At 66.4% G+C, this 57,671-nt stretch carries 52 protein-coding genes, 2 tRNA genes and 1 pseudogene (1 of these 55 running past the window's edge); 37 read left to right on the top strand and 18 right to left on the bottom strand.

The annotated features are described in order from the left end of the window. On the top strand, positions 1–483 hold the 3' portion of the coding sequence (locus AB0B25_RS02235) for a TetR/AcrR family transcriptional regulator (protein ID WP_357173443.1). Its footprint begins 78 nt before the window's first position; the window shows 483 of its 561 coding nt (coding positions 79–561); its start codon lies beyond the left edge, outside the window; it ends in the stop codon at positions 481–483. Positions 484–613: 130 nt separating this feature from the next. Further along, positions 614–1,210, top strand: coding sequence for a dihydrofolate reductase family protein (locus tag AB0B25_RS02230; RefSeq protein ID WP_357173440.1), 597 nt, complete (start codon positions 614–616; stop codon positions 1,208–1,210). A 357-nt stretch (positions 1,211–1,567) separates the two neighbouring features. Here the strand turns inward: AB0B25_RS02230 and AB0B25_RS02225 are convergent, their stop codons facing one another. Continuing rightward, the gene (locus AB0B25_RS02225; protein ID WP_357173437.1) at positions 1,568–1,705 is read right to left on the bottom strand and encodes a hypothetical protein; all 138 of its coding nucleotides are present in this window, start codon (positions 1,703–1,705) and stop codon (positions 1,568–1,570) included. A 7-nt stretch (positions 1,706–1,712) separates the two neighbouring features. Next, the gene (locus AB0B25_RS02220; RefSeq protein ID WP_357173435.1) at positions 1,713–2,903 is read right to left on the bottom strand and encodes an aminotransferase class V-fold PLP-dependent enzyme; all 1,191 of its coding nucleotides are present in this window, start codon (positions 2,901–2,903) and stop codon (positions 1,713–1,715) included. A 199-nt stretch (positions 2,904–3,102) separates the two neighbouring features. Between AB0B25_RS02220 and egtA the strand changes: the two genes are divergently transcribed. The 4 genes from egtA (at position 3,103) to egtD (ending at position 7,801) form a co-directional block, all read left to right on the top strand. Next, positions 3,103–4,446 carry an ergothioneine biosynthesis glutamate--cysteine ligase EgtA gene (egtA, locus tag AB0B25_RS02215; protein WP_357173433.1) on the top strand — a complete coding sequence of 448 codons (1,344 nt, stop codon included), beginning with the start codon at positions 3,103–3,105 and terminating at the stop codon, positions 4,444–4,446. 130 nt (positions 4,447–4,576) lie between these two features. Next, the gene (egtB, locus tag AB0B25_RS02210) at positions 4,577–5,923 is read left to right on the top strand and encodes an ergothioneine biosynthesis protein EgtB (protein WP_357173430.1); all 1,347 of its coding nucleotides are present in this window, start codon (positions 4,577–4,579) and stop codon (positions 5,921–5,923) included. Positions 5,924–6,001: 78 nt separating this feature from the next. Beyond that, on the top strand, positions 6,002–6,811 hold the full coding sequence (gene egtC, locus AB0B25_RS02205; protein WP_357173427.1) for an ergothioneine biosynthesis protein EgtC: 810 nt from the start codon (positions 6,002–6,004) through the stop codon (positions 6,809–6,811). A gap of 18 nt (positions 6,812–6,829) precedes the next feature. Beyond that, entirely contained in the window at positions 6,830–7,801 is a 972-nt protein-coding gene (egtD, locus tag AB0B25_RS02200) for an L-histidine N(alpha)-methyltransferase (RefSeq protein WP_357173424.1), read from the top strand. A 61-nt stretch (positions 7,802–7,862) separates the two neighbouring features. Here the strand turns inward: egtD and AB0B25_RS02195 are convergent, their stop codons facing one another. From AB0B25_RS02195 to AB0B25_RS02170, 6 genes are all read right to left on the bottom strand, one after another. After that, complete coding sequence (locus AB0B25_RS02195) at positions 7,863–8,510, bottom strand: DUF2461 domain-containing protein (RefSeq protein WP_357173422.1); 648 nt, start codon at positions 8,508–8,510, stop codon at positions 7,863–7,865. 10 nt (positions 8,511–8,520) lie between these two features. Then, the gene (locus AB0B25_RS02190; RefSeq protein WP_357173419.1) at positions 8,521–9,372 is read right to left on the bottom strand and encodes a hypothetical protein; all 852 of its coding nucleotides are present in this window, start codon (positions 9,370–9,372) and stop codon (positions 8,521–8,523) included. 97 nt (positions 9,373–9,469) lie between these two features. Continuing rightward, a complete protein-coding gene (locus tag AB0B25_RS02185; RefSeq protein WP_357173417.1) occupies positions 9,470–9,730 on the bottom strand; it encodes a hypothetical protein in 261 nt (86 codons plus the stop codon). Positions 9,731–9,846: 116 nt separating this feature from the next. Further along, positions 9,847–10,827: a ribose-phosphate diphosphokinase gene (locus AB0B25_RS02180; RefSeq protein ID WP_357173414.1), complete on the bottom strand. Its 981-nt coding sequence runs from the start codon at positions 10,825–10,827 to the stop codon at positions 9,847–9,849. Beyond that, positions 10,824–12,314, bottom strand: a complete 1,491-nt coding sequence (gene glmU / locus AB0B25_RS02175; protein ID WP_357173411.1) for a bifunctional UDP-N-acetylglucosamine diphosphorylase/glucosamine-1-phosphate N-acetyltransferase GlmU — start codon at positions 12,312–12,314, stop codon at positions 10,824–10,826. Before glmU ends, AB0B25_RS02180 begins: the two co-directional genes overlap by 4 nt. A gap of 97 nt (positions 12,315–12,411) precedes the next feature. Further along, a tRNA-Gln gene (locus AB0B25_RS02170) sits at positions 12,412–12,482 on the bottom strand. A 384-nt stretch (positions 12,483–12,866) separates the two neighbouring features. Between AB0B25_RS02170 and AB0B25_RS02165 the strand changes: the two genes are divergently transcribed. From AB0B25_RS02165 to AB0B25_RS02120, 10 genes and pseudogenes are all read left to right on the top strand, one after another. Then, positions 12,867–13,481 carry a TetR/AcrR family transcriptional regulator gene (locus AB0B25_RS02165; RefSeq protein ID WP_357174107.1) on the top strand — a complete coding sequence of 205 codons (615 nt, stop codon included), beginning with the start codon at positions 12,867–12,869 and terminating at the stop codon, positions 13,479–13,481. A gap of 181 nt (positions 13,482–13,662) precedes the next feature. Then, the gene (locus AB0B25_RS02160) at positions 13,663–14,310 is read left to right on the top strand and encodes a TetR/AcrR family transcriptional regulator (RefSeq protein ID WP_357173408.1); all 648 of its coding nucleotides are present in this window, start codon (positions 13,663–13,665) and stop codon (positions 14,308–14,310) included. A gap of 575 nt (positions 14,311–14,885) precedes the next feature. After that, the gene (gene mfd / locus AB0B25_RS02155; protein ID WP_357173405.1) at positions 14,886–18,497 is read left to right on the top strand and encodes a transcription-repair coupling factor; all 3,612 of its coding nucleotides are present in this window, start codon (positions 14,886–14,888) and stop codon (positions 18,495–18,497) included. 161 nt (positions 18,498–18,658) lie between these two features. Continuing rightward, positions 18,659–19,291, top strand: coding sequence for a MazG family protein (locus tag AB0B25_RS02150; protein ID WP_357174104.1), 633 nt, complete (start codon positions 18,659–18,661; stop codon positions 19,289–19,291). A gap of 922 nt (positions 19,292–20,213) precedes the next feature. Beyond that, a complete protein-coding gene (locus tag AB0B25_RS02145; protein WP_357174101.1) occupies positions 20,214–21,281 on the top strand; it encodes a GNAT family N-acetyltransferase in 1,068 nt (355 codons plus the stop codon). Then, the gene (locus AB0B25_RS02140; RefSeq protein ID WP_357173402.1) at positions 21,281–22,528 is read left to right on the top strand and encodes an MFS transporter; all 1,248 of its coding nucleotides are present in this window, start codon (positions 21,281–21,283) and stop codon (positions 22,526–22,528) included. Before AB0B25_RS02145 ends, AB0B25_RS02140 begins: the two co-directional genes overlap by 1 nt. A gap of 814 nt (positions 22,529–23,342) precedes the next feature. Continuing rightward, positions 23,343–24,752: pseudogene (locus tag AB0B25_RS02135) on the top strand (MFS transporter); the annotation flags it as partial. Beyond that, positions 24,738–25,667, top strand: coding sequence for a carboxypeptidase regulatory-like domain-containing protein (locus AB0B25_RS02130; RefSeq protein ID WP_357174098.1), 930 nt, complete (start codon positions 24,738–24,740; stop codon positions 25,665–25,667). The pseudogene AB0B25_RS02135 and the gene AB0B25_RS02130, both read left to right, overlap by 15 nt. Next, positions 25,664–26,485 carry a YceI family protein gene (locus AB0B25_RS02125; RefSeq protein ID WP_357173399.1) on the top strand — a complete coding sequence of 274 codons (822 nt, stop codon included), beginning with the start codon at positions 25,664–25,666 and terminating at the stop codon, positions 26,483–26,485. The genes AB0B25_RS02130 and AB0B25_RS02125 overlap by 4 nt, the downstream gene beginning before the upstream one ends. A gap of 890 nt (positions 26,486–27,375) precedes the next feature. Next, on the top strand, positions 27,376–29,538 hold the full coding sequence (locus AB0B25_RS02120) for a hypothetical protein (protein ID WP_357173396.1): 2,163 nt from the start codon (positions 27,376–27,378) through the stop codon (positions 29,536–29,538). Positions 29,539–29,751: 213 nt separating this feature from the next. On the opposite strand, the gene AB0B25_RS02115 is transcribed toward AB0B25_RS02120, so the two are convergent. From AB0B25_RS02115 to AB0B25_RS02085, 7 genes are all read right to left on the bottom strand, one after another. Next, on the bottom strand, positions 29,752–30,327 hold the full coding sequence (locus tag AB0B25_RS02115) for a TerD family protein (protein WP_357173393.1): 576 nt from the start codon (positions 30,325–30,327) through the stop codon (positions 29,752–29,754). 68 nt (positions 30,328–30,395) lie between these two features. Next, on the bottom strand, positions 30,396–30,881 hold the full coding sequence (locus AB0B25_RS02110; RefSeq protein ID WP_357173390.1) for a hypothetical protein: 486 nt from the start codon (positions 30,879–30,881) through the stop codon (positions 30,396–30,398). A gap of 278 nt (positions 30,882–31,159) precedes the next feature. Then, a complete protein-coding gene (locus AB0B25_RS02105) occupies positions 31,160–32,563 on the bottom strand; it encodes an MATE family efflux transporter (protein ID WP_357173387.1) in 1,404 nt (467 codons plus the stop codon). A gap of 115 nt (positions 32,564–32,678) precedes the next feature. Beyond that, positions 32,679–33,713, bottom strand: coding sequence for a cysteine synthase family protein (locus tag AB0B25_RS02100; RefSeq protein WP_357173384.1), 1,035 nt, complete (start codon positions 33,711–33,713; stop codon positions 32,679–32,681). Between the two features lie 30 nt (positions 33,714–33,743). Beyond that, positions 33,744–35,189 (bottom strand): alanine racemase, encoded by a 1,446-nt coding sequence (locus AB0B25_RS02095; protein WP_357173381.1) that lies wholly within the window; start codon positions 35,187–35,189, stop codon positions 33,744–33,746. After that, positions 35,180–36,190: an ornithine cyclodeaminase family protein gene (locus AB0B25_RS02090; RefSeq protein WP_357173378.1), complete on the bottom strand. Its 1,011-nt coding sequence runs from the start codon at positions 36,188–36,190 to the stop codon at positions 35,180–35,182. Before AB0B25_RS02090 ends, AB0B25_RS02095 begins: the two co-directional genes overlap by 10 nt. Further along, the gene (locus tag AB0B25_RS02085) at positions 36,162–37,319 is read right to left on the bottom strand and encodes a TauD/TfdA family dioxygenase (RefSeq protein ID WP_357173375.1); all 1,158 of its coding nucleotides are present in this window, start codon (positions 37,317–37,319) and stop codon (positions 36,162–36,164) included. Before AB0B25_RS02085 ends, AB0B25_RS02090 begins: the two co-directional genes overlap by 29 nt. Positions 37,320–37,638: 319 nt before the next feature. Here AB0B25_RS02085 and AB0B25_RS02080 point away from each other — a divergent pair, with 319 nt between their 5' ends. From AB0B25_RS02080 to AB0B25_RS02040, 9 genes are all read left to right on the top strand, one after another. Next, complete coding sequence (locus AB0B25_RS02080; protein WP_357173372.1) at positions 37,639–39,147, top strand: ABC transporter substrate-binding protein; 1,509 nt, start codon at positions 37,639–37,641, stop codon at positions 39,145–39,147. Next, positions 39,144–40,073, top strand: a complete 930-nt coding sequence (locus AB0B25_RS02075) for an ABC transporter permease (RefSeq protein ID WP_357173369.1) — start codon at positions 39,144–39,146, stop codon at positions 40,071–40,073. Before AB0B25_RS02080 ends, AB0B25_RS02075 begins: the two co-directional genes overlap by 4 nt. 211 nt (positions 40,074–40,284) lie before the next feature. Next, entirely contained in the window at positions 40,285–41,124 is an 840-nt protein-coding gene (locus AB0B25_RS02070) for an ABC transporter permease subunit (protein WP_357173367.1), read from the top strand. Positions 41,125–41,193: 69 nt separating this feature from the next. Further along, a complete protein-coding gene (locus AB0B25_RS02065) occupies positions 41,194–42,858 on the top strand; it encodes an ATP-binding cassette domain-containing protein (protein ID WP_357173364.1) in 1,665 nt (554 codons plus the stop codon). Positions 42,859–42,984: 126 nt separating this feature from the next. Further along, entirely contained in the window at positions 42,985–43,668 is a 684-nt protein-coding gene (locus AB0B25_RS02060) for a lytic murein transglycosylase (protein ID WP_357174095.1), read from the top strand. A 113-nt stretch (positions 43,669–43,781) separates the two neighbouring features. Further along, a complete protein-coding gene (eno, locus tag AB0B25_RS02055; protein WP_357173361.1) occupies positions 43,782–45,068 on the top strand; it encodes a phosphopyruvate hydratase in 1,287 nt (428 codons plus the stop codon). Between the two features lie 92 nt (positions 45,069–45,160). After that, positions 45,161–45,763, top strand: coding sequence for a septum formation initiator family protein (locus AB0B25_RS02050; protein ID WP_357173358.1), 603 nt, complete (start codon positions 45,161–45,163; stop codon positions 45,761–45,763). Next, positions 45,760–46,296, top strand: coding sequence for a DUF501 domain-containing protein (locus AB0B25_RS02045; protein WP_357173356.1), 537 nt, complete (start codon positions 45,760–45,762; stop codon positions 46,294–46,296). Before AB0B25_RS02050 ends, AB0B25_RS02045 begins: the two co-directional genes overlap by 4 nt. Further along, entirely contained in the window at positions 46,293–47,243 is a 951-nt protein-coding gene (locus tag AB0B25_RS02040) for a Ppx/GppA phosphatase family protein (protein WP_357173353.1), read from the top strand. The genes AB0B25_RS02045 and AB0B25_RS02040 overlap by 4 nt, the downstream gene beginning before the upstream one ends. A gap of 22 nt (positions 47,244–47,265) precedes the next feature. Here AB0B25_RS02040 and AB0B25_RS02035 read toward each other — a convergent pair whose 3' ends face one another. Beyond that, positions 47,266–47,826 carry an SRPBCC family protein gene (locus tag AB0B25_RS02035; protein ID WP_357173351.1) on the bottom strand — a complete coding sequence of 187 codons (561 nt, stop codon included), beginning with the start codon at positions 47,824–47,826 and terminating at the stop codon, positions 47,266–47,268. A gap of 100 nt (positions 47,827–47,926) precedes the next feature. Between AB0B25_RS02035 and AB0B25_RS02030 the strand changes: the two genes are divergently transcribed. The 4 genes from AB0B25_RS02030 to AB0B25_RS02015 all read left to right on the top strand — a co-directional run bounded on the left by AB0B25_RS02030 (position 47,927) and on the right by AB0B25_RS02015 (position 52,244). Next, entirely contained in the window at positions 47,927–49,393 is a 1,467-nt protein-coding gene (locus AB0B25_RS02030; protein ID WP_357173348.1) for an oligopeptide:H+ symporter, read from the top strand. Between the two features lie 53 nt (positions 49,394–49,446). After that, entirely contained in the window at positions 49,447–50,952 is a 1,506-nt protein-coding gene (locus AB0B25_RS02025; protein WP_357173345.1) for an amino acid permease, read from the top strand. A gap of 84 nt (positions 50,953–51,036) precedes the next feature. Then, positions 51,037–51,954, top strand: a complete 918-nt coding sequence (locus AB0B25_RS02020) for a ribonuclease Z (protein ID WP_357173343.1) — start codon at positions 51,037–51,039, stop codon at positions 51,952–51,954. A gap of 216 nt (positions 51,955–52,170) precedes the next feature. After that, positions 52,171–52,244 (top strand) — tRNA-Leu (locus tag AB0B25_RS02015). 48 nt (positions 52,245–52,292) lie between these two features. On the opposite strand, the gene AB0B25_RS02010 is transcribed toward AB0B25_RS02015, so the two are convergent. After that, entirely contained in the window at positions 52,293–53,408 is a 1,116-nt protein-coding gene (locus tag AB0B25_RS02010) for a tyrosine-type recombinase/integrase (RefSeq protein ID WP_357173341.1), read from the bottom strand. After that, a complete protein-coding gene (locus AB0B25_RS02005; protein WP_357173339.1) occupies positions 53,395–53,922 on the bottom strand; it encodes a helix-turn-helix domain-containing protein in 528 nt (175 codons plus the stop codon). The genes AB0B25_RS02010 and AB0B25_RS02005 overlap by 14 nt, the downstream gene beginning before the upstream one ends. Positions 53,923–54,029: 107 nt before the next feature. Between AB0B25_RS02005 and AB0B25_RS02000 the strand changes: the two genes are divergently transcribed. The 8 genes from AB0B25_RS02000 (at position 54,030) to AB0B25_RS01965 (ending at position 57,553) form a co-directional block, all read left to right on the top strand. Continuing rightward, positions 54,030–54,221, top strand: coding sequence for a DNA-binding protein (locus AB0B25_RS02000; RefSeq protein ID WP_357173337.1), 192 nt, complete (start codon positions 54,030–54,032; stop codon positions 54,219–54,221). A 95-nt stretch (positions 54,222–54,316) separates the two neighbouring features. Continuing rightward, the gene (locus AB0B25_RS01995; protein ID WP_357173334.1) at positions 54,317–54,607 is read left to right on the top strand and encodes a hypothetical protein; all 291 of its coding nucleotides are present in this window, start codon (positions 54,317–54,319) and stop codon (positions 54,605–54,607) included. Further along, positions 54,604–54,948 (top strand): hypothetical protein, encoded by a 345-nt coding sequence (locus tag AB0B25_RS01990; RefSeq protein ID WP_357173331.1) that lies wholly within the window; start codon positions 54,604–54,606, stop codon positions 54,946–54,948. Before AB0B25_RS01995 ends, AB0B25_RS01990 begins: the two co-directional genes overlap by 4 nt. After that, positions 54,945–55,241: a hypothetical protein gene (locus AB0B25_RS01985; protein ID WP_357173328.1), complete on the top strand. Its 297-nt coding sequence runs from the start codon at positions 54,945–54,947 to the stop codon at positions 55,239–55,241. The genes AB0B25_RS01990 and AB0B25_RS01985 overlap by 4 nt, the downstream gene beginning before the upstream one ends. Before the next feature lie 68 nt (positions 55,242–55,309). Continuing rightward, a complete protein-coding gene (locus tag AB0B25_RS01980) occupies positions 55,310–56,578 on the top strand; it encodes a hypothetical protein (RefSeq protein WP_357173325.1) in 1,269 nt (422 codons plus the stop codon). 214 nt (positions 56,579–56,792) lie between these two features. Further along, complete coding sequence (locus tag AB0B25_RS01975) at positions 56,793–57,047, top strand: hypothetical protein (protein ID WP_357173322.1); 255 nt, start codon at positions 56,793–56,795, stop codon at positions 57,045–57,047. 17 nt (positions 57,048–57,064) lie between these two features. Beyond that, entirely contained in the window at positions 57,065–57,202 is a 138-nt protein-coding gene (locus tag AB0B25_RS01970) for a hypothetical protein (RefSeq protein ID WP_357173320.1), read from the top strand. 45 nt (positions 57,203–57,247) lie between these two features. Further along, entirely contained in the window at positions 57,248–57,553 is a 306-nt protein-coding gene (locus tag AB0B25_RS01965; RefSeq protein ID WP_357173317.1) for an HNH endonuclease signature motif containing protein, read from the top strand. Positions 57,554–57,671 lie beyond the last annotated feature (118 nt).

Below are 57,671 nucleotides of genomic sequence, written 5' to 3'. Positions count from 1 at the left end.
TTGGGACTACGCGTCATCACCCGGGCCGCAGGCGTCTCGCACGGCGCGCCGCGCAGATATTTCCGCACTCACAACGCGCTGCTCGCCGCTATCGCGGCGCGTGGATTCGCCGAACTCGCGGGTCGGTTCGCGGCGGTGGATGCCGGGTCGGCGCGTGATCGCCTGGCGCGCACGAGCGCCGAATACATCGAGTTCGCCGCACAGCGGCCGGAAATGTTCACCCTGATGTTCCGCCACGATCTGCTCGAGGGCTCCGGCGAGAACCTGAGGTCGGTCACGCTACCGCTGTTCGCGCGCTTCGCCGACCTGGTGGGCGCCGCCTCCGGGCCGGGGACGATGGACCCGCGCGATCGCGCGATCGCCCTGTGGACAAACCTGCACGGCATCGCCGCTGTGCAGGCCAACGGCAGTCTTCGCTTGGTCGGACCGGGTGTCGACATCCGGATGTTGGTGGCACGGGCGCTGGAGGTGCATCTGGCTTGACGGGGTTGCCAGGGCGCTCTACATCCTTGCCGGGCCCACATGCTGGGCGTCCGATGAATTCGGGTGCCCACCGCCGTCTTCAGTACCGGTGACGCCGCGCGGGAGTCCCGATGGTGTAAGGAGCACTGGCATGAGCAAGGTTGTGTGTGATATCTCGATCTCGGCGGACGGCTACTCGGCCGGTAACAATCAGACCGAGGAGCGACCCTTCGGCGACGCCGATGGGTCGATTCTCCACGCCTGGATGTTCGATACGTCGGAGGAGAACCGAGCCGAGCTCGACGCGGTGACGGAGGCCAAGGCTTTCATCATGGGCCGCAATATGTTCGGCCCGATCCGTGGCGAGTGGAGTGGTGACTGGACGGGCTGGTGGGGGCCACAGCCTCCCTATCACGCCCCCGTGTTCGTGCTTACCCACTACCACCGTGATCCCCTGGTCATGGACGGTGGCACCACGTTCTACTTCGTCACCGACGGGATCGAAGCCGCATTGAAGCAGGCGCGCGCGGTGCCCGGCGACGGCGACGTCGCCATTGCCGGGGGCGCCACGACCGTCAACCAGTACATGGCCGCCGGGCTGCTCGACGAGCTGCGTCTACACATCGTCCCGTTCACACTCGGCGGCGGAACCCGCGTCTTCGACGGTGTCGCGCCGTTGAAGCTCGAGCAGATCTCGTCACGCGCAGCCACGCAGATCACCCACGTGACCTACCGTCTCGTCCGCTGACCCGACACAGGTCGACCCTCTCGTCAGGGCAAGGCCGCCGTCGTCGGACGACGTCGGGTAGGTGATCCGATTGCCGGAATCTCGAGTTCATGGCGAAGTCGCGTGTGGGTTCGGGGTGCGGGGCGCGTCGGCGGACACACGCGCCGATCGCGGTGTCCTGCCATCTCCGCGACAGCAGCCGACTTCCTCGAGGTGGCTGCGTACACGCCGGTCCAAAATGCAGTCCGGGTCCACTACGACGAGACCGATCAACCCTGAGGCATACCCGGACCGAGCACAACCTCGTCGAGATTCGGTTGTGTTGCGGTGCCACTGCTGGACAGGACTGCTACGACCGTGGCTTGTAGAGGTCTCGGCTCAGTCGACAAGGGCGCCACAGGTGAGGTCGAGGACCGCCCCGGTCATGGCGCCTGCTCCGTCAGACGCGGCATACACCGCCGCCTCGGCGACCTCGGCCAGCGGGGGGAGTCGCCCGAGGCGGGTATCGCGGATCAATGACTGGTCAGCCGTGCAATGCCCCGACTGCGGCGACGAACCGGTCCAGCTCCTCGAAACTGACGAAGCAGTGCGGCGAGGCGCGGACCACCGAGGCCAGGCCGCGGCCGGTCATGTCCAGCAGGGTCGAGCCGGCGTGGCTGACCGTGACCGTGATGTCCTGTGCCAGCAGTTGGTCGCGGACCTGCGTGGATTCGATCCCGTCGACGGTGAACGACACGATGCCGCTGTGCCGGATACCGATATCGCGCACGGTCACGCGCGGGATCTCCGGCAGGGTCTTGCGCAGATGCTCGGCGCGGGCCGCGATCGCGGCGTACACCGTATCCGGACCGAGGTCGAGCAGATACCGCACCGCGGCGCCCAGCCCGAGCCGCCCGGCGACGTCACACTCCCAGAACTCGAAACGGCTGGCATCAGGCGCGAGGCGGTAGTGGTCCGGCCCGGTCCACTCGGCGCCGTGCAGATCGAGTCGTTCGGGCTCCATGGACCGCGCCAATTCCGGCCGCACATAGAGGAATCCGGTGCCGCGCGGACCGCGCAGCCACTTGCGGCCGGTGGCCGACAGCGCGTCGACGCCGAGTTCGGCCACATCGATCGGCAGTTGCCCGGCGGATTGGCAGGCATCCAGCAGCACGAGCGCGCCGACCGAATGCGCGATCCTCGTCGCCTCGGCGACCGGGTTCACCAGGCCGCCATTGGTCGGCGCGTGGATCAGCGAGACCAGCTTGACCCGTTCGTCGACCAGTGCGGCCAGCGCGTCGAGATCCAGCTGTCCGCTGCTGTCGCTCGGGATCTTCTGCACTGTCGCACCGGTGGAGCGTGCGCGCTGCAGGGCGGCGATGGCGTTGCTCGCGTAGTCGGCCTCGGAGACCAGGATCCGATCACCGGGCGCGAGCGGGACCGAGTAGAAGAAATCCGTCCAGGAGCGGGTGGCGCTGTCGCTGAGCGCGATGCTCGTCGGCGCGGTGTTGATCAGCGCGCCGACCGCGCTCTTCACCGCCTCGAGATCGTCCAGCCGCTCATTAGCGGCGCGATAGCCACCGACCTCCGCCTCGCGGAGCAGGTGGCCGATCACGGTGTCGGTGACGACCCGCGGCGGCAACGACGATCCCGCGCTGTCGAGAAATACCGGACCGAGTTCGGACTCGGACGCGCATCCGGGGGTGTCGGCTCGTACCCGATCGTCATCCAGCATGCAGCCGACCCTATCGGGTGCGATGTTCGGCTTCTCGTAAGTTTTGTGTCGCTCTGCCTGGCTACGCTGAATGGACCCGCGGTGCTCGGAGTCCGACCGAATCCGACATCGGAGTGGAATAGGACCGCGCGATGTGGCGATATCAGAAGAACAGCGGACTCGAGACCACGACGACTCGGAACCCATAGTGGAGGTTGGCATGGCGGTCACGGTCGATAAACCTGAGTTGGCCCGGTGCGTCCCCGAGCAGGGGGAACTGTCGTCGCGTGCCGCCGCGGAAGCGTACGTGGGCGGCGTCTGCTTCAAGCTCGGACCGCCTGTCCTCGTAGGCGCCGAACTGGAGTGGCTCACGGTGCAGGGTGAGTGTTCGGCGTCAGGCCCCTCGGCCGCCCCGCGTCCGCAATTATCCGATCTAGCGGATGTCCTCGGACCGTACGCACCGCGGTCCATCGCCCCCGATTCGCCGGCGCTCGCACTGCCGGGGGGCAGCCGGGTCACCCTGGAACCCGGTGGTCAAATAGAACTCTCCAGCGCTCCCTACGCTGATGCCGCGCAGCTGTGCGACCGGCTGCGTGACGATGCCCGCCTGTTGCGGAAACTCCTCGAATCCCGGTCCATCCGGACCGTCTCGCTGGCCGCCGATGCGGACCGCCGCCCCAAACGTCTGCTCCAGTCGCCGCGCTACCGCGCCATGGAGCAGGTATTCGGTGGTATCGGCCCGTTCGGCAAGGTGATGATGTGCAACACCGCCGCCACCCAGGTCAGCGTCGACGCGGGCGCCGATCGTGCCGCGGTGACCGCGCGGTGGAACGCGTTGTATGCGATCGGACCCGCGCTGCTGGCCGCCTTCGCCTGTTCGCCCGCGCTGCGCGGCGCTCCGGCAGGCACTTGGGCGTCGCAGCGGATGCGGGCGTGGCTGCGCCTGGACAATGCCCGTACCCGACCGCCGGTGATGGACTGGACCGACCCGATTGCCGCGTACAGCAAGTGGGCGCTGGACGTTCCGTTGTTGTGTGTACGACGGCCCGACAACGTCGTGTCCCCGGGTCCGAACGGTACCGACACCGGATGGTCGGCCCCGCCGGGCGCGACCTTCGCTGATTGGCTCTCCGGTGCACTGGACGACGAGGTGGGCCGTCGTCCGGACGTCAGCGACCTCGACTACCACCTGACCACGATGTTCCCGCCGGTGCGTGCCTCGGGTCATCTGGAGGTCCGCTATATCGACGCCCAGCCCGGCGATACCTGGAGCACCCCGGTTCACGTGCTGGAGGCGCTCGTGTCGAGTCCGTGCGTGATCGCCGAGGCGACCGCGATTACCGCGCCCCTGGCCGGCCACTGGCTCGCCGCCGCCCGCTACGGTCTGGCCGACCCGGAAATCCGGTCCGGCGCGGTCGACCTGCTGCGGCTCGCCGCCGCCCACGCGGCCACCGCGGCCGGCGCCGCGGAGATCGAATCCGCCGCCGAACGATGTCGCAGTGGGCGCACTCCGACCGAGAACTACACCGGCGCCGGACCGCACCGACCGGGGGCCGCAGCGTGACGGCGAACCCGCCGCGCACTGTCGACCGGGCGTCGGTCGATCTGGTAGATAAGGGCCGAATCCGCTCGCGTTGCGCACGCACTCGCGACTGCGTCGCCGTCGATCAGAACGAATCTCGGAGATGTTTCTCGTGACCATTCCGCACTCACCCCCGACCGACAACTCCCGCGCCGAACAGCTACGGGACCGGATCGCCGACGTGCTCGCCCGTGCGCGCCAGCGCACCCATGCCCTGACCGACTGTCTCGACGAGGCCGAATTGGTAGCCCAGCATTCGCGTTTGATGAGCCCGCTGGTCTGGGATCTCGCGCACATCGGCAACCAGGAAGAACAGTGGCTGGTTCGCAACGTCGGCGGCCGCGAGCCGGTGCGCGCCGACATCGATGAACTCTACGATGCCTTCAAACACGGCCGCGCGAACCGTCCCGGGTTGCCCCTGCTCGCGCCGAAGCAGGCCCGCGGTTATGTCGGCACCGTGCGCGACCGGGTGTGGGATGTGCTGGAACGCAGCGAGTTGTGCGGCAAGCCGCTGGTGGACGACGGTTTCGCGTTCGGAATGATCGCCCAGCACGAGCAGCAGCACGACGAGACCATGCTCGCCACCCACCAGCTGCGCACCGGCGCCGCCGTGCTCTCCGCAGCGCCCGCGCCGCCGAGTTCGGCTCCGGTCGATGGTGAGATCGTCATTCCCGCGGGGGAGTTCACCATGGGCAGCTCTGCCGACCCCTGGGCACTGGACAACGAGCGCCCTGCCCACCGAGTATTGGTGCCCGGCTTCGCGATCGATGCCGCACCGGTGACCAACGAGCGATACCTCGCCTTCATCGATGACGGCGGCTACGACCGACCGGAGTTCTGGTCCGAGCGCGGCTGGGCACACCGCACACAAGCGGGCCTGGTCGCGCCGCAGTTCTGGGAGTGCGACCCGACCGGACGCTGGTGGCGCCGGGTGTTCGGCGTGATGACTCCGCTGCGCCCACACCAGCCGGTGGCGCACGTCTGCTGGTTCGAGGCCGAGGCCTACGCGAACTGGGCGGGCAAGCGGCTGCCCACCGAAGCCGAATGGGAGAAGGCGGCCAGGTTCGACCCGTCGACCGGCACGTCGCGCCGATTCCCCTGGGGCGACGCCGATCCTGACCCGGACACCGCGAATCTGGGTCAGCGCCATCTGGAACCCGCTGAGGTCGGCGCGTATCCGACCGGCGCGTCCCCGGCGGGAGTGCACCAGTTGATCGGCGACGTCTGGGAATGGACGGCCTCGGGATTCGAGCCTTACCCGGGCTTTCGTGCCTTCCCGTACAAGGAGTACTCCGAGGTCTTCTTCGGCGGTGATTATCGTGTACTGCGCGGCGGTTCTTTCGGCACCGATCCGGTCGCCTGCCGCGGTACCTTCCGCAACTGGGATCATCCGATCCGTCGCCAGATTTTCGCCGGGTTCCGCTTGGCGCGGGATCTGCGACCGGGGGAGGACGAGTGAGCGACCCCTGCGCCGGGATGAGGAGATTGTCGCCGCGCGATGCGGGGAACCCGGGGACGATGATGTCGGCGGGTGCCGATGTGTAGGCATCTGGGCTATATCGGCCCGCCGGTACGGGTCGGCGACATGCTGACACTCGGTTCGCACTCCCTGGTCACCCAAGCCTGGGATCCCCAGGACATGCGCCGCGGCGGCGTCATCAATGCCGACGGCTTCGGCGTCGCCTGGTGGCACGAGACCGCGGACGACACGGTCGCCGTCAGCCGCTACCGCAACGCCGCGCCGATCTGGACCGATCCGGCAGTGCACGAGGTGCTCCCACACCTGGAATCCTGGGCGGTGCTCGGCGCGGTGCGTTCGGCCACCATCGGGATGCCGGTGGAGCGGTCCGCCTGTGCGCCGTTCACCCGCGGGCGCTGGGCCTTCAGCCACAACGGCGTGGTTCCGGACTGGCGTGGCACGCTCAGCGACGTGGCGGTGGAGTTCGCGGGCACCGCGGCAGAACTCGGCGCCGAGGGGTTGTTCGCCCCGGCCCGGCTGTTGGAGGCCGAAGCCGCCACCGACACCGCCGCGCTCTGGGTGATTCTGTGCGATCTCCTGGCAACCGGGTCGCCGGACGGTACGTGGTCGGCGGCTCCGGCGGCCCTGCGTCTGCTCATTGCCGCGATCCTCGATCGCACACCGGACGCCCGCCTGAATTTCCTGCTGTCGGACGGTGCCCAGTTGTGGGGGAGCACCTGCCACCATTCGTTATCCGCGCTGGTCACCGATACCTTCGCGATTCTGTCCTCCGAACCGTTCGACGACGACCCGCGATGGCGGTCCATCCCGGACCGAAGCCTGGTCAGCGCCAGTCCCGGCGAGCTGTCCGTCGACCCACTTCTCTGACCCGGAAAGGCCTGTGCCATGACCACACCGACGCTGGAGATCCACCTATCCGACGACGACCTGACCGCCGCGTTGCGCTCGGACGCCCGGTTGGGTCTGACCGCGCAGCAGAAGTGGCTGCCCCCCAAATGGTTCTACGATGCCACCGGCAGCGCGCTGTTCGAGCAGATCACCGAGCTGCCCGAGTACTACCCGACGCGCACCGAGCGCGCGTTGCTCGAGCGAGTGGTCGGCGCGATCGCACGCGCTACCCAGGCCGAGGTGTTGGTCGAACTCGGCGCCGGTTCCGCGGCCAAGACCAGGCTGCTGCTCACCGCGCTGACCACGCAGGCGCCGCTGAAGTCCTATGTCCCCCAAGATGTCTCGTCGGCCGCGCTGCGTGCCGCAGCGGCTGAGATCGCGGCCGAATTCCCGGGGCTGGCCGTGCGCGGTGTGGTCAGCGATTTCACCGACACCCTGCACATCCTGCCCCGCGGTGGCCGCAGGATGATCGCGTTCCTCGGTGGCACCATCGGCAACTTGGTCCCCGAAGAACGGGCCGAATTTTTGGCGAGCGTCCACAATGTGCTGGAGCCGGGCGAGCAGTTGCTGCTCGGCGCGGGTCTGGTCGTCGACCCCGCGGTGCTCGTTCCCGCCTATGACGACGCGGCGGGCGTCACCGCCGAATTCAACCGCAATGTGTTGCATGTGCTGAACTCCCGGCTCGGCGCCGACTTCGCGCCGGAGAAGTTTCGGCACATCGCGATCTGGGATTCGGCGCGGGAGTGGATCGAAATGCGCTTGGAGGCGACCGAGGACATGACGGTCACGGTCGGCGAACTCGATCTCACCGTGCACTTCGCCCGCGGCGAGCAGTTGCGCACCGAGATCTCGGCGAAGTTCCGGATCGGGGGCCTGACTGCCGAACTCGCGGCGGCGGGCTTCGGCACCCAGCAGGTGTGGACCGATCCTGACGAACGTTTCGCCTTGGTGCTCGCCGAACGGCGTTGATGTCGCCCCGTCGCCCCGTCGCCCCGTCGCCCCGTCGCCCCGTCGTCGCGACGGACCGACATTAAGACGAGGGTGCGCCGCGAACCACCGCCGCCAGCCATTCGATCAGCGGCCGCATCGTCTCCCACACGGTGCGGACCTTCTCGGCGGTGCGTGGCGTGTCCAGCCAAGCCGGTGCGCCGAATTCCTTGCCGCCGGTGAGGGACTTGTGTCGTAGCAGATCGATGCGTGGATGGTCGGCGCGATAGCCCCGCGGCGTGGTCTTCAGCCTTTCCCCGCCGATGGTCAGGCCCGCCTCGGTGAGTTTCGCGAGTATCGCCGCGAGTTCCGGCCCGCGTACGTCGTCATCGATGGTGGCGCGCAGCAGCGCGATCTGAGCGGAGGACCCCTGGTAGAAACCGCCGCCGACGTACAGCCCGGCGGCGCCGATCTGGACGTACCAGCCGACACCCGGTGCGGCGGCGACCACAGCGCCCTGCGCGGTTTTGTACGGCGACTTGTCCTTGGCGAAACGCACATCCCGGTAGGGGCGGAAGATCTTCGCGGTACCGAAGTCCGGCTCCAGCTCGGCGGTCAGCGCGACCATCGGCGCACGCACCGCTTCCTCGTACACACTCTTGTGCGCGGTCCAGAACGCCTTCGAGTTGTCCGCCTCCAGGTCTTCATAGAAATCGAGTCCCGACAGCGGGAATCCACCGAATCGACGCATACCGCAAAATCTACGTTCCGAAGTCTCCGGAGAACACGACGAACCCGATGATGAAGCCGACCACCATCCCGACACCCGACGCGATTGCCGCCCATTTGCCGAGCGATTCGCCCTTGTTGTGCCCGACGATGCCGAGGGCGATCCCGGCAGGACCGAACAGGATCGGGCAGAACAGCACCGCGGCCGCCGCGCAGACGAACCCGATGATCGAATACACCTGACTGCGTGACTGCGGGTGCGCGGCGCCGTACGGCTGATACTGCTGCGGGTAGGACGGGTAGCTTCCGTGAGGCGGGTTCTGCGGCCCGTCGGCGGGGTGCTCGAAGACTCCCCCCGGTGGAGGATAGTGCGGTGGACCGCTCGGCGGGTACGGCTGTTGGGCTCCCGACGGGTACGGTGGCCCGGCCGGCGGACTGCCTGTGCCGAACTGCGCGTGGTCGCCCGGCGAAAACTGCCAGGTCGGGTCGTCCTGCGGCGCCGAGTCGCCCACCGCCCCGGTTGCCGACGGCTGGCCGGGTGCGGGCTGTTCCCCGCTGCGCGACTGCGGACTGCCCTGGCTGTCAGCATTCCATGGGCGGGGTTCGGTGGGTTGCCCGCTCTGCTGCGCGTCCCACTGCCCAGCTACCGGTCCACCGGGTGGAGTGTCGGTGGGCGCCCACCATTCACCGACAGGCGGTGTCGCGGCGGGGCCGGGTTCGTCCTCGGTGGTCGGCGGCGTGCCGCCCTGCGCCGGCTCCTCGGTGGTCGGCGGCGCGGGTTTGTCGCCGGGCGCTGAGGAAGTTTCCTCGGCATCCTTCGACAGCGACCGGGCCGCCCGATCGGACGCGTCGTCCGAGGCGTCCGGATCCTTCGGCGTGCTCATCGCACCCTCCTCGTGTAGTCCCTCCCGGTCACACCAGCTATGCGTACCATGACGCCGTCGCTGCCATGGCCGACTACGACGGTGTGGCGCGTCGGGATCAAAGATCCTTGTCGTCGACGATCTCGATGGCTGCCACCTCGGCGGGCCGTCGGTCTTCCTCGGCCTCTTCGGCCCGCTGGCCGCTGCGCGTCCACTCCTGATCGAGTTCGTCCGCGATGCCGAGCCGGCCGTCGTCTTCGTTCTCGCGATAGGGAATGCGCAGGTCGTCGGGCGGATTCTCGACGTTGCGCTCGTAGGCGCGGATCTCGTCCGCCTGATCATCGTCCCCCATGTCGGTATCCAACGGGTCACGGTCCATGCTTCGAGTATCCCAGCGATCGCCCCGACGAAGGTACCCTACCTGCGAAAACGGCGGCCCGGACCGGAGTCCGAGCCGCCGTTCGCGGGACTGTCGCCTACATGTTGCCGTCGAACCTACGCGTTTCCGTTGAAAAGGCCGGTCACCGAGCCGTTCTCGAAGACCTCACGGATCGTGCGGGCCAGCAGCGGCGCGATGGAGAGCACGGTCAGCTGCGGGAACTTCTTTTCCTCGCTGATCGGCAGGGTGTTGGTCACGACGACCTCCTTGGCGCCACAGGAGGCGAGGCGCTCGGCGGCAGGCGGGCTGAGCACGCCGTGCGTCGCGGCGATCACCACGTCGCCGGCGCCGGCCTCTTTGAGCACGTTGACCGCGCCGGCGATGGTGCCACCGGTGTCGATCATGTCGTCGATCAGGATGCAGGTGCGGCCCTCGACCTCACCGACCACGCGGTTGGACTTCACCTGGTTCGGCACCAGCGGGTCGCGGGTCTTGTGGATGAACGCCAGCGGCGAGCCACCGAGCGAGTCGGCCCACTTCTCGGCCACCCGGACCCGGCCCGAATCGGGGGACACGACCGTGATGTGTTCGAGGCTGTAGTTGTTGCGGATGTATTCCGCCAGCTGCAGCTGTGCGTGCATATGGTCGACCGGGCCGTCGAAAAAGCCCTGGATTTGGTCGGTGTGCAGGTCGACGGTGATGATCCGGTCCGCGCCCGCGGTCTTCAGCAGGTCGGCGACCAGGCGGGCCGAGATCGGCTCGCGGCCGCGGTGCTTCTTGTCCTGCCGGGCGTACGGGTAGAACGGCAGGACCGCGGTGATCCGCTTGGCCGAGCCGCGCTTGAGCGCGTCGATCATGATGAGCTGCTCCATCAGCCACTGGTTCAGCGGCGCGGGGAAGCTCTGCAGCACGAAGGCGTCGGATCCGCGTACCGACTCCTCGAACCGGACGAAGATCTCGCCGTTGGCGAAATCACGCGCGGTCTGCGGAGTGACGGCGACGTCGAGTTCTTTGGCGACCTGCTCGGCCAGCTCAGAATGGGCGCGTCCCGAGAAGAGCATCAGGTTCTTCTGGTTATCGATCCATGACGCGGTCACTGCTGTTTGCCATCCTTTTGCTCGATTGCCTGACCCGACATCTCCTTGGCCGCGATGGCTTCCGCCGCCGCACGTGCCGCGCCCGTCCCCGGACGGTGTCGCTGCACCCAGCCTTCGATGTTCTTCTGCGGTCCACCGGACACCGCGAGAGCCCCGGGCGGAACGCTTCTGCGCAGTACAGTACCCGCCGCCGTGTACGCGCCGTCACCCACGGTCACCGGCGCGACGAACATGGTGTCACTGCCGGTGCGCACATGTGAACCCACCGTGGTGTGGTGCTTGGCCACTCCGTCGTAATTGACGAAGACGCTGGACGCGCCGATGTTGCTGTGCTCCCCGATGGTGGCATCGCCGACGTAGGTCAGATGCGGCACCTTCGAGTGCGCGCCGATCGAGGCGTTCTTGGTTTCCACGAAGGCGCCCAGCTTGCCGGAATCGCCGACCACCGTGCCCGGACGCAGGTAGCTGAACGGACCGATGGTCGCGTGCGGGCCGACGGTGGCCCCCTCGCCGTGGGTACGGACCACGGTGGCGCCGTCGCCGACAACGACGTCGGTCAGCGTGCTGTCCGGACCCACTTCGGCGTCCTCGCCGATCACGGTGCTGCCGAGCAACTGGACGCCGGGCCGCAGCACGGCGTCCCTGCCGATGCGCACACTGGCATCCACCCAGGTGGAGGCCGGATCGATGATCGTGACCCCGGCCCGCATGTGCCGTTCGAGGATGTAGCGGTTGAGTGTGTGCGCCGCCGAGGCCAATTGCACCCGGTCGTTGACGCCGGTGACCTTGGCCGCGTCGATCAAGCGCGCGCCGTGCACCGGGTGGCCGGCCTCGCGAGCCAGCCGCAGCACGTCGGTCAGATACAGTTCATGTTGGGCATTGGCGGTGGAAAGCCGGCTGATCATGGTGCGCAGCACCGCGGCGTCGAACGCGTACACGCCGGAATTGACCTCGGCGATCGCGGTCTGCTCCGGGGTGGCGTCGGCGTGCTCGACGATCTCGACCACCCGGCCGTTCGCGTCACGGACGATGCGGCCGTAACCGTTCGGGTCCTCGGGTACGAATGTCAACACGGTGACCGCGGAACGTTCGGTATAGCTGCGGTGCTCGTCGAGCAGTGCCGAGAGGGTGTGCCCGTCCAGCAGCGGCACGTCGGCGGAGGTGACCAGGACATCACCGGTGAAACCCACCGGCAGCGCGGCCAGCGCGCACTGCACCGCATGCCCGGTGCCGAGCTGCTCTTCCTGGATGGCCAGCGTGATGTCCCGGCCGAGATCGGCGCCGACCGCGGACACCGCCGCGCCGACCTGCTCCCGGTCGTGCCCCACCACGGTGATGAGGTAGGCGGGGTCGATCTCGTTCGCCGCATGCAGCGCGTGCGCGAGCATGCTCCGACCGGCCAGCGAATGCAGTACCTTGGGGGTCTTCGACCGCATTCGCGTTCCGGCACCGGCTGCGAGAACGACGACGGCGGTCTGCTGTGGCATGGATCTCCCTCGGCTGCCTGTCCTCGTGCGGGCTGTCGTCGTACTTGGTACTTGGTCAGCGATGTGCGGGCCAACGCTAAGTCATCGTGCTGTCGAGCTCCGCCGCCAGGACTCGAACCTGAACTATCTGAACCAAAATCAGAGGTGCTGCCATTACACCACGGCGGATTGCCACATCGGCGGTTCGGGAACCTCCGCCGATGTGCCACGGCACGGGAAAGATCCTCGCACGCCGACGTCCCATCCGTCGAACTGATCCGCTGATCTACCTTCCCGCGTCTCCGGTCGGATGTGATGGGGTGTGCGCTCCGGTCCGGCGTCGCGGGCGTGATGACTTTCGAGCGTACCCGGCGAGTTGCCCATGTTTGTGCGAGATCAGCTGGTTTGTTGGAGTAGGGCCGCTGGTTCGCGCGCACCCGATCGGCCGGGCGAGCAAGGGCCGATCAGATGCTCCGCCGACAAGTCTGGAAAGGTTGACGCCGGTGATGGTGACGTCCTGGGCGAGGAGGCGGAGCGGTGTCTTCAGGTGAGCATCGGGTTTCCCGGCCACGAATGACGGGTACTCAGCGGCGCCAACAATTGATCGAGATCGGTCGCGCGCTGTTCGCTGAACGCGGATACGACGCGACCTCGATCGAGGAGATCGCGCAACGCGCCCAGGTCTCGAAACCTGTGGTGTACGAACACTTCGGCGGTAAAGAGGGGCTGTACGCGGTCGTCGTCGATCGTGAGATGTCGATGCTGCTCGACATGATCACGTCCTCGCTCACCCGGAATCGGTCCCGGATTCGGCTGGAACAGGTCGCGCTCGCCTTGTTGACCTACATCGAAGAACGAACCGATGGGTTTCGAATTCTGGTGCGCGATCAGCCCGCCGCCGCCGCCGAAGGACGATATTCCAGCCTGCTCAACGAGGCGACCAACCAGGTAGCGCACATACTGGCAGGAGATTTCGAACGCCGCGGTTTCGACACCAGCCTGTCCACCCTGTACGCGCAGGCATTGGTCGGCCAGGTCGCCACCGCCGCAACCTGGTGGCTCGACGAGCGCACACCGTCGAAAGAAGTTGTCGCAGCGCATCTGGTGAACCTCTGCTGGAACGGCCTGAGTCATCTGGAAGCGCACCCCCGACTCAGCTCGGAATGGCGTGCGGGCGCCGGAGCGTGACCCCGAATGTTAGCCAGAAGATTGCGCGACTGGCCTGATCGAATCCTCGAATTCGCTGCCAAGCGCGCGCCTGGTGGTACGGTTCACCCATCCTCTGGATGCTGTTCGGGCGGTACGTCGGTCTACTTCGGGATGTCGGTCTACTTCAGGATGGCTGGTTTTGGGATGACAGGCGGATCTGATGGCTAGGCAAGCGCGCGCGGAGATCACCCGCGATTCCGTCCTTGCGGGCGCTGCCGATGTCTTTCTGCGCTTGGGATATGCGAACGCGAGCCTGAGCGAGATCATCGCGCAGTCCAACGTGACCAAGGGCGCCTTGTACTTTCACTTCGGCTCGAAGGAAGAGCTGGCACGCGCCGTAGTCGACCAGGGCAACGAGCGACTGGTCAGCTCGTGTCAAGGATTCTTCGACCCCCGAGTGCCCGCGCTGGAAGCGTGCATCGGCATCACCTACGTGGTCGCCGACCTATCGATGAACGACCCGATGGTCGGCGCCATGCTCAAGTTGACCCACCAAATCGGCGACTACCGCGGCGGGCAAGGCGACAACATCACCAAGACCTGGGGCGACACCTACCGCCTACTGTCCGAACGGGCCATCGCCCAGGGTGACCTGGAACCCGAACTCGACGCCGAAGTCATCGGCCTGCTGCTGCAAGAAGTCACCGCGGGCGTGCACATCACCGCAGTCGGCACCGAGACCATCGACCAGATGGCGACCAGGATGGAACGCGCCTGGTACTTCCTGCTGCCCTCGCTCGTTCCCGCCGAGAAACTGTCGTACTTCCGCGAGTTCGCGGCACGACGGCTGCGCAGGTACGTGCCGTAACTTTGGTCGCGGCTTCGCCGCGACGTGTGCGCGAGCCGGCCGCGAACGTGCTCGCAGGACTCGCACTCGACGGGTTGGGAGTGTGGGGAGCGGGAGCTTGGTTCGGGGGGCGAGGTGGGCCGCGAACGTGCATGTGGGCAGGTCTTGCGCTGGGAGGACGACACGAAGATTGCGACTGCTGAAGGGCCGCTTGATCGACCGGGACAAGCTGCACTGCTTCGGCTTCTTCGGAGTCGACTTCGCGGTGAAAGGACCGTCGATCATCTCGCGATCGCCGCAGGGTCAGTCGATCGTCGCGGTGCGCGCCGACAGTGCGGCCGACACCGGAGTCGCGGTGCGCCGTGTCGATGTGATTCGCATCCGCCGGACCTCGACGGTTGGGATGTGTCGTTCGGACGTGGGGGCGGTCTGGTGGGCGGGTCGGTGCTTGTGCGGTCGTTGAACGTGCGATGGCGTCGGGTAGGTGCTGCACCGGGGCCTTTGTGCCCTCTTCCGAGGGGTTGTTCGGCGTGTCGGAGGCTCTGACTAGACTCGGTTGGCCGCTCGAAACGCCCGCCTGCGCTCAGGAGTAGTCGATGTCCACCCACCGCCCGCCGTTGGCGGGACTGGCCGCCGCGGCCGGTGCCGATACCTCGCTACGGACCGTTGCGGAGCTGATCGGCACGTCGTCGGTCGAGTTGGTCGCGCCGTCCGCGGTGCGGCCGTTCGTCGCGGCGGCCGTCGCGGCGGCGCGGCCGCTGGTGGTGGTGACCGCGACCGGGCGGGAGGCCGATGATCTGACCGTCGAACTGGAGGAGATGCTCGGGCAGACCGTCGCGCAGTTCCCGTCCTGGGAGACGCTGCCGCATGAACGGCTCTCGCCCGGCGCCGACACGGTGGGTCGCCGGCTCGAGGTACTGCGCCGAATCGCGCACCCCGAGGATCCGAACTTCCCCGAGCCGCTGCGCGTCGTGGTGACCACCGTGCGGTCGCTCATGCAGCCGATGGCAGGCGGGCTCGGCGACATCGAACCGATCGTGCTGCGCGTCGGCATCGAACTGGACTTCGACGAATTGCTCCTGCGCCTGGTCGAATTCGCCTACACCAGGGTCGACATGGTCGGCAAGCGTGGCGAGTTCGCGGTGCGCGGCGGCATCCTGGACCTCTTCCCGCCCACTGCCGATCACCCGGTGCGCGTGGAATTCTGGGGCGACGAGATCACCGAGCTGCGTCCGTTCGCCGTCGCCGACCAGCGCTCGTTGCCGGACGTCGTGGTGGCGGGCGTCGTCGCGTCGCCGTGTCGAGAACTGCTGCTCACCGCCGCCGTGCGCGAGCGCGCCGCCGAGGTCGCCGTCGACAACGCGGCCGACGCGGCATTGGTCGAGATGCTGGAAAAGCTCGCGCAGGGCATTCCGGTCGACGGTATGGAGGCGTTGCTGCCGGTCCTGCGGCCAGGGCAGTTGCGGTTGCTCACCGAGGTGCTGCCCGAGGGAACCCATGTGCTGCTGTGCGATCCGGAGAAGATCCGCACCCGCGCGGCCGATCTGGTGCGCACCGGCGAGGAATTCCTCGAAGCTTCCTGGACGGCGGCCTCGTTCGGCGGCGCCGCGCCGCTCGGCGGGCACGGGCTCGACCTGGCCGCCTCGGCCTACCGTCCACTGCCCGAGATCCACGCCAGCGCCGACCGGCAGGGCCTGCCCTGGTGGACGCTGAGCCCGCTGACCTCCGGCGATCCGGCCGAGGTGGTGCTCCCGGTGCTGGCCGGTCCCGCCGCGCGTGGTTCCGACGAACTGGTGGCGACCCTGTTCGCGTCGCTGCGCGCGCATGTCACCACGGGCGGTAAGGCTGTCGTGGTCGTCGCGGGACACGGTACGGCGCAACGCATTCTGGAACGCTTGGCCGATGCCGAGGTGCCCGCGACGACGCTGGCGTCGGGCGCCGAGCCGAGCACGGGCGTCGTCGGTGTGCTGTGCGGCTCGTTGCACGACGGTCTGATATTCGACGACGCGGGTCTGGTCGTTGTCGCCGAATCCGACCTCACCGGCAACCGGGTCACCGCACCCACCGAGGGCAAGCGGATGCCGGCCAAACGCCGCAACCAGGTGGACCCCCTGGCACTCACCGCGGGCGACATGGTGGTGCACGATCAGCACGGCATCGGCAGATTCGTCGAGATGATCGAGCGCACCGTCGGTGGCGCGCGCCGCGAATACCTGGTGATCGAATACGCGCCGAGCAAGCGCGGCCAGCCGGGCGACCGACTGTTCGTGCCGATGGAGTCGCTCGACCAGCTCTCCCGCTACGTCGGCGGTGAGATGCCGAGCCTGTCCAAACTCGGTGGCTCGGACTGGGCCAACACCAAACGCAAGGCGCGTAAGGCCGTGCGGGAGATCGCCGGCGAACTGGTGCAGCTGTATGCCGCCCGCCAGGCCGCGCCGGGCCACGCGTTCGGGCCGGACACGCCGTGGCAGCAGGAAATGGAGGACGCGTTCGCGTTCACCGAGACTGTCGATCAGATGACCGCCATCGCCGAGGTGAAGGCGGACATGGAGAAACCGGTCCCGATGGACCGCGTGGTCTGCGGCGATGTCGGCTACGGCAAGACCGAGATCGCCGTGCGCGCCGCGTTCAAGGCGGTGCAGGACGGCAAACAGGTTGTCGTGCTCGTGCCGACGACCTTGCTCGCGCAACAGCATCTGCAGACTTTCGCCGAGCGCGTCTCGGGCTTCCCGATCACCGTGAAGGGTTTGTCGCGCTTCACCGATCCCGCCGAGTCGCGCGCCGTGCTGGAAGGTATGGCCGATGGTGGCGTCGACATCGTGGTCGGTACGCACCGGCTGCTACAGACCGGCGTGCGTTGGAAGGACCTCGGCCTCGTGGTGGTCGACGAGGAGCAGAGGTTCGGCGTCGAGCACAAGGAACACATCAAGGCGCTGCGCACCCACGTCGACGTGCTCACCATGTCGGCGACGCCGATTCCGCGCACCCTGGAGATGAGCCTGGCGGGGATCCGTGAGATGTCGACCATTCTCACCCCGCCGGAGGAGCGCCATCCGGTGTTGACCTATGTCGGCTCCTACAACGACAAGCAGGTCACCGCCGCCATTCGCCGCGAGTTGCTGCGTGACGGTCAGGTGTTCTACGTGCACAACCGGGTGTCGTCGATCGACAAGGCGGCCAAGCGGATTCGCGACCTCGTGCCGGAAGCACGGGTAGCCGTCGCGCACGGCCAGATGAACGAGGACGCGCTCGAGTCCACCGTGCAGGGTTTCTGGCAGCGTGAGTTCGACGTGCTGGTCTGCACCACGATCATCGAGACCGGACTCGACATCTCCAACGCCAACACACTGATCGTGGAGCGCGCCGACGCGCTGGGACTGTCTCAGCTGCACCAGCTGCGCGGCCGGGTCGGGCGCAGCAGGGAGCGCGGCTATGCCTACTTCTTGTATCCGCCGGAGAAACCGCTCACCGAGACCGCATACGACCGACTGGCCACCATTTCCCAGAATTCCGACCTGGGCGCCGGTATGGCGGTCGCCATGAAGGACCTGGAGATCCGCGGTGCGGGCAACGTGCTCGGCGCCGAGCAGTCCGGCCATGTGGCGGGCGTCGGCTTCGATCTCTATGTCCGTCTGGTGGGTGAGGCGGTCGAGGCATATCGCGCGGCCGCCGACGGCAAGCCGATCACCACCGAGGAGATCAAAGAGGTGCGCATCGACCTGCCCGTCGACGCGCACATCCCGCCCGACTACATCGCCAGCGACCGTCTCCGTCTGGAGGCGTACCGGAAACTCGCTGCTGCCCAGGATGATTCGGCGCTCGCGCTGGTCGTCGAAGAGTTGGTCGACCGGTATGGACCGTTGCCGGTCGAGGTCGGCCGCTTGGTCTCGGTAGCCAAGCTGCGGCTGGTCGCCCGCGGATACGAGGTCACCGAAATCGCGGTCACCGGAACGACATTGAAGATCTCGCCGTTGCACCTGCCGGATTCCAAGCAGATGCGTCTCAAGCGGCTCTACCCGAGTGCGGGATATCGCGCCGCGTCAGGTGTGGTGCAGCTTCCACTGCCGCGCGTGCAGGACAGTGTCGGCGCCGAGCGGGTCCGCGACGTGGCGCTGCTCCAGTTCGTCGCCGATTTGCTGCTCGCCCTGGACGGAAAGGCCCAGGGCGCGGTAGATCTGACCGTCGCCACCGAGATGTCGGTCCGATGAGCTCGACGGATCGCGATAAATCGATTCTGCGGGCCGAGCGGCACGTCCTGGCAGGGCGAGCGTCGTCCCAACGAGCTGGTCGTCGCGACCCCGGCGATCAACCAAGTGTGCAGACCGACGCGGCAGCGGTCGCGGCAGGGCTGTCCGGAGCCGTTGAAGTCATGGACCGCCTGTGGCAATTCGGCGGCTGGGAGGTCACCCAGACCCATGACTCATTGCGGCCCTACCTGCTCGAAGAAACCTATGAACTGCTCGACGCCATCCAAAACGCGGACGCCGAGACCATCAAAGAGGAACTCGGCGATCTGCTATTACAGGTCCTCTTCCACTCTCGGATCGCGCAAGCCGCGGGCGAATTCACTGTCGAGGACGTCGCCGCCGCACTGGTCGCCAAACTGGTCAACCGCAGCCCACACCTACGCGACGGCGATTTCGCCCCTGACGCCACCGTTGCGGAGAAGATCTCCGCGCAGGAACGCGCGTGGGAAGAAAGCAAATCCGCCGAGAAATCCCGTCGCTCCTGCTTGGACGGCATCGCCATGGCCCAACCCGCACTCGCGCTGGCCGAAAAGATCATCTCCCGAAGCGCCAAAGCCGGTCTCCCGCCCGACCTCGTCCCCGAAGTTCTGCGCGTCGTCCATCTCGGCGGCCCCGACAGTGCCGAGGAACGACTCCGCAAAGCGACCCTGGCTTTCGCTGCCGCCATCCGTGCGGCTGAGGATACCGCCGAATCCGTCCGCGGTGAACGCCTTCCGCTTGACGCCGGCGACTGGCGAAGTCACTGGCCGACCTGACCGAACGGTGCAGCGGGGTCATGGATAACTGCTGGCGACGACGCTTCGGCGAGCTGCGGTGTTGAGCGCACTGACCGAGCCGAAGCCTAGGCCAACGGCGAGGTCAGTGCTACTCCGGTGGCGATGAGTCGGATCGAAGTGCTGAAAGCTTGCGCCCGACCGCAACTCTTCTGCGTTCACAGACAAACGGTGCCCGCATGGCGCTCCTATCATCACTGGTGCCCGCCGCGAGGCTAAGGGCAGCACGACGCCGAGTCGCGCAGTCGGCTCGACTGCGGCTGCCGACGACGATGAGGAGTATCGATGCGAAGGAAATTCACAGGCCACAACGAGTCCAGGAAGACTCGGGTCCTGTTGGACGAGAACATCGACCCCGCCGCTCGCTATCGCCCTGTTGCCGCGGGAGGTCGAGGGGCGTTTGCCTCCGCGCGGTGAACCGGTTCTCTGTCCGGAAGGCAATGGCGAGTGAGTTCGTCGACTGGTTGTCGACCGCCGAGTTCGAGGGCCGCGGGTAGGCGCGGACGCCCCCGTAACGCGTTGCGTCGCATAGTGCTGAGCGCTGAGGTACGCGAAAGATTAACGGACACACAGGTATTCGCCGGTGCGCAATCGCGTTGCACATGAGTGTGTTTCGAGGGACAGGTTCCTTCTGAGAAGGAAATAGTGTTCGACGTCGAACGGCGACGCTGAGCTGATCGGAGCCGAATCGACGACCGGTGGCGATCTCCGATGCCATTCGAGACGCAAACATAGTCAAGTGGTATCACAAACAAATTCGAAATGAACACGCGGTTTCCGCTCGGCGGGCCGGAAACCGCTGGAACGACCAGCAGGCCGGACGTCTTCGCCGCAGTACTTAGCCGTGCTAATCTCTGCTGCTGTACGCGGTGGTGCTGAGTTTCCTGTAAGGAATGTGCAAGTGATGTTTGACCAGTGCATAGAGTCGGATGCCGTTGGCGTGGTGTCCGATGCTGCTATGTCTTGTGGTGCGCTATTCGCGACCGAGCGGTGGCACGAATTTTTGATTTGCACGACTGCGGATGACATTCTCGATCATCGGTCGTTCCATGTCGAGGACGCGGTCGGAGAGACGTCCTTCGTTCCGCTGTACCTACTGTCCGAATCAGTGTATTGGCGTGCGTGCGAAGGCGAAGCAAAGCTGGCGGAGGGCGTTTTACGTTATCCGGTCGCGGTACTGTCGAGCCTCTATTCGTTCTCCAATCCGTTGAATCGTTGCAATAGCGCGGATAGCATTCTCCGCGTGCTCGATCAGGCTCTCGCCGTCGCCGAGGATTGGTCCGCGCAGGCCCTGCTGGTCACGAATCTCGAGCCTGGACCGGCGCTATCCGTGCTGCGAGACCGGCAGCCGCCTGATTCCGAGGTCCGGCTCGACGCGACCTGTAGGGCTTCTTTGCCGGAATCGCTCGAGGATTATATCGGTACTTTGAGCAAATCTGGACGATCCGATATGCGTCGCCGGCACCGCAGAGCAAGCGAAGCGGGCGTGAAATTTGTACAGCGGTGGGGTGCCGATGCGATCGATCACTTGCCACGGTTCTTGGAGCTCACCGAGCAGGTCGCCTCGAATCACGAAAATCCACCATTGTACGACCTGGCGACATTGGCGGCTGCCACCGCGGTACCAGGCATGGTCTTGCTCACGGCCGAAGCGGATGGTCGAATCCTCGCCGGCTCGATAACTTTCATCCATAAGGACAGCTGCCTGGTGTGGAGCGCGGGAGTTCATTATCCTGCGTTGAACACCCATCACCCCTATGTCTTTCTCTTCGCGGAGACCGTCGAACTGGCCATCTCGCTCGGGTGTCGGTGGATCGATTACGGAAGAAGCACCTACGAATTCAAAAGACGGCACGGATTGTATTTCACTGATCTGCACACTTTCGCGTACAACACCGCGAAGACCGATGACAGCCTGAACTCCAGAATGCGACAGATGAACGAACGTCTGTCCGCCTTCATGGGGTTCTGATGTCAAGGGGCAGCGGCCGGCTCGCCGGTTTGCTTGTGGTTGCCTGTTTGCAGAACGCGGCGTATACCGCCCTCGTCCCGTTCGTGCCCTTCCTCTCCGAGGAATTCCGAATGGGTCCTTATGCTATCGGGCTCGTATTCGGAGGCTTTATCTTCGCCAAAGCTCTGGTGCAACCTGTGGGAGGGTGGTTATCGGATCGGTATTCCGCCAGGCTTGTCGCCATAATCGGATTGCTGGTCACCGCACTGGGTTCCCTCGGTGTCGGCTGGGCGGACTCTGGATGGCTGCTGATCGGATTCCGAATCCTGTGGGGAATAGGCGAAGGACTCTCGATGCCGGCACTCTATCGGCTGGTCGGTCTGCTCGGCAGGGATCGGCCGGGAGGGGAGCCTCGTGCGATGGGTTTATTCGGATTCTCGGCGATGTCCGGTACGGCATTCGGACCGGTCGTGATTGCGCTCTTTCCCGACGTTATGACCTTCCATCGCGTCCTGTTCCTGAGCAGTCTGATTATTGTGGCAAGCGCGGTCGCGCTCGCCGTCTCGGTCCGGGCAGCGGGTACTCGCACGGCTGACTACCGTGACCAGGAGAGGGGCCCACAAGGCGATCGGAGTCGCAATTCGATTGCCGGTGGGGTTACCGGCGTGGTGTTGGGATTGGGTGTGCTGGATATGCTCGACAACATAGTATTTTCGGGACTGGAGCCAGCATTTCCACTCTATCTGCACGATATCTTGAGAGCCGATACCCGCCATGTGTCGGCGATACTGTCGATCGCCTTGATCTGTTTCGCGGTCGCCTCCGCGGTCACCGGACGCATAATACGTCGTGACCAGCCTCTTGTCATGTTCGGCAGTATGTTGGTGATCCGGTCGGCTGTCCTGATCTCGATCCCTTTCATATCTACGTTGTGGATATTTTCGGGCGCCTTCATTTTCCTGATGATCACCCTCGCGATGGCGTACGTCATGATTCGCTCGATGCTGTCAACCCTGCGAACAGACAATCCTGGGGTCGCGTTCGGCTGGTTCGGACTCATCTCTGATATCGGTCTGGGCATAGGGCCACTCATATCGCCGGTATTGGTGCATGATTTCGGCGGCTGGGGATTCGCTGCCCTGTCCATGACTGCGGTGCCGGCACTGATTGTCGTCAGATACATCACGCAGAAAAATTGGACGACCGGGCCCGAATCCGACGACGATCGCCGCGGACTGGAACCGCAAATTCGCTGCGAAGCGGCATGAGTTGTCATAAATATCTCGGGCAGTGCGACCGTGCTTCTCGGATGCCCTATCCGTCGTCACCGCGGCAATAACTTTCGCTGCCGCGGTGACGGGGGATCGCCTCGGCGGTGCGGACGATGGGGGGAAGGCCTCAGCGAGATCGCGCAGTCCGGGCGGTGCGTCGATCGGCACGCGAGTTAGGAGCGGGTATGCCCAACGGTCGAGCTGGAATCCTTGTGCTGCAGCAGGCATACGGAAAGTGTCACGAGATCGAGGTCGACTCGAACAGGAGCGGGGTCCGCGATGATATAGGTCGTTATGCTGCCACGCTGGGCTATGACGCATACTCCACAACTGGAGGTCATTTGAAATGGAATGACCAGTACTGGGTAGTTCTGAATCGCACTGCGTTGGTAGTGGAAGAATAGGACTTTCACGCCTGGTTGGGCCGGTGACAGCCCGACGTTGCCGGACGTGGTCGACGGTATCGCGGTGCCCCGCCTCGGGGGTGGGGCACTACGGAAGGGCCCGGACTTGGTGCCGGTCGACGATCATGGCCACGAAGGGGAACCGCAACGGGCCGAGTGGTGCGTCGATCTGCAAGCGAGCCGGGTGCGCGGGTACGCGCGGGTCGAACTGGAACCCAGTGTGCCGCAACAGACATGCGAGAGGTGCGGCGAGATCGAGGCCGACTCGTACAGGAGCTGGGTCCGCGCCGCACGGTCGGCGGGCCGGAGTCGAGCACCACCACACGATGTCGCGTGGATCACGTCCCTCTCGAATTGTGCACGATACATACGATGTGTACCGTGCATACGTGACTGTTGCTGTGGACATGCCTTCGGCTGTTTCCGATTCCGGTGATCGGCGTCGCCCTGTGCCGGGTTTGTTGATCGCGACGCTGGGCATGGTCGGCGTGGTGGTCTCGTTGATGCAGACGCTTGTTATTCCGATCATTCCGTCGCTACCGGTTTTGTTGAGTACCTCGGCGTCGAATGCGTCGTGGGTGGTGACCGCGACGTTGTTGGCTGGTGCGGTGGCGACGCCGATCAGCGGTCGTTTGGGTGACACGCTGGGTAAGCGTCGGGTCTTGTTCGCGAATTTGGTTTTGTTGATTGCTGGTTCGGTGGTGTGTGCGTCGTTTTCGGCGCTGGTGCCGGAAATCGTGGGTCGTTCGTTGCAAGGTGCCGCGGTGGGTGCGATTCCGTTGGGGATCAGCATTATGCGCGATGAGTTGCCTGCCGAGCGGGTCGGCTCGGCGATGGCGATTATGAGTGCCACGTTGGGTGTGGGTGGTGCGATCGGTCTTCCGGTGGCGGCGGCGATCGCGCAGAACGCGGATTGGCATGTGTTGTTCTGGACTTCTGCCGGGTTGGGTGTTCTCTGCGCCATTGCGGTTTTCCTGTTGGTGCCCGAATCGCCGGTGCGCGCGCCGGCGCGGTTCGATTTCGGCGGTGCGGCCGGTCTTTCGATCGCGTTGCTCGCGCTGCTGATCGCGATCAGCAAGGGTGCGGACTGGGGCTGGGCGAGCGCGTCGATCCTGACGTTGTTCGCGGTCGCGGTGGTGGTCTTCCTCGGCTGGGGCTTTTTCGAGCTGCGACAGCGTTCGCCGTTGGTCGATCTGCGGGTGTCGGCGCGGCCCCGGGTGTTGTTCACCAATATTGCGTCCGTCGCGGTCGGGTTCTCGTTGTATGGCATGTCGCTGACGTTTCCGCAGTTGCTGATGGCGCCGGAACGGACTGGATACGGTTTCGGTTTGTCGATGGTCGAGGCCGGGTTGGCCCTCGCGCCGACCGGTTTGGTGATGATGCTGTTGTCTCCGGTGTCGGCGCGGTTGTCGGCGGCGCGTGGGCCGAAGGTCACCCTGATGCTCGGTTCAGCGGTGATCGCGGTGGGTTATCTGTGCGCGGTGGTGCTGATGAACAGCGTGTGGGAAATCATGCTCGCGGCGGTGATCGTGGCAGGTGGTGTCGGTTTGGCGTATGCGGCGATGCCCGCGTTGATCATGGGCGCGGTGCCGATTACCGAGACCGCCGCGGCCAATGGCTTGAACTCGTTGATGCGCTCGATCGGCACCTCGACCTCGGCGGCGGTGATGAGCGTGGTGTTGGCACACATGACGATCTCGTTCGGTTCGCACCTGCTACCGTCCCGCGACGGCTTCCACACGACCTTTTTCATCGCGATGGCGGCGGCTGTAGTAGCAAGCGTGCTGACAACCTGTATCCCGATGGGGAAGGCGGCCTCGCGAGTGGTAGCCGAACCCGAACCCGATCCGGTGCTCGTCGGCGCGATCGGGCAGAGCGCCGCGGTCGAGCCCGCCGATCATTATGTCGCTGCTGGCGCGCGGGGCCCCGCGCCAGCAGCCGACTCCGCCGGAGCCGGCCACCGCGGTGGGCCCCTGAGCGGCCGTATCCACCGCGAAGACGGCTGCCCGGTGCCGGCAGCCGCATTGACTTTGATCGATCAACGCGGCCACCAAGTCGCGCGCGCCACCGCGATGTCCGACGGCGGCTACGCCATCGACACACCTCGACCCGGCAACTACGTATTGATCGTGTCCGCACCCGGACACCAGCCCACCGCCATCAACATCGCCGTCGGTGCGCAACCGCAACAGCTGAACGTCGCCCTGCCCGGCTCCGGTGAACTCTCGGGTACGGTCCGCACGACCGGTCGCCACGAACCACTGGCGGGCGCGACCATCACACTGACCGACCCACACGGCGAGGTCGTTGCCGCAGCCACCACAGCCACCGACGGCAGCTACCTCTGCCACGGTGTGGTCTCGGGTACCTACACCCTCGTCGCTGTCGCCGAACGCACCCACCCCACTGCCACCACCCTGGTAATTCCCCACAGCGGGTTGCTGCGCCACGACATCGAATTGACGCCCGTGGCGGTACTCACCGGATCGGCGTCGGCCGATGGCGGCCGGGCGTTGTCGGATATCCAGATCACTGTGTTCGACGCGACCGGTGAGCTGACTGCCGCGGCGCGCACCGACGAACACGGCCGCTATGTCGTGCCCGATCTGTTCGAGGGCGAGTACACGGTGGTAGCCCGCGGCTACCCGCCGGTGACCAGCCAAGTCACGGTGACCGGTGGCGAAATCAGTCACGATCTACAACTCGGCTACGGTGGCGAGGACCGCTCATGACCGGACTGACCGCGCGCATTCGCACCACCGAGGGGTGGCCGGTGCCGAACGCGGTGTTGACCGTGACAGATATGAGCGGGCGCCAGGTCGCCCGTGCGGTCGCCGACGAGACCGGTGCGGTGGATACCGAGCCGCTGCCCCCGGGCGTGCACACCGCGGTCCTCACCGCGGCCGGGTACCAGCCGGTGGCCCGGACCGTCCAGATCTCCTCGGCGGGAACGGGTTTTCTCGGCGAGAATGCGTTGGCGCCGGAGGCGGGCGCGGTCGCGCTGCCGCCGGCCGGATCGTGGACGATCGATCCGATGCACTCGACGGTGATCGCCACCGCCCGCCATCTGGGTATCGCGAGTATCAAGGCCCGCTTCTCCGAGCTGAGCGGGCGACTCGACATCGCCGAGCCGTTCGATCTGACGTCGGGGTACGCCGAGATCAAAGCGGCCAGTATCGATACCGGTATCCCGATGCGCGACAACCACCTGCGCTCGCCCGATTTCCTGGAAGTCGACAGTTATCCGATCATCACCTTCACCAGCAGCGGACTGCGTCGGACCGGTGGCGGCACCTGGGTGATGCCCGGTGAACTGACCCTGCACGGGCAGCGTCGCCCGGTGGAACTCGATGTGACCTACGGTGGGTTCGGAGCGGACCCGTGGGGTGGCGTGCGCGCCGCGTTCCACGCCGAAACAGTATTGCACCGCCATGATTTCGCGATCGACTACAACGCGGTGGTCCGCGCGGGAGTGGCCGCCGTCGGCACCACGATCAAGCTGGAACTGGACATCGAAGTGGTTCAAGGGGAACAACTTCCAGCGATGTAGGTGTGGGTGGCCGGGTCGGCGGCGCGCGTCGACAGCGGGGGAAGCGGCCTCGATCTCACCCGGCGCCTACCGGAAATCGTCTTGTTCTCACCGCACCCGGCTCTCGAGCGCGACCTGCAAGGCAGTGAATCCGCTTCCGCCGCAGTAGTTTCGCCGACTCGTCACGACGAAGCAGCGCAGTTCGTGTGCCGGCGACTGGTGTGCCCGATTCACCATGCCCCCACCTATGGTGGCTGCCGAAGATATTGCGGACACCGGTGCCTCGAGGGCTTTTCGAGCCGCGTGTATGGATGAATAGTGGCCAGCGAAAAGAATTATCTTCATGCGACTGGCCTTGATTGTGCAGAATCTTCATACTTTTGCCGAGCGGTGATTCGGTTCACGCGAATCGGGGGTAGCCGTCCGTCGGCGATCGGGAGTGCAGGTGAAATGTGGTGTCCCTGTGGGGGTTGACAACGTCGCGTGTCGCGTGGCGCTCACCCCGCTGGACCGTCATCATCATTCGAGCGTGTGTTCGAATGCGGTGGCTTCGGTCGCTTCGGTGGCTTCAGGGGTGCGGATCGCGGTAGTTCCGCTGCCCGCCGTTGTAGCTGACCCGCGGGGCGCCGCACCGGTATCTCGTTGTCGAGTTTCGGCGCGGCTCCTGCCTCCATACGGATTCGGTGCGTAGTCGAATGTCCGATACGGCAACGGTTTCGGGCGTTCGGCACGGAGTGGCGTCGGCTGCGTGTCGACGTCGCGGGACAGCGTGGCATCGAGGAAGCCGGCGGTCCTGGCAGGCACTGGAATTCGCGTTCTGGAACCCGGCGTTGTGGCAGCCGCGGGTAGCGGCACAGCGGTTGTGGTGCTGGGTCGGCGGTACTCGCTGGCGGCGCAGGATCGCGTGGTCGGTGGCCATCACGATCGCGCTGTTCATCATCCCCGCCGTGGTCGGCGCGGTGGCAGTGGCACAAGCGCACAGCGGACTGGCGGCAGGTGCGGCGACGGGTCGGTCCAGCATCGCCATGCTGTACTGGATGGATATCAGGGACTCGAACGGAGTCCGTCTGACCGACTACGTGTGGGCCATCGGCCGCGACAGCGCGTTCAGTCCCGCTCAGGCGACCATTTCGGTAGTGGTGGGCCTGCAGTTCATCGGCTATTTGGTCATCGTGACCTCTGCGGTGTGGTTGATCGGTTTCGCGATCAGCTTCCAATGGCTCGATCCGATCGGTCGGGCGCTGACCGGGGTCGCCAACAGCCTGACCGGACAGATCGCCACACCCATGATGCTCGCCGTCGCGGTGTCGATCGGTGCGTTCTTCGTCGGCTGGTTCGTGGTGCGGGGATTCGTCGCCAAGGCCACGATCCAGGTGGTGACCATGCTGGGGGTTGCTGTGCTCGGCCCGGTCGTCTTGGCGGAGCCATTGGCCGATGTCCTGTCCTCGAACGGCCTCCTCGCGCAGGGCCGTGACTTGGGTATCGCGGTGGCGGCAGGGCTCAATGGCAGCACCGACCGGAATCCGAAGCTGCTGGTCGCCACGATCCAAGGCGATCTGGTGGACAACTTCGCACGTCGTCCGGTGCAGGTGTGGAACTTCGGCCACGTCGTCGATCAGTCGCCACGCTGCGCTGCGGTGTGGTCGACGGGTGTTCAATCGGGGGACAGCACCGTGGTCTTGGAGGGCATGCGGACGTGTGGTGACATGGCGGCCTATACCGTCGCCAACAATCCGAGTTTGGGACAGATCGGTTCCGGCCTGGTGCTATTACTGTGTGGATCGATCCTGTTGGTGTTCGGGGCATCGCTCGGGGTCAAGATCATCCGGGCCGCGCTGGACGCTATCTACCACATGTTTCTGTCCATCTTCGGTTTCGCGGCAGGCGGATTCGTCTATGGGCCGACGCAGACTTTCCTGGTTCGTAACCTCGTCGATGCGGTCGTCGCGGCGGGACGAATGGCGGCTTACATCATCTACCTCGGTGTGTACGCATTGTTCCTGGGCAACTTGTTCCGGCAAGCCGGAGACCAGGTCGGTGTGGTGCTTGTGCTGGGCGCGATAGTGGAGGTCATCGCCATCAGCCAGCTGAAGCGCCTCAGCGTCGGCCTCGGCAGGGGCAACGAGTGGATTGCGAATAGATTCGCTCTCACGATTCAGGGTGCGGGCAGCTCTGGCGGTGGCGGCACCGCGTTGGGCATGGGTAGCACGGGAAGTGACCGCAGCCTGCCGAAGGCGGCGCTCGCCGGACTCTCCGCTATCAATACCGTCGCAGGTAGCCCGATCACCGCGAGGATCTTCGGCAGACGGTCACCGTTCGACCTCGGCTCGAAACTGAGGCATGACGTCGACATGATGAAACTCGAGACAGACAAAGAGATCTACGAGAACGGGTGGCCGCTCAGCCAAGCCCGCTCTCGGGGGCAATTGATAGCAGGCGCCAAGGCAGCCGCCGAGGAGCACGGGCACACCCCGCGCGGGGCCGCCGCGGCGGTGGACAACATTCTCAGCCGCGGGGGGTTCCTGAGCGAGGTCGTCAGCTGCATGATCGACGCCGGTTTCAAGGACGAAGCCATGATGGAGGGCGCCAGATACGCACATCACCATCAGCAGAGTCTCCGTCCGAACGTGTGGAAGGGCGACACGTTCCTCGGCGATGCTGTGGCGTCGATACGGATGCTCGGCGATGACCGGTCTCCGGCGAATATCGCTCTCTTCCGGCAAGCCGCGCACCGTCTGGCAAGGCTGCGCTATGTGGACAACAAGCAGCAATCCGCGCTCACCAAGGATGAACAGAAATACCTCGAGGCCTACGTCAACAATCCGACGAGCGAGAAGGCGGTCGGCATAAAAACTCTCGCCAATGGCAAGCGAGATTCCGAGGGAAAACTCATACCGTCGAAGGGGCAACCGCCGCTGCCCACATCGCTCGAGGGCTGGAGTCAGGCAAGCGGCAAGCGAATGAGTGAGTTCATCATGCCCCACCTCAGCCAGAAATACCTGGCAGCCGCCGAAGCCGGCGACGTCTCCAAAGCTTCAGAATATTTGGCGGCTATGCAGCTGCTCGATACCTAGACAGGGGAACAGCGCATCGTCTCCGTGTAGCCGATTCCATGGTTCTGGCCCGATCGGCCGCTTGTGCGGTGAGTGACCCACGTGGCTATGACGGCAAAGGCCATGTCTCAGATCTGCTCGATTCGGGCGCCGCGCTGGGCGGGTCCTCCGAACTCGATGTCCCGCGGTCCATCGAGCGGAAGACCCGTCTCACGATCGCTGAACCGAAGGTGGTCAGACGTTCACGCCGTAGTCGCGGGCTATGCCCCCGAGACCTGACGCATACCCCTGGCCGATGGCGCGGAACTTCCATTCGTTGTTGTGGCGGTACAGCTCTCCGAAGATCATCGCCGTTTCGGTGGACGCGTCCTCGGTGAGGTCGTAGCGGGCCAGTTCGATGCCGGTATTGGCATCGACGACGCGGATGAACGCGTTGCGGATCTGGCCGAACGACTGGCTGCGGGCATCCGCGTCGTGGATGGACACCGGGAAGAAGATGTTGGTGATCGTCGGCGGCGTCGCCGCGAGGTCGACGTTGATCACCTCATCGTCGCCTTCGCCCGCTCCGGTGAGGTTGTCGCCGGTGTGCTCGATCGAACCCTCGGGCGAGCGCAGGTTGTTGTAGAAGATGAAGTGCTGGTCGGACAGCACCTTCAGATTCGACCCGCAGGCGAGCGCGCTCGCATCGAGGTCGTAATCGGCGCCGGTGGTGGTGCGCACATCCCACCCGAGACCCACCGAGACCTTGGTGAGATTCGCTGCCTGCTTGGACAGCGAAACATTGCCGCCTTTGGCCAAAGTGACGCTCATGATCCCCTTCCGCGCGGCACGGCAGGTGCCGCCTCTCTGGTGTTGATACCGGGAACAGCTGTGCCGGTTCAGTTCTGGTTGTTTACCCAGGATTGCAGCGTGCTCACACGCTCTTTCAGCGCGCGTAGCTCACTCTCGTCGTCGAGGACGGTGCGCTGGATGCCTTGCTCGACGGCGAACGCCGACTGCCGGTGGTCGTCGATCACGTCGACGTCGATGCGGACCGCCACGTAATCGGGGGCGTCCGGCATCTCGTCGGCGACGACGTGCGCGGTGCCGCGTGCGCACATCGCGACGTTCCCGCCACCGAGGATCAACAGCGCGACATCGGGCCGCTCGCGCAGTCGGACCAGTGAGCCGCGGTCGAACTTCAGACTCAGCAGGATCTGACGATCGCCCGCACGCACCGGCCAGGACACCGGAATCGCGTGCGGTGCGGGATCAGTCGTGACCAGCACACCGATCGTCTCCAGGGGCCACTCTGGAAGTACATCCAGTTCGGGATGATCGGTCGAGTGGTCTTGACGTTGCGCGGGGCTCGCTCCGGCTGCCATCTTCGTCACCTCATAGATCGCCGCGCGCGGCGGGCTGTGCCGCGCTTGCTAGCAGTCTAAGGTGCTGCGTCCCTTGTCTGCTGCCGCTGCGCCCTTTGTCCGGACTGCTCGCGGGCGTCGATCAGGCTCTGACGAGTCTGGAGTTGTCGAGCGTGGCGGCGTACCTCCTGGCCCCTGTCCTCGGCGCGGACGTCGGTCGATGCGTCGTGCCGCCCGTGCTCGTCGGCCGGTCGGTTCGTTGTGGATCGTTTTCACCTCGGCCCCCGGAACGCGTCCGATCAGCTCGGGGCGGTCAGAGTTTCCGGGAGCAGACGGGGCCGCTCGCGCTCCGCGGTGTCGAGCAGCGCGAAATATCGACGCAGCATGAGGATCGCGGTGGTGGCAAGACCCGCGGTGAGGCCCCACCAGACCCCTGCGGCATCGAGACCGGCCGGAAAGGCGAGCAGGAGGGCGACGGGCAGACCGACACCCCAGTAGCCGATCAGCGAGAGCCGGAAGCCCGCGTTGGTCGCCTCGAGCCCGCGCAACAGCCCGGTACCGATGTTCTGGGCCGCGTCGAAGAACTGCAGCACGATCCCGACCAACAGCAGAGTGTGCGCCACTCGGATGGTGTCGGCGTCGGACGAATCGAGGAAGGGGCGCAGCACCAGATCCGGGGTGATCACATACACCGCGCCGGTCACCGCAACGACCACCGCGACGTGTCGCAGCGCGAGCCGGGCCAGCGCGCGGCTATGGGCGTACTCGTCACGTGCGACGGCGTGGCTGACCAGGATCGACGCACCGTGCGACAGGCCGATCGCCACCTGGAAGACGATGTAGATGATCTGGTAGACCACGTTGTGCGCGGCCAGCGCCGCCGGTCCGATACTGCCCATCACGAGGGCGAGCACGGAGAACATGCCCGCCTCGGAGCCGTAGGTGAGCGCGATCGGCGCGCCCAACTTCAGCTCGGCGCGGATCGTGGTCGGTCGTACCGGCAGCGGTCGCATCGGCAGACAGCGGCTCAAGTGGGCGTCGCGGCGCACCATCGCCCAGAACACGCCGAAAGTGATCAGGAAGACCAGCGAGGTCGCGACACCGATACCGGTGAGTCCGAGTGCGGGCAGTCCCGCTCTGCCGTGGATGAAGCCGAGCGCGAGCAGCAGATTCAGCACCACCGACCCGAGCGTCACCCAGAGCAAAGCCTGTGGGCGCTGCATGCCGACGGTGTATTGGCGCAGCGCCTGGAACCACAGGCAGGGCAGCAATCCTGGTGCGAGCGCCACCATCAGCGGTCGTGCGTCCGCGAGCACGCCGGCATCCTGCCCGAGCCACCGCAGCGCCCAGCCGAGTCCGATCAGCAGCGCGCCACCCGCTAGACCCGCTACTGTCGCGATCAAGAAACTCGACCGCAGCAGGTCTCGGATCTCCCTATCCGGCGACTCGCCGCGTTTGCCCGCCGCGCTCACCGCGGTGGCGATCTGATTGCCGCTCGCGGTGATCAGTCCGACGCACATGGTGCGGATCTGATTGAACAGCACGATCGCCAAGCCGCCCGCGGCCACCTGCGGCACGCCAAGTGTGCCCATCAGCGCGATGTTGGTGGTGGACACGGCGATCTGGGCGAGCTGGGTGAGGGCGATAGGTGTCGCGAGCGCGGTCAAGCGCCGTCCGTCGGCGTGGAAGCTCGACAGGTTCACCGGTCCTCCCTCGCGGGCGACGGGTTCATGGTCGACCCGGCGAACACGGCTCGCGTCGCCGGGATCTTCGGCGCGCAGGCCGGTACCGGGGCCGACGGCGCCAGGCGATGGCGATTCATCGCGCCTCCACCAGTCCACCGCGGCGGGCGGCGGGCATGTAGCGCTCCAGCATGTCCAGCACCTCGCGTTCGGCGTCGGTGTCGAGCAGGTCGCGATCGGTCAGCCAGTCATCGTCGAAGACCGTGTCGAGATACTTCTCGCCGCCGTCGCAGACGATGGTGACCACGGTGGAGCCGGGCGGGAAATCCTCGAGTCGGGTGAGTGCGGCGTGCACCGAACCGCCCGCGGACCCGCCGATCATCAGACCCACCTTGGTGGCAACGGCGCGCGCGGTGGCGAAGGCCGCCGTGTCGGAGACCTTCACACCTTCGTCGAGCAACGAGTAGTCCACGGCGGTCCCGATGGTGGCGCCCGGCGGGGTGCCGGTGCCGGATTGCCAATACGGCCCGCCCGGCCCGCCGAACGCGATCGACCCGACCGGCTCGACGCCGATCACATAGGGCGTGCACCCGAGCTGGCGTAACCGGGTCGCGGTGCCGAACAGCGAACCACCGGTGCCTACCGCTGACAACAGGATGTCGACCCGGTCGACGTCCGCGAGCAATTCCTCGGCCACCGCGTAGTAGCCGACCGCGTTGGCATCGTTGTTGTGTTGCTCGGTGAAATACGCGTCGTCCCGCTCGGCCGCCATCGCCTCGGCCAGATCCTCCCGTGCCGAGGTGGCCAGGTTGTCGTCGCCCTCGTCGGCGACGAACACCAGTTCCGCTCCCGTTGCTCGCATCGCGCGTAGCTTGTCCTTACATGCGTGGTGGTCGACTATCGCGGTGAAGCGATACCCACGTTCGGCAGCTACTACCGCGAGGCCGAGCCCGGTGTTTCCGGATGTCGATTCGATGATGTGTCCGCCACTGGCCAGCAGTCCGCGCCGCTCGGCGTCGAACACCATTTCGCGCGCCATCCTGATCTTTGCCGCGCCGGTCGGGTTGAACTGCTCGAGCTTGAGCAGCAGGCGGGTGCCGGTCGAGGTGGCGGCGAGCTCGAACAGCGGCGTGCGGCCGATCAGATCCGTCACACGCGTGACGAGCGGCATGGGGTGTCTCCTCGGTGGGGTCGGTCGGGGCTAGTTGTCGTCGCGGGTCCAGCGGAAGCGATCGCCGGGCGCGTCGTGCAGGACCACCTTCGGCGGGATCGGCAGCTCGTGGAAGGCGGACTCGTTGGAATCCATTTGGTAACCAGCGGTATTCGGGTAGATCAGGAGGTCGCCGATCTCGGCGGCGCGCGGCAGCGGCACGCGACGCCAACTGAGCATGTCGGAATCCAGACAGGTGGCGGCGCCGACGCTGGTAGGCGTCGGCACCCCGGGACCTGCGGGCCACAGCAGCGGGTCGGGCAGGTATTCGCTCTCGAACCACTGCTCCGAGAGGCTCAGGCTGCTGCCGTCGACCGTGAGCAACCGGTACGCGTGCCCGTGCGCGTGCCTGGTCTTGCTGCCTTGAACACGGAAGACGGTGAATCCGGCACGGGCGAGCAACGCGCGCCCCGGCTCGATCGCGAGCCGGACGGTGTTGTCGCGCAGTCGCCGGGCGAGGTCGTCGTGCTCGAGGATCTGGGTCAGCATGGCCGGTCCGGGCGCGGGGAAGTGATACGGGTAATACGACTCGAACGACTTGCCCGAATGGAACCACCGCCGGCCGACCTGCTCGGTGAACTTCGCCGCCGCGGCGGCGGGAACGTAGTCGACGCCGAACCCACCGCCGATCGATACGGTGGCGGCCGAGTGTCCGAGCGCGCGGGCGGCCAGGCAGCGGGTGATGAGCTCGCCCGCCAGTTCGGCCCGCGCCACCGCGTCATACCCCGACAGGTGAAAGCTGAATCCCTCCAGACGGACGGATTCGTGCTCGCCGAGCAGCGCCAGCGCGCTGTCGATCTCGTCGGCGGTCATGCCGAACCGGCTCGCCGAGGCGGCGGGCAGCACGCGCAACAGCACGCGCGCGGGCCAGGTGCGGGAACCCAGTCCGGCGAGCCGGTCGAGTTCTCCGAGATCGTCCACGGCGACCAGTGCGCCGTGCCGGGCGGCCAACCAGAGCAATTCGTCGGCCTTGGCGGGACCGGTCACCATCAGGTCGTCGCCGCGAACGCCCTGGGCGAGCGCGGCGACCAGCTCGCCGACACTGGCGACGTCCACGCCGGCACCGTGTTCCGCGCAGGCCCGCGCGACACACGCCGCCTTGTTCGCCTTCTTGCCGTAGTAAATGGCGCCGTGCACGCCGGCCTGCTCGAAGGCCGATCGGAACTCGCGGATGTTGTGCGCCACCCGCGCCGGGTACATGACGTGGAACGGACCGCCGATAGCGAAGGCGATGTCACCGAGCAGGTTCGGGTCGTGGAGTAACCGGCGCTCCCACGGATCGAGATGCGCGGGCATCGGCGCCGCACTGATCGTGTCGTGCCCTGCGCTGTCGAGGGTGGCGGTTGCCCCGCCCGTCGTCTGCTTCGCACCGTCGTCGAAGCGTGTTCCGCGGGCTGCGGTAGGCGTCTCGTTGCCGAGATCCGCCTCTAGTCCCACAGTGGCACCTCCGTACCACGACCCTCCGCGATGGCCCGCTCCGCCAGCGCATGGGCCACGGCGATATCGGTGAGTACCAGTCCGCTGTTGTAGACGAAGATGCGCTCGTCGTCGGAGCGCCGCGCGACCGCTCGCCTGCTCAGGATCCGCGGCAGTTCCGCGTCCACCGCGCGCAGCGTCCCATCCGGTCCCACCATGTCGGTGCCGGTCAACGCCATCTGCTCGGCACTCGTCGCGATCACCCGGTCGGCGTCGACCAGCGTCGAGGGCGCGAGTCCGTAACCGACCAGCACCGCCACCGCACCCGGCGCCAGATCCGCGGATTCGAGCGCGACCGCGGTGCCGGGGCCCGCGGTGGCAAGCACGACGTCGGCGGTGGCCGCCGCGGCCCGCGGGTCCTGCACCGTCTCCAGCAGTGCGTGCGGGTAGTGCTGGGTGAGCTGGCGGCGTACGGCTTCCAGTCCCTCCGGGTGCGTGCCGTACATCATCAGTTTGCGCAGTTGTGGATTTGCGGCGAGCAGGTGCGGAAGGGCGTTGCGGCCCTGGGTTCCGGTGCCGATCAGCAGCACGCTCTCCGCGCCGCGGCGGGCGGTCTCCCGTACCAGCAGCGCCGACACCGCCGGGGTGCGCAGCGCGCCGACCCTGGCACAGTCCATCATCGCGATCGGTGCACCGGTGGTGTCGTCGTAGAGCGTGATGGTGGTGTAGTAACGCTTGGTGCTGCGGTCGTGACCCGGGTCGAACTTGTAGGACGTCTTCATCGCCACGACCCGCCTGCGTCCGTCTCGGCCGAGCATGGCGTAGGCGACCGACCAACCGTCCGGGTTCGCGACGCTGAGCTTGCGCGGGTTGTCCGAATCGCCTGCGGCGAAGGCCAGATACGCCTCCTCCACGGCACGGACGACGTCGCCGGGTGTGATGGGCACGTCGGCCAGGTCGCTGCGGCTGAGCACCCGCAAGGGTGTGCTTCGGTCACGAGTGCTCAAGGGTTCCTCGATCATTCGGTACTACATCCCACTCATGTGTGCCGCGCTCGACCGGCAGGGCGCCTGCCGCTCGGAACGGGGCAACGATGCGCTGCCCGTACCCATTCTCGTCGGCTTCCTCGGCCCGCCGCGGTCGTTCCGGAAGGCGGATGTTCACCCGCTTGAGCCACCGATCGGTGCCGTCGTAACGGGCGGCGAATGGCACCCGTCCGTGTACCGCGACGTCATTGTCCACCAGCAGCACCTCACCGGGGGCGAGTGCGGCGGTCACGCAGACGCGCTCCAGCTCCGCGGTGAGATGTGCGTAGGCGGTGCGGAATTCGGGATCGGCACCGTCGATCGGGGTGTAGGCGGGGTCGTAGCGCAAGGTCTGCTCGTCCGGACCGGCAGCGCTCCACAGTGTGGGAATCGGTGCGGCCGAGTACCTTTCGTGTCCGTCGCCGTAGGAGATGTCGGGCAGGATCGGCAGGGTAGGGGTACTCAGCAGCGCGCGCTGCGCGGCGGAGAGTTCGACCCGGCGCACCGAGGACACCGTGGTGGCGACCAGGTCCGGGTTGCGCAGGCAACCGAGCATCAGCAGGTGCGCTCGTTCCGGATGGAACGCGTCTTCGGTGTGCGGGCTGAGCAGGGTCTTGCTGCTCGCGCCGGACTGTTCGTGCTCGTGCCCCGCCGCGGGGACGATGTTGTTGACCAGCCGCCCGTCCTGTTGGCCGTACCAGCCGAAGGGCTCACCCGCGCTGCGAGCCAGGAGCAACATGACGAGGTCGAACTGGAACGAGTGCGCTCGGATCGCCGGGACGCCGCTCCACCGTGCGGCGTCGCGCCAGCTCGGCGGGGTGGGGCCGAATTCGTTGTCGGTCAGGGGAAGACGGCCGACGATGGTCGCGCCCGCTGCGGTGGCGGGCGGCCGCATGGCGTGGCGCACCTCGGCGGGCAGTTCCCCGACCCGGGCATCGATCTGCTCGATCAGGAGGGGATGGGTGAGTGTGCGCGTGGCGGCGGCTGGATCGTCCAGTGTCACGTCGAGTGTGGTGGATATCTCGCTGGCGAGCTCGCGGACCGCCCGGCCTGCGGCCGCGGGGAGCTCGCGTCGTTCGATACTGTGCGGGTGAAGCGTCTTACGTTCGGAGAGAACGCTTTTCACCGGGCAATCCCTTCTTCGCATCGGTTCGACAAGCTAGGGTGACGATTCGATCTGCGAAGTTAGCCTTTCTCGCAGAGTGAAGCAAGGCTTACCTAATGCACAGCAAATAAATAGCCGAACTATATAACTGCGATGCGGCCGAGGCTAAGCCGTTGTGGGACTCGATGGTGCTGTTTTCGCCGTGCGAAGGGATGCCCTGACTCTGCTCTTCGCGCCGATATCGGCGAGTCTGCTACTGGATTAGGCTAGCCTGTCCTGAGCCGTACTGGACAATTATGCGGTGGGACAAGGGGTTCGTCCAGGAAGATGAGGCAGTGCCATGAGTTGTGATCGGCGGCAGCTGTTGCGGTCCGGTCTCGGGGTGGGGGCGGTGCTGCTGGTCGCCGCGTGTACCGACGGCGCGCAATCGTCCGGACCGGCGCGCCGCGGCGGCACGCTGCGGGTCGGTGCGCTGGGCGCCTCGGCGCGCATCGAACGTGATCCGCACGCCAACCTCAGCAACGACAGCGACTTCCTGATCGCCTCGCTGGTCTACGACCCGCTGACCGTGCCGGGAGCCGACCCGAACGTCGCACCGCGCCTCGCCGCCCGGTGGGAGCCGGATGCGGATCTGCGTCGCTGGAGTTTCACCCTGGCCGATGGCGCGACTTTCCACGACGGGACACCGGTCACGACGGAGGATGTCGTGTGGTCACTGCGCCGATTGCGAGCGGTCGGCGGCCCGTCGAAGATGCCGGTGGCCGCGGCGGACATCACCGCGGACGGCCCGAATCGAGTGGTGCTCGCGGTGCCCGAGCCGAACAGTCAGCTTCCGCTGCTGGTGCGGCTGATGACCTTCACCCTCAAGAAGGACACCACCGACTTCACGACGTTCGTCGGCAGCGGACCATTCGTGGTGGAGTCCTACCAAGGCGGCAACGCGCGGCTGGTGCGTAACGACCGATGGCACGGCACGCCGCCGCTGCTGGACGCGATCGAGCTCACCAGGTTCGAAAGCGTGACCGCACTGGGCAATGCGGTACTCGGCGGCCAGATCGACCTCGCCTCCAACGTCGGCGCCATCGCGGGCCGCACCGCCGAGGGGCGCGCCGATCTGACGGTGGTGCGTCGACCGAACGACACGATGGTCGGTGTCGCCATGCGCACCTCGGACGGCCCCTTCGCCGATCCGCGGGTGCGCACCGCGCTGCGACTCGGTATCGACCGTACGGCCCTGGTCACCCAGGTGCATTCCGGCTACGGCACGATCGCCAACGATATTCTCGGCACCGGCGACCCGCTCTACGACACCACGATCGGACAACGCACCCGTGACGTCGATCGCGCGAAAACTCTGCTGCGCGAGGCGAACTTCGATACCGGGCGTACCCACCGGCTGGTCACCAAGGCGGAGGCGCCCGGCGAAGTCGAATCGGCGAAGGTCATCGCGACCCAGCTCGCCGAGATCGGCGTGCGGCTCGAGGTCCTCGACCAGGAGCCGAATGCCTTTTACGACCAGACCTGGCTGAAGGCCCCGCTCTACACGGTCTCCTGGGGCACCAATGATTCCACGCTGTTCTTCGCGAGCAAACTGATGGCGACCGGGTCGAACCGCAACGAAACCGACTTCGAGGACACGCAGTTCGACGCGGCGACCGCGAAAGCGCTGTCCGCGCCCAGTGCTACGGACAGCGTCCGCGAGGTGCAACGTATCCAGTACGACCGCGGCGGGTACCTGGTGTGGGGCATGGCCGACGGCATCGACGTCGCCAGCACTCGGGTGCGTGATCTGCCGACACTCGGCGGATATGCCAGGGCGCAGTTGGAACAGACCTGGTTGGACTGGTGATCTCCGTCGCGCGACTGCTGCTCCGGCGCGCCGCCCTACTGGTGATGCTGCTGGCCACGGTGTTCGTCACCGTGGACTTACTGCCGGGCGACACCGCCCGCGCCATCCTCGGCCGGGAAGCCGCACCGGAACAGATCGCGGCCAAGGAATACGAACTCGGCCTGGATCGCGCACTGCCGATGCGGTTCTGGAGCTGGATATCCGGCGTTGCCACCGGCGATTTCGGTCGAACCGCGCGCGGACGTTCGGTCGGCGAACTCCTGGTCGACAAGTTCCCGCCGACGCTGCTGCTCGGCGGCATCGCCCTGGTACTCACCGTGCTCGCGTCGCTCGCGCTCGGCGCGTGGTGGGCGGCCCGGCAGGGCAGCGCGTCGACCCGGCTGCTGCAACCGGCGACTACGACGGTCGTGGCCGTCCCGGAATTCGTGCTCGCCACCGTGTTGATCCTGGTTTTCGCGCTCGGACTCGGTTGGCTGCCCGCGGTCACCATCACCGGCCGGTCCGGGTTCCCGGTCAGCCCCGACATGCTGGTTCTGCCCGTGCTCGCACTGGCGGCTCCGCAGATCGGCTGGAACACCCGGGTCGTGCGGGCCGCGCTGGCCGACGCCGCGCAGGCGCCGCATGTGGAAACCGCGGTGCTGGACGGGCTCTCGACGCGGGTCATCCTGATGCGGCACGTCCTGCCGTTCGCGCTGCCGACGATCGCCGCCAGCTTCGCCACCACGGTCGGCATGCTGCTCGGTGGTTCCGTGGTGGTGGAGACCATCTTCAACTACCCGGGCCTCGGTGCGGTACTGGCCGGTTCCGTCGCTGACCGTGACACGTCGGTGGTCGCCGCGGTCGTGACGCTCTCCGGTGCGATCATCGTGGGAATGCTCGCCGTCGCCGACGGTATCCGGGCCTGGTCGCTGCGGGGCCGGCGATGAAAAGTTCACTGCGCGTCCCGCCTACCGTTCGTCGTCGGATCGATGTGCGTGCCGCGTCGGGCCGTTCCCGCAGCGGCGATTGCGCGGGGCAGCGGGCGGAACCGACGCGTTGTCCGCCGAGTAGCTGGGGGGCGGTCGTCGGGTGTGGTTGGGGCGCGGTGGGCGGCGAACAACTGTGGTCGGAGGCGTCCGTGCTAGTGGAGGTCGGTCGATGATCGGTCTCCGGTCGAACGACATCGCACACGCGGCGACGCGATGGCTCGTCATACCAACCGTCGCACCCGCCGCGGTGGTCACCGTATTCGCCGTGCTCGGGCCGATGCTGGCGCCGCACTCCACCGAGGAGGCGAGAGGCATCCCGTTCGGCGATCCCGGCGCGGGCGCGTGGCTCGGTACCGACCGGCTCGGCCGGGACGTGCTCAGCCAGTTGCTGTCCGGTGGTGCGGGGTTGCTGCTGCTGTCGGTGGTCATCGCGGTACTGGTCACCGCGACGTCGTGCGTGCTCGGCGCGGTCGCCGCCCTGCGCCCGCGCATCGGGGCGGTGATCGAATTCGGCACCGACTTCGTCATCCTGCTCCCCGCGGTGCTCGGCATCTTGCTCGTGCTGACCTCGTGGCCGGGCGTGGGCGCCTACGGGCTGATCGTGTCGGCGCTGGTGTTCGGAACTCCGTACTGTGCGCGAGTTTTCGTGGCCGCGGCAGCGGAAGTCGCCGCCTCCGGGTATGTGCACAGTGCCCAGGCCGCCGGCGAGTCGCTGCCGCATCTGGTGTTCCGGGAGGTGGTCCCGAATCTGCGGGAAGTGCTGACGACTCAGCTCGGGCTGCGTTTCGTGGATGCCGTCTATCTGGTGAGCACCGCATCGTTCCTGCAGCTGCCCACCACGTTCGGCCCGAGCAACTGGGCGGTCATGGTGCGCGACAACGCCTCCGGCATGCTGCTCAACCCGTGGTCCGTGCTGGCGCCGAGCCTGGCGATCGCGATCGTCGCGGTCAGCGTGAACCTGGCGGTATCGACCTTCGGACGGGAGGGACGACGGTGGCGACTACCATGATTTCGGCTGCCGCCGAGGTCGTCCCGGTGTGGGCGAGTGGGGGCCGCGCGGTTCGGTGCGGTGGTGGAGATGGGTGACCTCGTTCTGGTCGACGGGTTGACTGTGCTCGGCGCCGACGGGCAGGAGTTGTTCGGTCCTACGACTTTCCGGATGTCGACGGGCTCGGTCACCGCACTGACCGGCCCGTCCGGGTCGGGCAAGACCACACTGATGCGTGCGCTGCTCGGACAATTGCCGTCCGGCTCGGCCGGTGCGAGGGGGTCGGTCCAGGTTTCCGGGCACGAGGTGCCCACGCTCGACCGAGTTGCCCTGCAACAGTTCCGTCGTCAGCACATCGCCTTCGCCGGGCAGGATCCCGGGTCCGCGCTGAACCCATTGCTGCGGGTACACGCCCTCCTGCGTGAGGTCGCCCCGAACGCACCCAACGCGACGTTGGCCGAAACGCTGGAGTTGGTCGGCCTGTCCCCACAGTATCTGCGCCGCCGCCCCGGTGAACTCTCCGGCGGTCAGCAACGCCGCGTCGCCCTGGCCAGGGCAATCATTCGTCGAACCGGTGTGCTGGTACTCGACGAGCCGCTCGCCGGGCTACACGGCGCGTTGCGCGGCGACATCGCCGGGCAGCTCACCGCCCTCGCCCGTCGGCGCTCGGCGGCGATCCTGCTCTCCGGCCATGACACCGCCCTGGTGCACTCCATCGCCGACAATGTCGTCGAACTGGGTACGGTCGCCGCCCGCATGACCTCGCCGGCGCTCGCGACGGTGCGCTTCGCTCGCCGGGATGCCGACGGTCGTCCGCCACGGCGGTGGGGCGAAAAGACAACGCAGAAAACAACGTCGGATGCGCGCGTCGGATCCGCGGACAGTTCGCCGCGCACCACGCTGCCCGGGCGCGAGGCCCGGGTGACCGTGGTGTTCGACCAGGAGCACACCGATGAGCCGGTGACGAGCAGTCGTCGGTGTACGCCCGAGGCCGTCACGCAGAACGGATCGACGCGTGATGAGTTCGTGCTGCGTGCGAAAGGAATCGGCGCGTCGGTGGACGGCCGTCAAGTGCTCGCCGACATCGACTTGGACCTCCGCGCGGGCGCCGCTGTCGCGGTAGTCGGCGCGTCCGGTGCCGGCAAGACCACCCTGGCCCGTGTCATCGCGGGTCTGCACGCTTCCGCGACAGGACTTCTCGAACTGCGCGACAGATCGTTTTCGATAGACCAGCGGCGACGAATCTCCTATAGCGCGGGCGGTATTCAGCTGGTGACGCAGAATCCGCGATCAGCGCTCAACCCGCGCCGCACGGTCGCCCATACGCTCGGCCGTCCGCTACGACGCATCGTTCAGGTGCCGAAACGGGCACTGCCTGAGCGCGTCACCGAACTCCTCGCTGCGGTGGAACTGCCCGCCGACCTGGCCTCCCGCTATCCACACGAGCTCTCCGGCGGTCAACGCCAACGGGTGGCGCTGGCCCGCGCGGTCGCCGCCGAGCCCGCCGTCCTGCTCTGCGACGAGATCACCTCCGCTCTCGACCACGCCACCGCTGCCTCGATCATGTCTCTGCTCGACCGCCTGCGCGCCGACAGCGGCGCCGCCGTGCTGATGATCAGCCACGACATGCTCCTGGTCGCCGACCACTGCCCCCAGGTCCTGGTCCTCGACCACGGCCGCATCGTCGAATCGGGCGACACCCGAATCGTTCTCGCCGCACCGACCCACCCCGCCACTCGCGAGCTGCTCGGCTGAGCGTGCCGCGGAACCGATATCCGGGTCGACGCTGTGGCTGTCGGCGTCGGCGTTACCGCGGATATCGTGCGTGATCTGGATGATGGAAGGGTGCCCCTGACAAAGATCGGCGCCTCGGCCGCCGCCATGGTGATCCTCGCGCTCGCCGGTTGCGGGTTCGATCGCACCCCGATCCCGGCGGGCATACCGCCCGGTCCCGGTACGCCGCTGCCCGTCATCGACCTGGACGCGTCCGGCCGCAGTGCTGTCCAGCTGCGCGAATGGGCCGATGAGCAAGCCGACCGACTGGGTATTCCCTCGGTCGCACTGGAGGCATACGGCTACGCGGCGGCCGTGATGACCAGGGCCCGCCCCGACTGCGGCATCGCGTGGACGACGCTCGCCGGCATCGCCAGCGTGGAGAGCAAGCACGGCACCCACCGCGGCGCGCAGGTCGGAACCGACGGCACGATCCGGCCGCCGATCATCGGCGTCCCGCTGGACGGCTCGCCCGGCGTGGCACTGGTCGAGGACAGCGACGGTGGCGCGCTCGACGGTGACCCCGTGTTCGATCGCGCCGTCGGCCCGCTGCAGTTCATTCCGGAAACCTGGCGGCGGTGGGGAGTCGACGCCAATGGTGACGGAGTCGCCGATCCGCAGAACATCGACGATGCGGCGCTCACCGCGGCCCGCTACCTGTGCGCCAGCGGCGGCGATCTCACCTCCGAGTACGGCTGGCAGCGGGCATTGCTCACCTACAACCAGTCGCACCGCTACCTGCGCACGGTGCGCGACCGCGCCGCGGTCTACAGCATCGGGCGCAGCGTGTGATCTGCCACGCGCCGGAGTGCCGGTTACCCGCCCAGGCGGGAGGACGATAGGCTCGCAGCGCACGGCCATCCCGTGAGACTTACCGTGTCAGCAGCCGAAGGAGTGTCGTTTTCGTGGCCATCATCGAACAGGTCGGAGCTCGCGAGATCCTGGATTCGCGCGGAAACCCCACGGTCGAGGTCGAGATCGCACTCGACGACGGGACCCTGACCCGCGCGGCCGTGCCCTCGGGCGCCTCCACCGGCGAGCACGAGGCCGTCGAACTGCGCGACGGTGATGAGCGGTACGGCGGCAAGGGTGTGCGCAAGGCCGTCGAGGGTGTGCTCGACGAGATCGCACCCGCCGTCATCGGTCTGGACGCGGTCGAGCAGCGTACCGTCGACCAGGTCTTGCTGGATCTGGACGGCACGCCCGACAAATCCCGCCTCGGCGCCAACGCCCTGCTCGGCGTTTCGCTGGCCGTGGCCCGTGCGGCCGCCGAGTCCTCGGGCCTGGAGCTGTTCCGCTACCTCGGTGGCCCGAACGCCCATGTGCTGCCCGTGCCGATGATGAACATCCTCAACGGCGGCGCGCACGCCGACACCGGCGTCGATGTCCAGGAGTTCATGGTCGCCCCGATCGGCGCCCCGACCTTCAAGGAATCGCTGCGCTGGGGCGCGGAGGTCTATCACGCGCTCAAATCGGTGCTGAAGTCCAAGGGCCTGGCAACCGGTCTCGGCGACGAGGGCGGCTTCGCTCCGGACGTGGCGGGCACCAGGGAGGCACTGGACCTGATCAGTTCGGCCATCGCGAAGACCGGACTGAAGCTGGGCAGCGACGTGACACTCGCGCTCGATGTCGCGGCCACCGAGTTCTACACCTCGGCCAGCGGCTACAAGTTCGAGGGAAGTGTGCGTTCGGCCGAGGAGATGGCGCAGTTCTACGCCGAGCTGCTCACCGGCTACCCCCTGGTGTCCATCGAGGACCCGCTGTCGGAGGACGATTGGGACGGCTGGGTGGCGCTGACCGACCTGATCGGCGACAAGGTCCAACTCGTCGGCGACGACCTGTTCGTCACCAACCCGGAGCGCCTGGAAGAGGGCATCGCCAAGGGCGCCGCCAACGCGCTGCTGGTGAAGGTGAACCAGATCGGCACGCTCACCGAGACTTTGGACGCGGTGGAACTGGCGCATCGCAACGGCTACAAGACCATGATGTCGCACCGGTCCGGCGAGACCGAAGACACCACCATCGCCGACCTCGCCGTCGCGGTCGGCAGCGGCCAGATCAAGACCGGCGCCCCGGCGCGCAGTGAACGGGTGGCCAAGTACAACCAGCTGCTGCGCATCGAGGACGCGCTCGGCGATTCGGCACGCTACGCGGGTGATGTCGCGTTCCCCCGCTTCGTGTTCGAGGGCTGATACCACGGTGCGAGCGTTCGGGTCCGGAGGCGGTAGCTGGCGTGACCACGGAGGACCGAGCGACTACCGCAGAGTAGATACCGAGGCGTGACATGACGGAGCGACGTGCGCGTGGGACCAGTCCAGCCGGACGCGGGGACCGCCGCACGTCGCGTGCCGCCAGATCGCGTCCCGCCGACTCCGCGGCCAAGCGCGGCCGCAGGCGGACCGAGCCTACGCAGCAGAAGGCGCGATCGCGCACGCGCGATCCGGGCTCCGGCGACAAACACGACCACACCATCCTCGGGCTGTCCACCGGCAAGGCGGTGATTCTGGCCGTCGTGTTGTGCGGCCTCGCGCTCACCCTCGCCATGCCGACGCGTACCTATTTCACCCAGCGTGCCGAGGCCGCCCAGCTGGCGCAGCAGCGCGACGACCTGGAGGCCGATGTCGGTCGATTGCGCGATCGCCGTGCGCAGCAACGGGATCCCGCATATATCCGCTCGGAGGCACGGGACCGGCTTCGGTTGGTGTTGCCCGGTGAGACGCCTTACATCGTGCAGGTGCCCGGGATCGAGGCGCCCGCACCGCCCGCGGCGCCTACCAAGTCCAGGGAGCCCGATCCCTGGTACACCGAACTGTGGCGCAGCATTTCCGAGCCGCAGCCCACGCAGGCGGCCGCACCGCCACTGTCAGGACCGGAAGGACCCAGGTGACCGCACCGAACGACCAGGATCTCGCGATCATCGCCGAACAGTTGGGCCGCGCGCCGCGCGGCGTGCTCGCTGTCGCCTACCGCACCCCGGACGGGATTCCGGCCGTGGTGAAGACCGCGCCTCGGCTGCCGGACGGTACCCCGTTTCCAACCCTCTACTATCTGACCGATCCTCGGCTCACGGCAGAGGCGAGCAGGCAGGAATCCGCCGGTGTCATGCGCGAGATGACCGAACGGCTCGGCGTCGACCGGGAATTGGCCACCGGCTATAGTCGCGCACACAAGAGCTATCTGGCCGAGCGCGACGAGATCGAGTCGCTCGGCACCGAGTTCACCGGCGGCGGGATGCCCGAGCGGGTCAAATGCCTCCATGTTCTGATCGCGCATTCGCTGGCGAAGGGGCCTGGGGTGAACCCACTCGGTGACGAAGCGGTGGCGCTGGCCGCCGACCACGGCCTGCGCGGCACCGCGATTCCGTCCGACTGGCCGACGTATGAGCCGAGCGGTCCGCAAGACGAGGGAGTGCGGCAATGAGTGACCGGGTCGCTGCCGTGGATTGCGGTACCAACTCCATCCGCCTGCTGATCGCCGACGTGCTCGCCGACGGCCGCTTGGCCGACGTGCACCGCGAGATGCGGATCGTGCGCCTCGGCCAAGGCGTCGACGCGACCGGCTCGCTCGCGCCGGAGGCGATCGAGCGGACCCGCGTCGCCTTGGTCGACTACGCGGCGCTGATGCGCGAGACCGGCGTCAGTCGGGTGCGGATGGTCGCCACCTCGGCCACCAGGGATGCCGCCAATCGCGAAGAATTCTTCGCCATGGCGCGGGCCGTGCTCGGCACGGTGGTGGCGGGCGCCGAAGCCGAGGTGATCACCGGGGACGAGGAGGCGCGGCTGTCATTCAGTGGCGCGATCGGTGAACTGGCCAGTGCGGCAGGGCCTTTCGTTGTGGTCGATCTGGGCGGCGGCTCGACCGAGCTGGTGTTCGGCGACAGCGACGCGGGCGTGCGCGCCGCATTCTCCGCCGATGTCGGCTGTGTCCGAATCACCGAGCGCTGCCTCGGCGGCAATCCGCCGACCGCCGAACAGGTCACTGTCGCCCGCGCTTTCGCCGCCGAAAGACTGGCCGAGGCGTTCGCACGTGTTCCCGTCGAGCGGGCGCACACCTGGGTCGGAGTGGCGGGCACCATGACCACCCTGGCCGCGGTCGCGCTGGACCTCCCCGAATACGACTCGCGGAAGGTTCATCTCACCCGGCTGACACTGGATCAGGTCCACGCCGTCTGCGACCGTCTGATCGCCATGGACCACGATCAGCGCGCAGCTCTCGGTCCGATGCACCCGGGCCGGGTCGATGTGATCGGCGGGGGTGCGGTCATTACCGAGGTGCTCGCGGAGGAATTGTCCCGCCGCGCCGGAATCGCCCACCTGGTCGTCAGCGAGCACGACATCCTCGACGGCATCGCCCTGTCCATCGTGTGAGCACCGTCGCTTGTCCTGCCGGTCAGGGGTGCTGTTCGCGCTGGCGGTAGTTCGCTGCGCTCTGTGCTCTGCCGACCGCGAGGTCGGCGAGCCTGGACAGCGACTCCTTGTTGCGCGGCAGCAGCAACACCTCTTGGAACAGGTCGGGGACGAAGATGCCCGGCCCGCGCTTGATGTGCTCGTACATGCGGACCTCGGTCTGGTCGAGTCCCGTCTCGGTGAGTTCCAAGCGGATCCAGGCCGCGCCGAGTGGCCGGAGTTTGGCCTCCAGCTCCAGCAGATGCGGCGGATCGACGTCGCTGACCTGCGTGGAGTCGTCGACGGTGCACGGCCACACGCCGACGCTGTAGTGCAGCCGACTGCCGACCGCCGGCCACTCCGGGTCGACCGCGCGGATGTGCGAGGCGCCGACGACCCAGGCGGCGAACAGCCAGCCGTCGGACAGGACGGCGAAGATCTGTTCCGCCGAGGTCGGCACGGTCATTTCGACGTGGACCATCAACACATCACTTTCTGCGCGGGCCTGGTGGGTCGCGGTGAGTTTGCCTGCTACCTGGTGGATGCCCGGTCGCGGCAGGAGCAAACGTTCGGTGCCTCGAGCGGAAACAAGCGGATGCGCTGAACAGAACAAACAGAACATCCGAATGCCTCCGCATTGCTGACCGGCGTGCGATGGTCTGGGCATGGTTGAAGCGGCAACATCGCAGGAATCAGCGCGGACACGGACACTGTTCGGCCACCCGATCGGGCTGGCCAACCTGTTCGGTGTCGAACTCTGGGAGCGTTTCTCGTTCTACGGGATGGTCACCATTCTCGGGTATTACCTGTACTACTCGGCCACCGACGGCGGGATGGGACTGGCCAAGGACACCGCCGTCGGCATCGTCGGCGCCTATGGCGGCCTGGTCTACCTGTCCACGGTGCTCGGAGGCTGGATCGCGGACCGGCTGCTCGGCATGGAGCGCACCCTGTTCTGGGGCGGCATCGTGGTCATGATCGGGCATATCGCACTGGCCGTGCTGCCCGGACTGGTCGGCGTCGGGGCGGGCCTGCTGTTGGTCGCGTTCGGCAGTGGTGGGTTGAAGGCCAATGCCTCGTCGTTGCTGGGCACCCTCTATACGAAAGGGGACGCGCGCGCACACGGCGGATTCACCTTGTTCTATCTGGGCATCAATCTCGGCGCGTTCACCGGCCCGCTGCTCACCGGTCTGCTGCAGACCCACCTCGGCTTCCATTACGGCTTCGGTGCGGCGGCGATCGGGATGGCGCTGGGCCTCACCCAGTATGTGGTGTTCCGCCGCAACCTGGGCACGCACGGCCGCGAGGTACCGAATCCGATCTCGCGCGATGCCGTCGGACCGTTGGTCGCCGTACTGGCCGGGGCCGTGGCGCTCGTCGTCGTGGTGTGCGTGATCGGCCTGGTCACCTTGGACAACCTGCCAGAGGTGACGACCGGCCTCATTGTCGCCACTTCGGCTGGGTACTTCGCGGTACTGCTCACCAGCGCCAAGGTCACTCCGCTCGAACGCAGCCGGGTCCGCGCGTTCCTTCCGCTGTTTGTCGCCAATGCGGTGTTCTGGTCGCTGTTCAAGCAGATCTTCACCGTGCTGGCGGTCTACTCCGACGAACGGATGAACTGGAACATTTTCGGCTGGACCGCGCCGTCGAGTTGGATCGGCGCGGTCGAGCCGACCTGGGTCATCCTGCTGTCACCGGTGTTCGCGATCCTGTGGACCAGACTGGGACAGCGCGCCCCGAGTACACCGCGGAAATTCGCGCTCGGCGTGATCGGCATGGGTGTCGCGTTCTGGTTGTTCGTGCCCATGTCAGGCACCGAAGGACATGCCGTGCCAGTGCTGCTCGTGTTGGCGATCATGGCGGTGTTCGCCATCTCCGAGCTACTGCTGTCGCCCATCGGTCTCGCGGTGACCACCCAACTGGCGCCGGAAGCGTTCCGCGCCCAAATGATGGCGTTGTATTTTTTCTCGATAGGTATCGGGACGTCGATGTCGGGTACCTTGGCTCGGTTCTATGACCCAGGCCATGAATTCGCCTACTTCGGTATCACCGGAACGGTCGTGGTGTGTGTGGGGCTGATCGTCGCCGCTATCGCACCGTGGATCAGCAGGTTCATGGCCGGCGTGCACTGATGCGCCGCCGGGGTCCGGAACGAATGCACCACAGGGATGATGAAGGAGAACGCGTGACGAACCCTGGGCCACAGGCCGCGACGACGGGTGATGTCTCGTCTCGATGGGGCGGTCTGTTTCGCACCAAATCCGTCGAGCAGTCGATCCGTGACACCGACGAACCCGACTCGAAACTCCGCAAGGACTTGACCGCCTGGGACCTCACCGTTTTCGGCGTGGCCGTAGTCGTCGGCGCGGGTATTTTCACGCTCACCGCCCGCACGGCGGGCAACGTCGCGGGCCCCTCGGTGTCGCTCGCGTTCGTCTTCGCCGCGATCGCCTGCGGATTGACCGCGCTGTGCTACGCCGAGTTCGCCTCCACCGTTCCGGTGGCGGGTAGCGCGTACACGTTCTCCTACGCCACCTTCGGTGAGATCGTCGCCTGGATCATCGGCTGGGATCTGATCCTGGAATTCGCGCTCGCCGTGGCGGTGGTGGCCAAGGGCTGGTCACAGTACCTGGGGGAGGTGCTCGGTACCACGTCGCCGGTCGTCCACTTCGGCTCGGTGTCCTTCGATTGGGGCGCGGTGCTGCTGATCGCGGCGCTCGGTGTGCTCCTCGCGACGGGCACCAAAGTGTCGTCACGGGTATCGGCGGTGGCGGTGGCCATCAAACTCGGCGTGATCGCGATCGTTCTGGTCGTCGGTGCGACCTACTTCAAGGCGTCCAACCTCACGCCGTACATTCCGCCGTCCCAGGCCGGCGAGGAGGGCGAGGGACTGCGGCAGTCGCTGCTGTCCTATCTGACCGGCGCCGGGCACAGCAACTATGGCTGGTACGGTCTGCTCGCCGCGGCCAGCCTGGTGTTCTTCGCGTTCATCGGATTCGACGTCGTCGCCACCACCGCGGAGGAGACCAAGAACCCACAGCGCGCGATTCCCCGCGGCATCATCGGCTCGCTGCTGATCGTCACCGTCTTGTACGTCGCGGTGTCGCTCGTGCTCACCGGCATGGTGCCCTACACCGAACTGGCCGGCAAGGACGCCACCTTGGCGACGGCTTTCGCGATCAACGGGGCGACCTGGGTGAAGAACATCATCTCGATCGGGGCGCTCGCCGGCCTCACCACCGTTGTGATGGTGATGTTCCTCGGGCAAACGCGGGTGCTGTTCGCGATGGCCCGCGACGGCCTGGTGCCGCGTGGCCTCGCGCGCACCGGCAAGAACGGCACGCCGGTGCGCATCACCGCTCTCGTCGGTGTGGCGTGCGCGTTGCTCGCCGGGTTCGTGGACTTCGGCACGCTGGAGGAGATGGTCAACATCGGGACGCTCTTCGCGTTCGTGCTGGTCTCGGTCGGGGTGCTCATCCTGCGCCGCACCCGTCCTGAACTGCCGCGCGGCTTTCGGGTTCCGCTTGTTCCGTACGTACCGGTCCTCGGGGTCCTGGCCTGCCTGTGGCTGATGCTGAATTTGTCGGTGGAGACCTGGCTGCGCTTCGTCGTGTGGATGGCGATCGGGTTCGTCATCTACTTCGCCTACTCCAGACGCCATTCCGTGCTGCGCAAAACTCCCGTCCAGTAGCCGCCGCGAGCGCGACATGGTGGGTGGGAATGCCAGCCACCATGTCCCGTTCGGCTCGTCCGGTGACGGCGGTAGCCTGGCGCGGTGTCGCAGCGTGAGTTGGTTGTTCTCGGGACCGCTAGTCAGGTGCCGACGAAACAGCGGAACCACAACGGTTACTTACTTCGGTGGGATGACGAGGAGGTCCTGTTCGACCCTGGCGAGGGGACACAGCGACAGATGACCTACGCGGGAGTCACCGCCACCGGGCTCACTCGGATCGGCATCACCCACTTCCACGGCGACCACAGTCTCGGCCTCGCCGGAGTCGTGCAGCGGATCAATCTCGACCGGGTGCCGCATCCGGTCGATGTGTGGTTCCCGGCGTCGGGCGCGGCCTACTACGACCGGCTCGTCAACGCGACTTCCTACTATCACCGCGCCGAGCTGCGGCCCCGCCCGATCGCGGGCCCCGGCGAAGTGGACCTGCCCGGGGCGCCTTTCACCGTCACCGCGGCCCGGCTGTCCCATCCGGTGGATACCTTCGGATACCGGCTCAGCGAGCCGCCCGGCCGGCGCATCCTGCCGGACCGTTTGGATGCCCTCGGTCTACACGGCCCGATCATCTCCGAACTGCAAACGTGGGGCAGCGTCGAACTCTCGGGTCGCACAATCACTCTGGACGAGATCAGCGAACCACGGCCCGGCCAGAACTTCGCCTTCGTCATGGACACTCGACTGTGCCCAGGCGTCCAGGAACTGGCCGCCGACGCAGACATGCTGGTCATCGAGGCCACCTTTCTGGACGTCGACGCGCACTTGGCCACGGAATACGGCCACCTGACCGCGGGCCAAGCCGCCAAGGCCGCGGCCGATGCGGGCGTGCGCACCCTCGTGCTCACCCATTTCTCCCAGCGCTACCGCGACCTCGACGAACACCTCGCCGAGGCGGGGAAGTACTTCGACGGCGAAATCCATATTGCGACCGATCTCGAGCGAATCGCGCTACCACCTCGCCGCTGACCACTTGTGCCACCTATTTCTGCCGAGGACGCTAACGCTTGGCCGCCGCCACCGATCTAGTTCTCTGGGACGCTTGCCACCACCGAGCCGAAACGACCACCGCCACACCGAACCCAGCACCGACCTGATCACCTCCTCGGCAACGGCCACGCCCCGCCACTCGACGAACACTCGGAATTCCGGTACATCCGTACGACTCGGTACGCTGTCCGGGACGCCCCCATAGCCCAATTGGCAGAGGCAGCGGACTTAAAATCCGCAAAGTGTCGGTTCGAATCCGACTGGGGGCACTGGCTAAGCCCACTAAATCACGCAGGTAGGGGTCATATTTCGGGGCTCTAGGCCGGTCTGGCTTTCGACTCTGCCCACATTTTGCCCACAACCTTCTCTAATTTTCTGGCGACAGCCTCGAGATCGTCGTTGAAAAGGTCGGCGTACACGTCCAGCGTCATCGCTGCCGAGGCGTGCCCGAGCATTTTCTGAATGGCCTTCACGTTCGCGCCCGACGCCACCGCCAAGCTCGCCGCGGTGTGCCGCAGATCGTGTGCAGTGACCCGAGGAAACGTCTCGTCGACCTTCCTGCACCGACCTACAGCACCGGACAGCCACGAGTCATGCGATGACGGCGGGCCGAGGTGCTTGCCCTTCGATGATGGCCACAGCAGGTCTTCGCGGCCCTTGCCTTCACAAGATCGCGCCAGTTCAGTAGCCACCGTCTTCGGGAGGGGCACAGTTCGATGCTTGTGCGACTTCAGTGAACCGACATGCGTTTCGCCTCCGACACGTACGGCGTTCTCGTGCAGAGTGGCTGTGCGGCGTAGGAAGTCGATATCTGCCACTCGTATGCCTGCCGCTTCACCCCAGCGCAAGCCGACGAGGGACAGCAGCAGGACCAGCGACCCGTAGCGGCCGGACTCCTGCGCCAGCATCACCATCTGCTTCGCGGTGAGGTACTTGTTCGGTGCGCGCCGCTTCGGTGGCAGCTTGACCTCGCGCGCCGGATTGCTGGCGAGCTGCCGATCGCGTACGGCGTCATCCAAGATGCGCGCCAGTACCGAATGTGCGTCGCGAACCAATGACGGGCTCCGCCGCGACGACAGCTCAGCTATCCACGATTGGACTTCGCTGTGCTTGATGGCGTTGATCCGGGTTCGACCCCAGACGGGCTCGACATGCACCTTCCATGCGGACTCGATTGAATGCACTGACGACGGTTTCATGTGTGCGCTTTGACGTTTCAGCCAATTCGGCCCGAGTTCGCCGATGGTGACCCGTCCTGCGGTCGGGGGGATGTAGCTGCCGGTGAGCTTGTCGACCTCGATTGTGTTGGCGAACCGTTCGGCATCGACCTTGCGCTTGAATCCACGCTTGTCGGTCTGCTTACCGTCTGGCTTGCGGTAGCGGACTCTGTACCGCTTCCCCGCGGCAGTCTCGTACGGCTCAATCGTCGCCACGGTTCGCTTCCTTCTCGTCTCCGTCGCCCTCTGGCGCTGTCACTGGGTGCACATTGGGGACGCCTGCGACGCCTTGCAGCTGGGGGTCAGAGTTCATGCGGTATTGCTCTCGGGCGGCGAGTATTTGATCCGACTTGCCGAGATTCGAGTAGACCCGGTCGAGCATCTTGCCGATCAGTAGAGGGCGCTCCCCCTTGCCCCAGTCCCAAACTTCCCATCCCGGCCGCATCTCGCCTGCGGTGATTGAGACGTAGTGCTCGACGCTGGTGGGCGGTAGCAGCAGCGCCAACGGCGAGCAGTTGAGGGCCACCGCCAACGCAACCAGGTCGTCTACGTCGGCACGTCGTGCTCCGCGCTCTATCTCACTAATTGTGTTGTGCGCCAATGGCCTATCGGTCCCGGCCAGCCTCTCGGAAACGTCCCGCAAGGTGAGCCCCTGCGTCTTGCGAATTCGTGCCACGTTGTGCGCCACGGTTTTGCCAGTCGGTCCCAACTCAACCCTTCTTGTTCCCATGATGCAGATCGTACAGGATCTTGCTGAATTGCAGTCAATCGTGCTACACCTTGTTTGTGCGGATGTTCCACAGCAATCTGCAAAATCGGAACGAAGGAGACGTGGAAATGGACCAGGGAGAGCACCTCACCTCGGACCAACTCGGACAGCGCTGGCAAGTGACCAAGGAATTCCTGGCGCAACAGCGGTATCTGGGGGATGGGCCGGCCTACCTGAAGGTCGGGCGTCGCGTTCTCTACCCGCTCACGCTCGTCCTTGAGTACGAGCATGCCAACACGGTCCGACCAGGGGCCGCCTGATGCCTACCTTCGACCAAACACGGGAAAGGCCCGGCGCTGTCCTACCAGCTAACCGGGCCAACGAAACCCACTCACACCCTGATGAGGAGACATTCGTGTGCACAAGCTTACCCATTGACCAGGCCGATCAGCTAGCGGCGATAGTCACTCGGCGCGTAGCCGACAGTATCGAGACCTCGGAAAAGTCGGCGTTCGACCTCGTGACCGAGACCGGAATCAGCATTCACCGCCTGGCCGCACTGTTCGACGGCCGCCAGGTGTGGACGATCACCGAACTACTGCTGATAGCCGTTTCTATCGACGCCAACGTACGTGATTGGTTCGATCCGGTCGAGCTTGCCGAGGTCGACAAGCTGGCCGACCAGGCGTCGGAGGTGTCGCGATGACCGCCCCGGTGTCGGCGCTTGACGCAGCCGCAGTGCTCGGCGTCCGATTCCGCCCCGCGGTCGGCACGATCGAAGTCCGAGGTAGCTGGCTAAACATCGGCTCGATCATCGTCGGCAACGACGACATGGTCCGGGTCGTCCCCCGCCACCGAATCAGCGCGGCGGCCGAGCGGTGCCTGCTCGCCTCCGCTACGCAGGCCGCGATCTACGGCCCGGAAAGGTTCGGTGGTGTCTGGCGCTTTCGTGCCGAGCTCGGCTGGCTCGTGGACGTCGTGGTTCGCCGGGAACTTCTCACGGCCGCCGACCACACCGCGGCCCGGCTCGAGGGGGTGTCGTGGTGACTCGCAATTCGCCCGAAGTGCAAGCCCTGATCGACAAGTGGGGGCTCGGCTACACGCCGGACCAATGGGCTCAGCGCGTTTTCCGCTCCCAGTACCGGGCGGAACTCGAAGTCGGCTTAGCGCGACTGATCGCGCTGATCGAAGGCGATGACGATGAGCTGCAAATCTCATCGTCCGTCCAGCGGTTCGCCGAGTACGTGAGTCGCTTGGACGCTCAGTTGCGCTGCGACCTGTCGGGGGATCGGTGGACCGACACCGGCCGAGCCAGCGAGAAGAAGGGGGTTGCAGCTTGACCGACAACCACAACACCCAGGGCGCGACAAGGTCTTCTGAAGACTTTGTTGCGCCTTCGGGCGCGTCCATGGTCGAAGAGTTTTGGACCTCCCGTGACGTGCTCGCTCACATCCGTGACTTCGCTCGCGCCCGCCGCGCGGGGCCGTGGGGCACGCTCGGCGTCGCCCTGGCTCGCGCTGTCGCAGCCGTCCCGCCGACGGTGACGCTTCCGGCCACTGTCGGCGGGCGCATGTCGCTGAACCTCTTCGCCGCCCTGGCCGCTCCGTCCGGTGGCGGCAAAGGAGCGTGCGAAGCCGCCGCCCGCGACGCCGTAGCCTGCTCAGAAGACCCGACCGGGCTCCGCGTCGTCGAGATCCCGGAATACCCGCTCGGGTCCGGCGAAGGGATCGCCCGCACCTTCCGCCCGGCCGGTGTCGACGACGACGAACCCAACCGCGAAGACCGGGCACTGTTTTCCGCTCCCGAGGTCGATACCTTGACTGCGCTGTTCGCTCGCAGCGGCTCCACGCTCGAGGGGGAGTTGCGCAAGCTCTACAGCGGCGAAACGATTGGGTTCAACAACGCCCAGAAGGCAACCCGCACGGTGGTTCCCGCGCACAGCTACCGCGCCTGCCTGATGGTTGGTGTGCAGCCGCTCCGCGCTGGTGCATTGCTCGACGGCGCCGACGGCGGCACTCCACAGCGGTTCCTGTGGCTGCCGGTTACCGATCCGGACGCGCCCGATGAGGCACCGAAAGATCCGGGCCAGTGGGTTGTCCGGATGCCGCAGCCGACATGGGCGCCTGGCTCGCTGGTGATTCCAGATGTGGCCCATGCGGCTATCGACAGCGCCAGACTGGCCAGGCTCCGCGGTGAACCCGAGGATGGATCGAACCTCGACGGACATGCGCTGCTTACCCGCCTCAAGGTCGCCGCCGCTCTCATGATCCTCGACGGTCGTTCGGTCATGAACGATGACGATTGGTTCAAGGCTGGCGTTGTCATGGCGGTATCGACCAGCACCCGCGCCGGTGTGCAGCGAGCCGCCGCCGAGCAGTCTCGTAAAGCGAACCAGGCGCGCGCCCTGGCCGCCGCCGAGCGCGAGGAAGCGATCGCCGACCGGAAATTGCAGCGCGCCCGCGACGCCATCATTCGATGGCTCGAACGCGCTGGGGAGCACTCGAACCGAGAACTCGCCCGCAGGCTCAAAACCGACATCCGGGAGTGGCTGGACCCTGCCCTGGCCGAGCTCGAGGACGAGGGAATCGTGCTCACCTCGGAGGCGAAACAGGGCGGCCGACGCCACCGACTGGCAGACGCAGACAGCGACGGGGGTACAAATGGTACCCCCGTGTGAACTATGCGCCCTGACCTGCGAAAACACGGGGGTACCCACAGGTACGACAGGGGTACCGATTCCCGGTCACAGGGGTACCTGCCGTACCCCTGTCAGAAATAGGCCGCCACCTGCGCGTTTCCCACCTCTGGTAACGGGGGTACCGAATGTACCCCCGTCCCTATCTCCGTCCCGCTCGACAGCCTCACCCACCCCCCGGACGAAGGGAACCGCGATGACCGAACCGAACACCGAGCACGGCGCCTACGTCAGCGCCGACGACCTTCTCGACGACCGCCGAGACTGGCTCGCCGTACACATCGCCGAAGTCGAACCCAACTGCTTCGACATCATGCTCAAGATCGACGGCACGTACTACGACCGGGAGACAGCAGTAGAAGTCGCCGTGTCCTTCCAGCGCGATATCGAACACCTGCTCGGCGACCTCGACCCGGACCGGCTACTGGTCCCGCCCAACGACGCGGCATGAACAGGAAGGAAGGAACCATGTTCTCTCGATATCCAGAGGTGCGGCTCAGTCCGCGCAACGACCTCGCCGACTCCGAAGCACCCCGCGACGACGAGAAGACCGAGCGGAAACGAGGCGACAAGCAGCAGGTTCACCCGTTCTGTCGAGGCGGATAGCAGCGATCGTGGTGAGCACCGAGCGCGAACAGGAAAGAAGGAGCCATGTCCGACATCACCAAGCGCAGCACCACCAACCGCAACCGGCATCGGGCCTACTTACGCCGAGGAAAACCGCCCTGTGCCCTGTGCGGCGAGGACATCGATTACACGCTGCCGTACAGGGATCCGGGTGCATTCGTGGTCGACCACATCGTCCCGATAATCAGGGGCGGCGCCGATGAACTGGGCAATGTTCAAGCTACACACAGGCTCTGCAATGCCCAGAAATACGACAAGGTTGCCAGCGAGACCGCCAAGAGTGCCGCGCCAGCCGCGCCGCGAACGTATGTCACCTGGCGCACCTGGTGACCACCTGGGGGAAGGCCTCCCTCCGCGCCCCGGTGCCGTCTCCGACCTAGGCAAGCCCCTCCCATTCATTTTTTTCCACGGGGGGAGGGGGGGTTCGGGGAGGAGGGCTTGCCTAGGT

Source organism: Nocardia sp. NPDC049190 (genome assembly GCF_040648115.1).
Classification (GTDB): domain Bacteria; phylum Actinomycetota; class Actinomycetes; order Mycobacteriales; family Mycobacteriaceae; genus Nocardia.
The sequence above is the reverse complement of the archived record's forward strand: the minus strand, read 5'-3'. Positions and strand labels throughout refer to the sequence as shown.

Excerpts from the sequence above, each read along its gene's own strand:
- AB0B25_RS02125 (WP_357173399.1), top strand. The coding sequence starts at position 25,664 with ATGACCGGACTGACCGCGCGCATTCGCACCACCGAGGGGTGGCCGGTG.
- AB0B25_RS01980 (WP_357173325.1), top strand. The coding sequence starts at position 55,310 with ATGGTCGAAGAGTTTTGGACCTCCCGTGACGTGCTCGCTCACATCCGT.
- AB0B25_RS02190 (WP_357173419.1), bottom strand. The coding sequence starts at position 9,372 with ATGAGCACGCCGAAGGATCCGGACGCCTCGGACGACGCGTCCGATCGG.
- AB0B25_RS02070 (WP_357173367.1), top strand. The coding sequence starts at position 40,285 with ATGATCGGTCTCCGGTCGAACGACATCGCACACGCGGCGACGCGATGG.
- AB0B25_RS02115 (WP_357173393.1), bottom strand. The coding sequence starts at position 30,327 with ATGAGCGTCACTTTGGCCAAAGGCGGCAATGTTTCGCTGTCCAAGCAG.
- AB0B25_RS02040 (WP_357173353.1), top strand. The coding sequence starts at position 46,293 with ATGAGTGACCGGGTCGCTGCCGTGGATTGCGGTACCAACTCCATCCGC.
- AB0B25_RS02050 (WP_357173358.1), top strand. The coding sequence starts at position 45,161 with ATGACGGAGCGACGTGCGCGTGGGACCAGTCCAGCCGGACGCGGGGAC.
- AB0B25_RS02230 (WP_357173440.1), top strand. The coding sequence starts at position 614 with ATGAGCAAGGTTGTGTGTGATATCTCGATCTCGGCGGACGGCTACTCG.
- AB0B25_RS02160 (WP_357173408.1), top strand. The coding sequence starts at position 13,663 with ATGGCTAGGCAAGCGCGCGCGGAGATCACCCGCGATTCCGTCCTTGCG.
- egtD (WP_357173424.1), top strand. The coding sequence starts at position 6,830 with ATGACCACACCGACGCTGGAGATCCACCTATCCGACGACGACCTGACC.
- AB0B25_RS02060 (WP_357174095.1), top strand. The coding sequence starts at position 42,985 with ATGGTGATCCTCGCGCTCGCCGGTTGCGGGTTCGATCGCACCCCGATC.
- AB0B25_RS02080 (WP_357173372.1), top strand. The coding sequence starts at position 37,639 with ATGAGTTGTGATCGGCGGCAGCTGTTGCGGTCCGGTCTCGGGGTGGGG.
- AB0B25_RS01990 (WP_357173331.1), top strand. The coding sequence starts at position 54,604 with ATGACCGCCCCGGTGTCGGCGCTTGACGCAGCCGCAGTGCTCGGCGTC.
- egtA (WP_357173433.1), top strand. The coding sequence starts at position 3,103 with ATGGCGGTCACGGTCGATAAACCTGAGTTGGCCCGGTGCGTCCCCGAG.
- AB0B25_RS02090 (WP_357173378.1), bottom strand. The coding sequence starts at position 36,190 with ATGATCGAGGAACCCTTGAGCACTCGTGACCGAAGCACACCCTTGCGG.
- AB0B25_RS02150 (WP_357174104.1), top strand. The coding sequence starts at position 18,659 with ATGGACCGCCTGTGGCAATTCGGCGGCTGGGAGGTCACCCAGACCCAT.
- AB0B25_RS02005 (WP_357173339.1), bottom strand. The coding sequence starts at position 53,922 with ATGGGAACAAGAAGGGTTGAGTTGGGACCGACTGGCAAAACCGTGGCG.
- AB0B25_RS02195 (WP_357173422.1), bottom strand. The coding sequence starts at position 8,510 with ATGCGTCGATTCGGTGGATTCCCGCTGTCGGGACTCGATTTCTATGAA.
- AB0B25_RS02145 (WP_357174101.1), top strand. The coding sequence starts at position 20,214 with ATGTTTGACCAGTGCATAGAGTCGGATGCCGTTGGCGTGGTGTCCGAT.
- AB0B25_RS02100 (WP_357173384.1), bottom strand. The coding sequence starts at position 33,713 with ATGCCGCTCGTCACGCGTGTGACGGATCTGATCGGCCGCACGCCGCTG.
- AB0B25_RS02220 (WP_357173435.1), bottom strand. The coding sequence starts at position 2,903 with ATGCTGGATGACGATCGGGTACGAGCCGACACCCCCGGATGCGCGTCC.
- AB0B25_RS02110 (WP_357173390.1), bottom strand. The coding sequence starts at position 30,881 with ATGGCAGCCGGAGCGAGCCCCGCGCAACGTCAAGACCACTCGACCGAT.
- AB0B25_RS02185 (WP_357173417.1), bottom strand. The coding sequence starts at position 9,730 with ATGGACCGTGACCCGTTGGATACCGACATGGGGGACGATGATCAGGCG.
- AB0B25_RS02030 (WP_357173348.1), top strand. The coding sequence starts at position 47,927 with ATGGTTGAAGCGGCAACATCGCAGGAATCAGCGCGGACACGGACACTG.
- mfd (WP_357173405.1), top strand. The coding sequence starts at position 14,886 with ATGTCCACCCACCGCCCGCCGTTGGCGGGACTGGCCGCCGCGGCCGGT.
- egtC (WP_357173427.1), top strand. The coding sequence starts at position 6,002 with ATGTGTAGGCATCTGGGCTATATCGGCCCGCCGGTACGGGTCGGCGAC.
- AB0B25_RS02065 (WP_357173364.1), top strand. The coding sequence starts at position 41,194 with ATGGGTGACCTCGTTCTGGTCGACGGGTTGACTGTGCTCGGCGCCGAC.
- AB0B25_RS02140 (WP_357173402.1), top strand. The coding sequence starts at position 21,281 with ATGTCAAGGGGCAGCGGCCGGCTCGCCGGTTTGCTTGTGGTTGCCTGT.
- glmU (WP_357173411.1), bottom strand. The coding sequence starts at position 12,314 with ATGCCACAGCAGACCGCCGTCGTCGTTCTCGCAGCCGGTGCCGGAACG.
- AB0B25_RS01965 (WP_357173317.1), top strand. The coding sequence starts at position 57,248 with ATGTCCGACATCACCAAGCGCAGCACCACCAACCGCAACCGGCATCGG.
- AB0B25_RS02165 (WP_357174107.1), top strand. The coding sequence starts at position 12,867 with ATGACGGGTACTCAGCGGCGCCAACAATTGATCGAGATCGGTCGCGCG.
- AB0B25_RS02000 (WP_357173337.1), top strand. The coding sequence starts at position 54,030 with ATGGACCAGGGAGAGCACCTCACCTCGGACCAACTCGGACAGCGCTGG.
- AB0B25_RS01975 (WP_357173322.1), top strand. The coding sequence starts at position 56,793 with ATGACCGAACCGAACACCGAGCACGGCGCCTACGTCAGCGCCGACGAC.
- AB0B25_RS01970 (WP_357173320.1), top strand. The coding sequence starts at position 57,065 with ATGTTCTCTCGATATCCAGAGGTGCGGCTCAGTCCGCGCAACGACCTC.
- AB0B25_RS02130 (WP_357174098.1), top strand. The coding sequence starts at position 24,738 with ATGGGGAAGGCGGCCTCGCGAGTGGTAGCCGAACCCGAACCCGATCCG.